Origin of the sequence: Streptomyces sp. WG5 (genome assembly GCF_049974565.1) — a bacterium.
Lineage (GTDB): Bacteria > Actinomycetota > Actinomycetes > Streptomycetales > Streptomycetaceae > Streptomyces.
The window spans coordinates 114199-169401 of sequence record NZ_JBNGGC010000018.1; the positions used below are offsets into that span (position 1 = coordinate 114199).

At 71.6% G+C, this 55203-nt stretch carries 57 protein-coding genes and 3 pseudogenes (2 of these 60 cut by a window edge); 23 read left to right on the forward strand and 37 right to left on the reverse strand.

All coding sequences use genetic code 11. The annotated features are described in order from the left end of the window. The 5 genes from nuoE to ACP4IX_RS20695 form a co-directional block, all read right to left on the reverse strand. Positions 1-631, reverse strand: the 5' portion of a protein-coding gene (nuoE, locus tag ACP4IX_RS20675; RefSeq protein WP_426556307.1) for an NADH-quinone oxidoreductase subunit NuoE. The gene continues 242 nt to the left of window position 1, outside the view; the window shows 631 of its 873 coding nt (coding positions 1-631); its start codon is at positions 629-631; its stop codon lies beyond the left edge, outside the window. Further along, the gene (locus ACP4IX_RS20680) at positions 628-1962 is read right to left on the reverse strand and encodes an NADH-quinone oxidoreductase subunit D (RefSeq protein WP_426556308.1); all 1335 of its coding nucleotides are present in this window, start codon (positions 1960-1962) and stop codon (positions 628-630) included. The genes nuoE and ACP4IX_RS20680 overlap by 4 nt, the downstream gene beginning before the upstream one ends. Continuing rightward, the gene (locus ACP4IX_RS20685; protein ID WP_426556351.1) at positions 1959-2675 is read right to left on the reverse strand and encodes an NADH-quinone oxidoreductase subunit C; all 717 of its coding nucleotides are present in this window, start codon (positions 2673-2675) and stop codon (positions 1959-1961) included. The genes ACP4IX_RS20680 and ACP4IX_RS20685 overlap by 4 nt, the downstream gene beginning before the upstream one ends. Positions 2676-2752: 77 nt before the next feature. Beyond that, positions 2753-3307, reverse strand: a complete 555-nt coding sequence (locus ACP4IX_RS20690; protein ID WP_018528252.1) for a NuoB/complex I 20 kDa subunit family protein — start codon at positions 3305-3307, stop codon at positions 2753-2755. 12 nt (positions 3308-3319) lie between these two features. Next, on the reverse strand, positions 3320-3679 hold the full coding sequence (locus ACP4IX_RS20695; RefSeq protein WP_003974383.1) for an NADH-quinone oxidoreductase subunit A: 360 nt from the start codon (positions 3677-3679) through the stop codon (positions 3320-3322). Between the two features lie 788 nt (positions 3680-4467). Here ACP4IX_RS20695 and ACP4IX_RS20700 point away from each other — a divergent pair. Both ACP4IX_RS20700 and def read left to right on the forward strand, forming a co-directional pair. Then, a complete protein-coding gene (locus ACP4IX_RS20700) occupies positions 4468-5304 on the forward strand; it encodes a C40 family peptidase (RefSeq protein WP_426556309.1) in 837 nt (278 codons plus the stop codon). A gap of 152 nt (positions 5305-5456) precedes the next feature. Beyond that, on the forward strand, positions 5457-6083 hold the full coding sequence (gene def, locus ACP4IX_RS20705; RefSeq protein WP_426522295.1) for a peptide deformylase: 627 nt from the start codon (positions 5457-5459) through the stop codon (positions 6081-6083). Positions 6084-6092: 9 nt separating this feature from the next. Here the strand turns inward: def and ACP4IX_RS20710 are convergent, their stop codons facing one another. Next, positions 6093-7427 (reverse strand): geranylgeranyl reductase family protein, encoded by a 1335-nt coding sequence (locus tag ACP4IX_RS20710; RefSeq protein WP_426556310.1) that lies wholly within the window; start codon positions 7425-7427, stop codon positions 6093-6095. Positions 7428-7474: 47 nt separating this feature from the next. Here ACP4IX_RS20710 and ACP4IX_RS20715 point away from each other — a divergent pair, with 47 nt between their 5' ends. Next, a complete protein-coding gene (locus ACP4IX_RS20715; protein WP_426522293.1) occupies positions 7475-7993 on the forward strand; it encodes a GNAT family N-acetyltransferase in 519 nt (172 codons plus the stop codon). A 140-nt stretch (positions 7994-8133) separates the two neighbouring features. On the opposite strand, the gene ACP4IX_RS20720 is transcribed toward ACP4IX_RS20715, so the two are convergent. The 4 genes from ACP4IX_RS20720 to ACP4IX_RS20735 all read right to left on the reverse strand — a co-directional run bounded on the left by ACP4IX_RS20720 (position 8134) and on the right by ACP4IX_RS20735 (position 12686). Further along, complete coding sequence (locus ACP4IX_RS20720; protein WP_426522292.1) at positions 8134-8844, reverse strand: demethylmenaquinone methyltransferase; 711 nt, start codon at positions 8842-8844, stop codon at positions 8134-8136. A 43-nt stretch (positions 8845-8887) separates the two neighbouring features. Further along, positions 8888-9886 carry an acyltransferase family protein gene (locus ACP4IX_RS20725; RefSeq protein ID WP_426556352.1) on the reverse strand — a complete coding sequence of 333 codons (999 nt, stop codon included), beginning with the start codon at positions 9884-9886 and terminating at the stop codon, positions 8888-8890. Between the two features lie 174 nt (positions 9887-10060). Continuing rightward, positions 10061-12304 (reverse strand): bifunctional polysaccharide deacetylase/glycosyltransferase family 2 protein, encoded by a 2244-nt coding sequence (locus ACP4IX_RS20730; RefSeq protein WP_426556311.1) that lies wholly within the window; start codon positions 12302-12304, stop codon positions 10061-10063. A gap of 19 nt (positions 12305-12323) precedes the next feature. Beyond that, the gene (locus ACP4IX_RS20735) at positions 12324-12686 is read right to left on the reverse strand and encodes a hypothetical protein (protein ID WP_426556312.1); all 363 of its coding nucleotides are present in this window, start codon (positions 12684-12686) and stop codon (positions 12324-12326) included. A gap of 283 nt (positions 12687-12969) precedes the next feature. Here ACP4IX_RS20735 and ACP4IX_RS20740 point away from each other — a divergent pair, with 283 nt between their 5' ends. Beyond that, the gene (locus tag ACP4IX_RS20740) at positions 12970-13974 is read left to right on the forward strand and encodes a chitinase (RefSeq protein WP_426556313.1); all 1005 of its coding nucleotides are present in this window, start codon (positions 12970-12972) and stop codon (positions 13972-13974) included. 45 nt (positions 13975-14019) lie between these two features. On the opposite strand, the gene ACP4IX_RS20745 is transcribed toward ACP4IX_RS20740, so the two are convergent. From ACP4IX_RS20745 to ACP4IX_RS20765, 5 genes and pseudogenes are all read right to left on the reverse strand, one after another. Continuing rightward, positions 14020-14619 carry an imidazolonepropionase-like domain-containing protein gene (locus tag ACP4IX_RS20745; RefSeq protein ID WP_426522287.1) on the reverse strand — a complete coding sequence of 200 codons (600 nt, stop codon included), beginning with the start codon at positions 14617-14619 and terminating at the stop codon, positions 14020-14022. 7 nt (positions 14620-14626) lie between these two features. After that, a complete protein-coding gene (mqnC, locus tag ACP4IX_RS20750; protein WP_426522286.1) occupies positions 14627-15826 on the reverse strand; it encodes a cyclic dehypoxanthinyl futalosine synthase in 1200 nt (399 codons plus the stop codon). A gap of 78 nt (positions 15827-15904) precedes the next feature. Beyond that, positions 15905-16642: a prepilin peptidase gene (locus ACP4IX_RS20755; RefSeq protein WP_426556314.1), complete on the reverse strand. Its 738-nt coding sequence runs from the start codon at positions 16640-16642 to the stop codon at positions 15905-15907. A gap of 221 nt (positions 16643-16863) precedes the next feature. Then, positions 16864-17571: pseudogene (locus ACP4IX_RS20760) on the reverse strand (hypothetical protein); the annotation flags it as partial. Positions 17572-17772: 201 nt separating this feature from the next. Continuing rightward, the gene (locus ACP4IX_RS20765; protein ID WP_426556315.1) at positions 17773-17922 is read right to left on the reverse strand and encodes a hypothetical protein; all 150 of its coding nucleotides are present in this window, start codon (positions 17920-17922) and stop codon (positions 17773-17775) included. 38 nt (positions 17923-17960) lie between these two features. On the opposite strand from ACP4IX_RS20765, the pseudogene ACP4IX_RS20770 reads away from it, so the two are divergent. From ACP4IX_RS20770 to ACP4IX_RS20780, 3 genes and pseudogenes are all read left to right on the forward strand, one after another. Beyond that, positions 17961-18320: pseudogene (locus ACP4IX_RS20770) on the forward strand (Scr1 family TA system antitoxin-like transcriptional regulator); the annotation flags it as partial. An 8-nt stretch (positions 18321-18328) separates the two neighbouring features. Further along, a complete protein-coding gene (locus ACP4IX_RS20775; protein WP_426522283.1) occupies positions 18329-18541 on the forward strand; it encodes a DUF397 domain-containing protein in 213 nt (70 codons plus the stop codon). A 64-nt stretch (positions 18542-18605) separates the two neighbouring features. Continuing rightward, positions 18606-18854 (forward strand): annotated as a pseudogene (locus ACP4IX_RS20780) (FtsK/SpoIIIE domain-containing protein); the annotation flags it as partial. 132 nt (positions 18855-18986) lie between these two features. Here ACP4IX_RS20780 and ACP4IX_RS20785 read toward each other — a convergent pair. After that, on the reverse strand, positions 18987-20726 hold the full coding sequence (locus tag ACP4IX_RS20785) for a serine/threonine-protein kinase (protein WP_426556316.1): 1740 nt from the start codon (positions 20724-20726) through the stop codon (positions 18987-18989). Positions 20727-20853: 127 nt separating this feature from the next. Continuing rightward, positions 20854-21702 carry a menaquinone biosynthetic enzyme MqnA/MqnD family protein gene (locus ACP4IX_RS20790; protein ID WP_426522281.1) on the reverse strand — a complete coding sequence of 283 codons (849 nt, stop codon included), beginning with the start codon at positions 21700-21702 and terminating at the stop codon, positions 20854-20856. A gap of 321 nt (positions 21703-22023) precedes the next feature. Between ACP4IX_RS20790 and ACP4IX_RS20795 the strand changes: the two genes are divergently transcribed. Continuing rightward, positions 22024-22227: a cold-shock protein gene (locus ACP4IX_RS20795; RefSeq protein WP_003974443.1), complete on the forward strand. Its 204-nt coding sequence runs from the start codon at positions 22024-22026 to the stop codon at positions 22225-22227. 189 nt (positions 22228-22416) lie between these two features. Further along, positions 22417-23076: a class I SAM-dependent methyltransferase gene (locus ACP4IX_RS20800; RefSeq protein WP_426556317.1), complete on the forward strand. Its 660-nt coding sequence runs from the start codon at positions 22417-22419 to the stop codon at positions 23074-23076. 72 nt (positions 23077-23148) lie between these two features. On the opposite strand, the gene ACP4IX_RS20805 is transcribed toward ACP4IX_RS20800, so the two are convergent. The 11 genes from ACP4IX_RS20805 to ACP4IX_RS20855 form a co-directional block, all read right to left on the reverse strand. Then, positions 23149-25077, reverse strand: a complete 1929-nt coding sequence (locus ACP4IX_RS20805; RefSeq protein WP_426556318.1) for an AMP-dependent synthetase/ligase — start codon at positions 25075-25077, stop codon at positions 23149-23151. Positions 25078-25480: 403 nt separating this feature from the next. After that, positions 25481-26200 carry a TetR/AcrR family transcriptional regulator gene (locus ACP4IX_RS20810; protein ID WP_426556319.1) on the reverse strand — a complete coding sequence of 240 codons (720 nt, stop codon included), beginning with the start codon at positions 26198-26200 and terminating at the stop codon, positions 25481-25483. Positions 26201-26298: 98 nt separating this feature from the next. Then, entirely contained in the window at positions 26299-27612 is a 1314-nt protein-coding gene (locus ACP4IX_RS20815) for a dicarboxylate/amino acid:cation symporter (RefSeq protein WP_426522346.1), read from the reverse strand. A gap of 316 nt (positions 27613-27928) precedes the next feature. Beyond that, positions 27929-28228: a DUF4229 domain-containing protein gene (locus ACP4IX_RS20820; protein WP_426522278.1), complete on the reverse strand. Its 300-nt coding sequence runs from the start codon at positions 28226-28228 to the stop codon at positions 27929-27931. 153 nt (positions 28229-28381) lie between these two features. Beyond that, positions 28382-28906 carry an N-acetyltransferase family protein gene (locus ACP4IX_RS20825; protein ID WP_426522277.1) on the reverse strand — a complete coding sequence of 175 codons (525 nt, stop codon included), beginning with the start codon at positions 28904-28906 and terminating at the stop codon, positions 28382-28384. A 16-nt stretch (positions 28907-28922) separates the two neighbouring features. Beyond that, positions 28923-29573: a UdgX family uracil-DNA binding protein gene (locus ACP4IX_RS20830; protein WP_426522276.1), complete on the reverse strand. Its 651-nt coding sequence runs from the start codon at positions 29571-29573 to the stop codon at positions 28923-28925. A gap of 79 nt (positions 29574-29652) precedes the next feature. Further along, positions 29653-30816: an aminofutalosine synthase MqnE gene (gene mqnE / locus ACP4IX_RS20835; RefSeq protein WP_426522275.1), complete on the reverse strand. Its 1164-nt coding sequence runs from the start codon at positions 30814-30816 to the stop codon at positions 29653-29655. Between the two features lie 48 nt (positions 30817-30864). Next, positions 30865-31320: an Lrp/AsnC family transcriptional regulator gene (locus tag ACP4IX_RS20840; protein ID WP_426556353.1), complete on the reverse strand. Its 456-nt coding sequence runs from the start codon at positions 31318-31320 to the stop codon at positions 30865-30867. Positions 31321-31460: 140 nt separating this feature from the next. Further along, the gene (locus tag ACP4IX_RS20845) at positions 31461-32156 is read right to left on the reverse strand and encodes a UbiX family flavin prenyltransferase (protein ID WP_426556320.1); all 696 of its coding nucleotides are present in this window, start codon (positions 32154-32156) and stop codon (positions 31461-31463) included. A 199-nt stretch (positions 32157-32355) separates the two neighbouring features. Further along, positions 32356-33315: a helix-turn-helix domain-containing protein gene (locus ACP4IX_RS20850; protein ID WP_426556321.1), complete on the reverse strand. Its 960-nt coding sequence runs from the start codon at positions 33313-33315 to the stop codon at positions 32356-32358. Then, positions 33312-34148 carry a peptidoglycan-binding protein gene (locus tag ACP4IX_RS20855; RefSeq protein WP_426522271.1) on the reverse strand — a complete coding sequence of 279 codons (837 nt, stop codon included), beginning with the start codon at positions 34146-34148 and terminating at the stop codon, positions 33312-33314. The genes ACP4IX_RS20850 and ACP4IX_RS20855 overlap by 4 nt, the downstream gene beginning before the upstream one ends. Positions 34149-34432: 284 nt before the next feature. Between ACP4IX_RS20855 and ACP4IX_RS20860 the strand changes: the two genes are divergently transcribed. From ACP4IX_RS20860 to ACP4IX_RS20875, 4 genes are all read left to right on the forward strand, one after another. Beyond that, positions 34433-34843 (forward strand): peptidoglycan-binding domain-containing protein, encoded by a 411-nt coding sequence (locus tag ACP4IX_RS20860; RefSeq protein WP_426522270.1) that lies wholly within the window; start codon positions 34433-34435, stop codon positions 34841-34843. A 68-nt stretch (positions 34844-34911) separates the two neighbouring features. Beyond that, complete coding sequence (locus ACP4IX_RS20865) at positions 34912-35346, forward strand: peptidoglycan-binding domain-containing protein (RefSeq protein ID WP_426522269.1); 435 nt, start codon at positions 34912-34914, stop codon at positions 35344-35346. Between the two features lie 174 nt (positions 35347-35520). Further along, positions 35521-35787, forward strand: coding sequence for a twin-arginine translocation signal domain-containing protein (locus ACP4IX_RS20870; protein WP_426522268.1), 267 nt, complete (start codon positions 35521-35523; stop codon positions 35785-35787). Next, positions 35784-36848 carry a peptidoglycan recognition protein family protein gene (locus tag ACP4IX_RS20875; RefSeq protein WP_426522267.1) on the forward strand — a complete coding sequence of 355 codons (1065 nt, stop codon included), beginning with the start codon at positions 35784-35786 and terminating at the stop codon, positions 36846-36848. Before ACP4IX_RS20870 ends, ACP4IX_RS20875 begins: the two co-directional genes overlap by 4 nt. Before the next feature lie 41 nt (positions 36849-36889). On the opposite strand, the gene mqnP is transcribed toward ACP4IX_RS20875, so the two are convergent. Both mqnP and ACP4IX_RS20885 read right to left on the reverse strand, forming a co-directional pair. Continuing rightward, complete coding sequence (gene mqnP, locus ACP4IX_RS20880; protein ID WP_426556322.1) at positions 36890-37795, reverse strand: menaquinone biosynthesis prenyltransferase MqnP; 906 nt, start codon at positions 37793-37795, stop codon at positions 36890-36892. Continuing rightward, entirely contained in the window at positions 37792-39249 is a 1458-nt protein-coding gene (locus ACP4IX_RS20885; protein WP_426556323.1) for a menaquinone biosynthesis decarboxylase, read from the reverse strand. The genes mqnP and ACP4IX_RS20885 overlap by 4 nt, the downstream gene beginning before the upstream one ends. A gap of 90 nt (positions 39250-39339) precedes the next feature. On the opposite strand from ACP4IX_RS20885, the gene ACP4IX_RS20890 reads away from it, so the two are divergent. Next, on the forward strand, positions 39340-39732 hold the full coding sequence (locus ACP4IX_RS20890) for a PLD nuclease N-terminal domain-containing protein (RefSeq protein ID WP_426556324.1): 393 nt from the start codon (positions 39340-39342) through the stop codon (positions 39730-39732). Between the two features lie 12 nt (positions 39733-39744). On the opposite strand, the gene ACP4IX_RS20895 is transcribed toward ACP4IX_RS20890, so the two are convergent. Continuing rightward, on the reverse strand, positions 39745-41631 hold the full coding sequence (locus ACP4IX_RS20895; RefSeq protein WP_426556325.1) for a serine/threonine protein kinase: 1887 nt from the start codon (positions 41629-41631) through the stop codon (positions 39745-39747). Positions 41632-42278: 647 nt separating this feature from the next. On the opposite strand from ACP4IX_RS20895, the gene ACP4IX_RS20900 reads away from it, so the two are divergent. After that, complete coding sequence (locus tag ACP4IX_RS20900; protein ID WP_426556326.1) at positions 42279-42719, forward strand: peptidoglycan-binding domain-containing protein; 441 nt, start codon at positions 42279-42281, stop codon at positions 42717-42719. Between the two features lie 85 nt (positions 42720-42804). Then, entirely contained in the window at positions 42805-43248 is a 444-nt protein-coding gene (locus tag ACP4IX_RS20905; RefSeq protein ID WP_426556327.1) for a peptidoglycan-binding domain-containing protein, read from the forward strand. Between the two features lie 261 nt (positions 43249-43509). Here ACP4IX_RS20905 and ACP4IX_RS20910 read toward each other — a convergent pair whose 3' ends face one another. Continuing rightward, complete coding sequence (locus ACP4IX_RS20910) at positions 43510-43935, reverse strand: MerR family transcriptional regulator (RefSeq protein WP_426556328.1); 426 nt, start codon at positions 43933-43935, stop codon at positions 43510-43512. Between the two features lie 65 nt (positions 43936-44000). Here ACP4IX_RS20910 and ACP4IX_RS20915 point away from each other — a divergent pair, with 65 nt between their 5' ends. The 7 genes from ACP4IX_RS20915 (at position 44001) to ACP4IX_RS20945 (ending at position 50174) form a co-directional block, all read left to right on the forward strand. Then, positions 44001-44336, forward strand: coding sequence for an EthD domain-containing protein (locus ACP4IX_RS20915; protein ID WP_426556329.1), 336 nt, complete (start codon positions 44001-44003; stop codon positions 44334-44336). A gap of 62 nt (positions 44337-44398) precedes the next feature. After that, a complete protein-coding gene (locus ACP4IX_RS20920) occupies positions 44399-45121 on the forward strand; it encodes a MerR family transcriptional regulator (RefSeq protein WP_426522258.1) in 723 nt (240 codons plus the stop codon). A 132-nt stretch (positions 45122-45253) separates the two neighbouring features. Beyond that, positions 45254-46654: a condensation domain-containing protein gene (locus ACP4IX_RS20925; protein WP_426556330.1), complete on the forward strand. Its 1401-nt coding sequence runs from the start codon at positions 45254-45256 to the stop codon at positions 46652-46654. Positions 46655-46762: 108 nt separating this feature from the next. Next, the gene (locus ACP4IX_RS20930; protein ID WP_426522256.1) at positions 46763-47479 is read left to right on the forward strand and encodes a tRNA-dependent cyclodipeptide synthase; all 717 of its coding nucleotides are present in this window, start codon (positions 46763-46765) and stop codon (positions 47477-47479) included. 12 nt (positions 47480-47491) lie between these two features. Further along, complete coding sequence (locus tag ACP4IX_RS20935) at positions 47492-48298, forward strand: class I SAM-dependent DNA methyltransferase (protein WP_426522255.1); 807 nt, start codon at positions 47492-47494, stop codon at positions 48296-48298. Beyond that, positions 48295-49329, forward strand: coding sequence for a squalene/phytoene synthase family protein (locus tag ACP4IX_RS20940; protein WP_426556331.1), 1035 nt, complete (start codon positions 48295-48297; stop codon positions 49327-49329). The genes ACP4IX_RS20935 and ACP4IX_RS20940 overlap by 4 nt, the downstream gene beginning before the upstream one ends. Then, entirely contained in the window at positions 49326-50174 is an 849-nt protein-coding gene (locus ACP4IX_RS20945) for an SAM-dependent methyltransferase (RefSeq protein ID WP_426556332.1), read from the forward strand. The genes ACP4IX_RS20940 and ACP4IX_RS20945 overlap by 4 nt, the downstream gene beginning before the upstream one ends. 36 nt (positions 50175-50210) lie before the next feature. On the opposite strand, the gene ccsB is transcribed toward ACP4IX_RS20945, so the two are convergent. The 5 genes from ccsB to ACP4IX_RS20970 form a co-directional block, all read right to left on the reverse strand. Continuing rightward, entirely contained in the window at positions 50211-51344 is a 1134-nt protein-coding gene (gene ccsB, locus ACP4IX_RS20950; RefSeq protein WP_426522252.1) for a c-type cytochrome biogenesis protein CcsB, read from the reverse strand. Beyond that, entirely contained in the window at positions 51341-53083 is a 1743-nt protein-coding gene (resB, locus tag ACP4IX_RS20955) for a cytochrome c biogenesis protein ResB (RefSeq protein WP_426556333.1), read from the reverse strand. The genes ccsB and resB overlap by 4 nt, the downstream gene beginning before the upstream one ends. 3 nt (positions 53084-53086) lie before the next feature. Then, complete coding sequence (locus tag ACP4IX_RS20960) at positions 53087-53857, reverse strand: cytochrome c biogenesis CcdA family protein (RefSeq protein ID WP_426556334.1); 771 nt, start codon at positions 53855-53857, stop codon at positions 53087-53089. 1 nt (position 53858) lies between these two features. Next, the gene (locus ACP4IX_RS20965; RefSeq protein WP_426522249.1) at positions 53859-54533 is read right to left on the reverse strand and encodes a TlpA family protein disulfide reductase; all 675 of its coding nucleotides are present in this window, start codon (positions 54531-54533) and stop codon (positions 53859-53861) included. Positions 54534-54599: 66 nt separating this feature from the next. After that, positions 54600-55203: the end of a hypothetical protein gene (locus ACP4IX_RS20970; RefSeq protein ID WP_426556335.1), read on the reverse strand. The gene runs 704 nt beyond the window's last position; the window shows 604 of its 1308 coding nt (coding positions 705-1308); its start codon lies beyond the right edge, outside the window — the gene reads right to left on this strand; the stop codon is at positions 54600-54602.

Genomic DNA, 55203 nt, shown 5'->3' on the forward strand with positions numbered 1-55203 from the left:
CGCCGTCCCGCTCGTCGGGGAAGCCCGCCAGGATCCGGGCCGTCTCCTTGAAGGTGCAGATCGGCGCACCGCGCGTGGGCGTCACCGTCCGTCCCGCGCGCAGGTCGTCGACGAGGCGCCTGACGCTCGCCGGGGTCTGGTTGTCGAAGAACTCCCAGTTGACCATCACGACCGGCGCGAAGTCGCAGGCCGCGTTGCACTCGATGTGCTCCAGGGTGACCTTGCCGTCCTCGGTGGTCTCCCCGTTGCCGACGCCCAGGTGCTCCTGGAGGGACTCGAAGATCGCGTCGCCGCCCATGACCGCGCACAGTGTGTTGGTGCAGACGCCGACCTGGTAGTCGCCGCTCGGCCTGCGCCGGTACATGGTGTAGAAGGTGGCGACCGCGGTGACCTCGGCCGTGGTCAGGTCCAGCACGTCCGCGCAGAACCGCATCCCGGTGCGCGTGACGTGTCCCTCCTCCGACTGCACGAGGTGCAGCAGCGGCAGGAGGGCGGACCGGGAGTCCGGGTAGCGGGCGATGATCTCGCGCGCGTCGGTCTCCAGCCGGGCCCGGACGTCGTCCGGGTAGGCGGGCGCGGGCAGTTCCGGCATGCCCAGGCTGACGCCCCGCTCCGAAGAAGAGGTGGTCACCGGTCGACGCCTCCCATCACGGGGTCGAGGGACGCCACGGCCACGATGACGTCGGCGACCTGGCCGCCCTCGCACATCGCCGCCATGGCCTGCAGGTTGGTGAAGGACGGGTCGCGGAAGTGGACCCGGAAGGGGCGGGTGCCGCCGTCGGAGACGACGTGCACCCCGAGCTCGCCCTTGGGCGACTCGACCGCCGTGTAGGTCTGGCCCGGTGGCACCCGGAAGCCCTCGGTGACCAGCTTGAAGTGGTGGATCAGGGCCTCCATGGAGGTGCCCATGATCTTCTTGATGTGGTCGAGGGAGTTGCCCAGTCCGTCCGGTCCCAGGGCGAGCTGGGCGGGCCAGGCGATCTTCTTGTCGCCGACCATGACCGGCCCGGGCTGGAGCCGGTCCAGGCACTGCTCGATGATCCGGAGCGACTGGCGCATCTCCTCCAGCCGGATCAGGAAGCGGCCGTAGGCGTCACAGGTGTCGGCGGTCGGGACGTCGAAGTCGTACGTCTCGTAGCCGCAGTACGGCTGGGTCTTGCGCAGGTCGTGCGGCAGGCCGGTGGACCTGAGGACGGGGCCGGTGGCACCGAGGGCCATGCAGCCGGCCAGGTCGAGGTAGCCGACGTCCTGCATGCGGCCCTTGAAGATGGGGTTCCCGGTGGCGAGCTTGTCGTACTCCGGGAGGTTCTTCTTCATCTTCTTCACGAACTCGCGGATCTGGTCCACCGCGCCGGGCGGCAGGTCCTGGGCGAGTCCTCCCGGGCGGATGTACGCGTGGTTCATCCTGAGGCCGGTGATCAGCTCGTAGATGTCGAGGACCAGCTCACGGTCGCGGAAGCCGTAGATCATGATCGTGGTGGCGCCGAGTTCCATGCCGCCGGTGGCGATGCACACCAGGTGCGAGGAGAGCCGGTTCAGCTCCATCAGCAGGACCCGGATGACCGTGGCACGGTCCGGGATCTCGTCCTCGATGCCGAGGAGCTTCTCGACGCCCAGGCAGTACGCCGTCTCGTTGAAGAACGACGTCAGGTAGTCCATGCGCGTCACGAACGTGGTGCCCTGCGTCCAGGTCCGGTACTCGAGGTTCTTCTCGATGCCGGTGTGCAGGTAGCCGATGCCGCAGCGGGCCTCGGTGACCGTCTCGCCGTCGATCTCCAGGATGAGGCGGAGGACGCCGTGGGTGGAGGGGTGCTGCGGGCCCATGTTGACGACGATGCGCTCGTCGTCGGTGCGGGCGGCGGACTGGACGACCTCGTCCCAGTCACCGCCGGTGACCGTGTAGACGGTGCCTTCGGTGGTCTCGCGCGCGGAGGCCGCGGACGCTGACTGTGTGCTGCTCACGAGTACGACCTCCGCTGGTCCGGAGCCGGGATCTGGGCGCCCTTGTACTCGACGGGGATGCCGCCGAGGGGGTAGTCCTTGCGCTGCGGGAAGCCCTGCCAGTCGTCCGGCATCATGATCCTCGTCAGGGCCGGGTGGCCGTCGAAGACGAGACCGAAGAAGTCGTACGTCTCGCGCTCGTGCCAGTCGTTCGTCGGGTAGACGGAGACCAGTGACGGGATGTGCGGATCGCTGTCGGGGGCGCTGACTTCGAGGCGGATCAGCCGGTTGTGGGTGATCGAGCGCAGGTGGTAGACGGCGTGCAGCTCGCGGCCCTTGTCGTGCGGGTAGTGGACGCCGCTGACGCCGGTGCAGAACTCGAACCGCAGGGCCGGGTCGTCGCGCAGCGTGCGGGCGACGCGGACCAGATGCTCGCGCTCGATGTGGAAGGTCAGCTCGTCGCGGTCGACGACCGTCTTCTCGATGGCGTTGCCGGGCAGGAGTCCCTGCTCCTCGAGCGCGCCCTCGAGTTCGTCGGCGACCTCGTCGAACCACCCGCCGTAGGGCCTGCTCGCCGGTCCGGGGAGCCGGACGGAGCGGACCAGGCCGCCGTAGCCGGAGGTGTCGCCGCCGTTGTTGGCGCCGAACATGCCGCGCTGGACGCGGATCTCCTCGCCGCCCTGGCCGCGTTGGCCGGGGAGGTTCTCCGCGGAGAGGTCCTTCTCCGGGTTCACCCCGTTCGCGGCACCCGCCGCGTCGTTGGCGCCGCCCGCGGCCTTGTCCGCGTCACCCGACGTGTTCTTCGCGTCGCTCACCGCAGCAGCCCCTTCATCTCGATGGTGGGCAGGGCCTTGAGCGCCGCTTCCTCCGCCTCACGGGCCGCTTCCTCTGCGTTCACCCCGAGCTTGGAGCTCTGGATCTTCTGGTGGAGCTTGAGGATGGCGTCCATCAGCATCTCGGGCCGCGGCGGGCAGCCGGGGAGATAGATGTCGACCGGGACGATGTGGTCGACGCCCTGGACGATCGCGTAGTTGTTGAACATGCCGCCCGACGAGGCGCAGACCCCCATGGAGATCACCCACTTCGGGTTCGGCATCTGGTCGTAGACCTGCCGCAGCACCGGCGCCATCTTCTGGCTGACCCGGCCCGCGACGATCATCAGGTCGGCCTGCCGCGGTGACCCGCGGAAGACCTCCATGCCGAAGCGCGCCAGGTCGTAGCGGCCGGCGCCGGTGGTCATCATCTCGATGGCACAGCAGGCGAGGCCGAAGGTGGCGGGGAAGACGGACGACTTGCGTACCCAGCCCGCGGCCTGCTCGACGGTGGTCAGCAGGAAGCCGCTCGGCAGTTTTTCTTCGAGTCCCATGTCAAAGGCCCCTCAGTCCCATTCCAGGCCGCCGCGCCGCCATACGTACGCGTACGCGACGAAGACGGTGAGCACGAAGAGCAGCATCTCCACGAGCCCGAAAATCCCCAGGGCGTCGAAGGTGACGGCCCAGGGGTAGAGGAAGACGATCTCGATATCGAAGATGATGAAGAGCATCGCCGTCAGGTAGTACTTGATGGGGAAGCGCCCGCCGCCGGCCGGCGTGGGGGTCGGCTCGATGCCGCACTCGTAGGCCTCGAGCTTCGCCCGGTTGTACCGCTTCGGACCGATCAGCGTGGCCATGACCACGGAGAAGATCGCAAAGCCTGCCCCGAGGGCTCCCAGTACGAGGATGGGCGCATACGCGTTCACCGCTCCTCGCTCCTCTCAGTCGGCATTGACTGCATGGGCTCCCCCCTGGTCGAGCGAAGCCGAGACCGGGGAGGTTGCATCGGACTCACCACCGCCCCAGCAGCCCCACGAGCCCCGCTCGTCCCGGCGAAGATCGCGAACATGTGAAGCAGGTCACAAGCCCAACTGCCTCGCATCCTATGCCCGCCGCTCTGTGATCTGCGACACGGGGTATCGCACAAGCTTTGTGATCTCCACCACCTGACGAAGGATCATGAAGTCGGATGAGCGGTGATCTTCACACAAGAAGCGTTCACCTGATCACCAGAGGTGACATTTTCGCTCTCCGTCGCTGGCCAGAGGGGGCGATCAGGGGGCGTCTCCATATCAAGATGCTTCCCTTGCATGCAAATTCGCGCCGGACGGGATCACTTGATAGAGGGCGCGTTCACACATCGGAGGGAGGTGCCGGGTGCGATGTGGACGCGTGCGCGCGTTCACGAGCGCGAGGGACCCGGCCTCGCGCCACGGACGCGGCCGACGGGGCAACCGTTCCGTGACGTGCGCCACATCCATGAGAGACGTCTGAGAACCGGGCTTGGCCAACTGTCCCAACAAGTGGTAAGCGCGGGGCAATTCGGGCGTAACGATCAAAGACCGTGATCACAGGCCGGTTACGGACCGCCCGCAATGTCCGCTAGGGCGTCAATAAGGAGCGACACGCCCGGGATTCGACTCCTGATTGAACAACTGTGGCGCAGCCCACGTTTCTTGAAGGTATGGAGGAGCTCCTGATACCGGTTGTCCCTATGTCCCACACCGCTCACATACGCAGCCACCGGAAGCCCCGCCGCAGCGCGTCGACCATCGCGATGCGGGCCGGAGTTGCCGGTGGCGTCCTCAGCACCCTGGCAGTGGCCGGGGCGTCGGGTTCGGCCAACGCGGCCGAACCGGTGACGCAGACCCTCGAACTGCCCACCCTGACGGCCGACCTGGCCGCTCAGATCGCCCAGTCCGCGGACGTCACGCAGCAGGCGGCCGCGAGCTACGAGCTGCAGGCCGAGCGTGACGCGGCCGCCGCGCAGGCCGCCAAGAAGGCCGAGGCGGACCTCGCCGAGGCCAAGAAGAAGGCCGCGGAAGACAAGCGGAAGGCCGCGGAGGCCGCGCGCCAGGCGGCCGCCGAGCGCGCCTCGCGCAGCGCCGAGCGCGCCACCCTGAGCGCCTCGGTGGACACCGGGTCCTCCGACGGCTCGGGCAGCAGCGTCGGCAGCAGCAGCTCGTCCTCGGCCACCGGTTCGGCCGCCGCGGTCGTCTCCTTCGTGCAGTCCCAGGTCGGCGACGCCTACGTCTCCGGCGGTACCGGCCCCAACTCGTGGGACTGCTCCGGCCTGGTGCAGGCCGCCTTCAAGCAGGTCAACATCGACCTGCCGCGCGTCTCCCAGGCCCAGTCGACCGCCGGCACCCAGGTCGGACTGGACAACCTCCAGCCGGGCGACATCCTGTACTGGGGCGGTGCGGGCAGCGCGTACCACGTGGGCGTGTACGTCGGTGACGGCATGTTCGTCGGCGCGCAGAACTCGTCCACCGGCGTCGTCAAGGCGTCGCTGTCGTACGACCCGCCGAGCGGTGCGGTGCGCGTGCTGTAGTCCCCGCACGCACACCCGCGCACCCGCGCACCGCGGACACATCCGCACGAAGGGCCGCAGCCGCTCAAGGGGCAGCGGCCCTTCGGCCTCTCCTGGCATGCTCGGCCCGGGCCGGTTCCCGTCGGCCCGTCCACGAGCCGAAGGAGAACGCCATGCCGAGTGTGTTCGTACAGGGCCGGCCCGCCGCCGCCTCCTACCCGCCGCTCGCGCCCGAGGCCCGGCGCGGGTCGGTGCGGCGTGTCACCGAGGTCGGCGAAGGGGTGCTGCACAGGCCGTGCCGGGACGTCACCGAGTTCGGACCCGACCTCGCCGCACTCGTCGACGACATGTTCCGCACGATGTACGTGGCCGAGGGTGCCGGGCTGGCGGCGAATCAGGTCGGCGTGGGGCTGCGCGTGTTCGTCTACGACTGTCTCGACGACGACGGTGTCCGACATGTCGGGCACATCGTCAACCCGGTGCTGGAGCCCCTCGCCCCGGCCGCACGCCGGCTGCTCGACGACGGTGAGGGGTGTCTGTCGGTGCCGGGCGCCGTCATGGCCGTACCCCGGCCCGACCGGGCCGTCGTACGGGGCCTCGACCGGGACGGCGCCCCGCTCGTCGTCGAGGGCACCGGCTACTTCGCGCGCTGCCTCGCCCACGAGACCGACCACGTGAACGGGCACGTCTACCTGGACCGGCTCTCCGGCCGGGACCGGAAGGCGGCGCTGCGGCAGTCGGCGGACCGGCGGGGCGAGGTCCTCGCGCGCCGGGCCGCCAACGCCGCGGCCCTCGGCTGACCCTCCGGGTCAGGCCTTCGGTGCGACCTTGCTCAGTCCGTTGATGATGCGGTCCATCGCGTCGCCGCCCGTCGGGTCCGTCAGGTTGGCGAGCATCTTGAGGGTGAACTTCATCAGGACGGGGTGGGTGAGACCGCGCTGGGTCGCGATCTGCATGACCTTCGGGTTGCCGATGAGCTTCACGAAGGCGCGGCCCAGCGTGTAGTAGCCGCCGTAGGTGTCCTTCAGGACGCGCGGGTAGCGCAGGAGGGCGCTTTCGCGCTGGGCCGGCGTGGCCCGCGCATGTGCCTGGACGATGACGTCGGCGGCGATCTGGCCGGACTCCATGGCGTAGGCGATGCCCTCGCCGTTGAAGGGGTTCACCAGGCCGCCGGCGTCGCCGACGAGGAGGAGGCCCTTCGTGTAGTGCGGCTGGCGGTTGAAGGCCATCGGCAGGGCGGCACCGCGGATCGGGCCGGTCATGTTGTCCGGGGTGTACCCCCAGTCCTCCGGCATGGACGCGCACCAGGCCTTGAGGATCTCGCGCCAGTCGAGCTCCTTGAAGGCGGCGGAGGTGTTCAGGACGCCCAGGCCGACGTTCGAGGTGCCGTCGCCCATGCCGAAGATCCAGCCGTAGCCCGGCAGGAGGCGGTCCTGGGCGCCGCGGCGGTCCCACAGCTCCAGCCAGGACTCCAGGTAGTCGTCGTCGTGGCGCGGCGAGGTGAAGTACGTACGGACCGCGACGCCCATCGGACGGTCCTCGCGGCGGTGCAGGCCCATCGCCAGGGACAGCCGCGTGGAGTTGCCGTCGGCGGCCACGACCAGCGGGGCGTGGAAGGTGACCTCGCGCTTCTCCTCCCCCAGCTTGGCGTGCACGCCGGTGATGCGGCCGGTGCGCTCGTCGGTCACGGGGGCGCCGACGTTGCAGCGCTCGTACAGGCGGGCACCGGCCTTCTGGGCCTGCCGGGCGAGCTGCTCGTCGAAGTCGTCGCGCTTGCGGACGAGTCCGTAGTCGGGGAAGGAGGCGAGATCCGGCCAGTCCAGCTGGAGGCGGGAGCCCCCGCCGATGATGCGCAGTCCCTTGTTGCGCAGCCAGCCGGCCTCCTCGGAGATGTCGATGCCCATGGCCACGAGCTGCTTGACCGCGCGCGGGGTGAGTCCGTCACCGCAGACCTTCTCCCGGGGGAAGGCGGTCTTCTCCAGCAGGAGGACGTCGAGCCCTGCCTTGGCCAGGTGGTACGCGGTAGTGGAGCCGGCTGGCCCCGCGCCCACGACGATCACATCGGCGGTGTTGTCGGAGAGGGGCTCGGTCACGGCGGGATCTCCCCAGAGTTCGGAATCTGCGTGCCGACGGGCACTGGACATGGGCAGTCTATTCAGCGTCACCGACCACCCGGCTGAAGGGCTGCCCAGTGAAGCGACCTCTCCCCGCTGTACGGTTGCGCGTCCCCACCGACGAGGACGCCGTCGCCTGGCACCGGATCTTCGACGACCCGGACGTCATGGAGTTCCACGGCGGGAGGTCCGCGGAACTGTCCGTCTACGAGGAACTCACCGCCCGCCAGCGCCGGCACGACGCCGAGCGCGGCTTCTGCCTGTGGTCCGTCGTGGACGAGGACGGCCGGGTCATAGGCTTCACCGGCGCGCAGCCGTGGCCGCAGGACTGGGGTCCCAAGGGCGAGATCGAGATCGGCTGGCGCCTCGGGCGGGCGCACTGGGGCAAGGGGTACGTCACGGCGGCGGCCCGGCAGACGGTGGAACGGGTTCGGGCGGCGGGTGTGGCGGAGGTGGTCGCGATGGTCGACGCCCGCAACGCGCGGTCCATCGCGGTCACGGAGCGGCTGGGCATGCGACTCGCCGAGGTCTTCACCACCCCGCTCTCCCAGCAGCGGGGTCACTGCTACCGGCTCCCCCTGCATCAGGGATCATGACGGAAGGTGACCGGTGGTCACGGTACGTCCCGTTCCGCTTCCGGGCGGTGCGCGGCGGAGCTGCTCTGCCGGGTACCGCTGGGGGCGGCGTACCTGCGCCCGGTGCCCGGTGCCCGAGAAGTCCGACGTCCGTGACCTCCTCAGCGCTCCTCGGACCCGCTCTCCTTGAAGCCCCGGTGCAGCGCCACCACGCCGCCCGTGAGGTTCCGGTACGCCACCTTGGACCAGCCGGCCTTGGCCAGTCGCTGTGCGAGCGCCGGCTGGTCGGGCCAGGCGCGGATGGACTCGGCGAGGTAGACGTACGCGTCGGGGTTGGACGACACCGCGCGGGCCACCGGCGGCAGGGCCCGCATCAGGTACTCGGTGTAGACGGTCCGGAACGGCGTCCAGGTGGGGTGCGAGAACTCGCAGATGACGACCCGGCCGCCGGGCCGCGTCACCCGGTACATCTCGCGCAGCGCGGCGTCCGTGTCCTGCACGTTGCGCAGCCCGAAGGAGATGGTGACGGCGTCGAAGGTGGCGTCCCGGAACGGCAGCCGGGTCGCGTCGCCCGCCGTGAACGGCAGCCAGGAGTGCCGTTCCTTGCCGACCTGGAGCATGCCGAGGGAGAAGTCGCAGGGGACGACGTAGGCACCGGTGCGGGCGAAGGGCAGGGAGGAGGTCGCGGTGCCGGCCGCGAGGTCCAGGATCTTCTGCGCGGGGCGGGCGTCGACGGCCCTGGCGACCTCCTTGCGCCAGGCCCGGTCCTGGCCGAGCGACAGCACGGCGTTCGTCAGGTCGTACCGTTCCGCGACGTGGTCGAACATCGAGGCGACTTCGTGCGGCTGCTTGTTCAGGGAAGCGCGGGTCACGGGCCCATTGTTGCAGCACGTGCCCCCTCCGGCGCGGACGGGCTCACGGCAGCAGGCGCGGCCTCCTGCGCGCGGCGGTGTCCTCCACCCAGCCGAACAGCAGCACGAACACCGCGACCAGGGCCCAGCCCACCCCCAGCAGGAACGACTGGCTGCCCAGCGGCAGGTGCGCCGCGAAGGCGGGCACCTCCCAGAACCGGTCGATCAGCGGAACGGCCAGGACGAGGGCGAGTTCGTGCCACAGGTAGATCGTCACCGCGCGGGCGTTGAAGACGGTCACCAGCCGGTCCAGCGGGCGGCACCGGGCGAGCGCCGCGAGGCCGGGCCCGAGCCGCGTCCTGGAGTACATCAGCAGCGTCACGAACCCGGCCGACCAGAAGGCCTGGGCGAGCGGGATGTCGTCGAGGTCGTAGGTGCCGTACTCGGCCTGGTGCGTGAAGGCGTACCAGGCACCGCAGGAGAGCGCGGCGAGGGAGAGGGCGACGACCGCGGCCGGCTTGAGGCGGGCCAGCACGCCGTCGTGGTGGGCGAAGCCGAGCATCCAGCAGAACAGGTACGTCGCCAGGTCCAGCAGTCCGGTCCCGAAGCGGTTCTCCGGCGGCTGCCGGACGTAGCCGAGCACCAGGACCGGGGCCAGGGACAGCAGCAGCACCGGCACCGGGGCGAGCCGGAAGAGCCGCAGCAGCAGCGGTGAGAGCAGGACGAACCACAGGTAGGTCCGCAGGTACCAGAGGATCTCCCAGGCCTGCTCGCCCCACGCGCTGCCCGGCGGGTCGCCGAGCGGCACGATCCAGAAGACGATCTGCCACCCGGGCATCCAGCCGCGCACCAGCATCGCGCCCACCACGAAGAGCCCCCAGCACCAGAACGGCGGGAGCAGGCGGTGCAACCGGCCCCGGATCACCGCCGGGGCCGGCCGGCTGCCGAGCGACCTGGCCATCAGGGTGCCGGCCAGGCCGAACATGACCCCCATGGAGGGGAAGAGCAGCCCGGCCCAGGGCCAGCCGAAGACGTGGTACGCGACGACCCGGACCAGGGCCAGGGCGCGGAGGACGTCGAAGTAGCGGTCCCGGCCGCCGGCCGCGGGGGCCGGCGGCGCGGCGGGAAACGCCGCCCGGGCCGGGACACAAGGCGCCCGGCCCGGGCTCGGACGACGCCGTGGCCGACGCGGACGGCGCCCGGTTCGCTACCGGGTCACCCTTGCGGTGGGCCCCCATCACCCGGCCCCCGTCGGCGTCCCCACCTCGCCCGTCCGCTTGAGCTTCTGCCAGCGCAGCCGGCCGCCGGTGAGGGCGGTGACGCAGGAGTGGATGAGGACGAGGTACATCATCTGCCGGTACGCGAGCTGCTGGAGCGGCATCATCAGCAGGTACCGGTACTTCTCCCGGTCGAGCCGGAAGGCGTACGCCGCGCACAGCACCTGCACGCCGAGCACCGCCAGCCAGGCGAGCAGCGCCGACCGGAAGTCGACGAAGACCATCGAGTAGACGGTGAACACGTCGATCAGCGGGGCGAAGACCGGCGTGACCACCTGGAAGAGCACGACCAGCGGCAGGCCGACCCGTCCGAAGCGGCCGGAAGGCCCCTTGTCCTTCAGGGAGCCGCGGTGCTTCCACAGCGCCTGCATGGTGCCGTAGGACCAGCGGTAGCGCTGCGACCAGAGCTGCTTCAGGGAGCCCGGCGCCTCCGTCCAGGCCCGCGCGTGCTCCTGGTAGACGACCCGCCATCCGGCGCGGTGCAGGGCGATGGTGATGTCGGTGTCCTCGGCGAGGGTGTCGTCGCTCATGCCGCCCGCCTCCAGGACCGCCGCACGGCGGAAGGCGCCGATCGCGCCGGGGATGGTCGGCATGCAGCGCAGCAGGTCGTACATGCGCCGGTCGAGGTTGAAGCCCATCACGTACTCGATGTGCTGCCAGGCGCCGATGAGGGTGCGCCGGTTGCCGACCTTGGCGTTGCCCGCGACCGCGCCGACGCCGGGGTCGGCGAAGGGCTGCACCAGGTGCCGTACGGTGTCCGGTTCGAAGACGGTGTCGCCGTCCATCATCACGACGATGTCGTACCGGGCGTGCCGCACACCGTTGTTGAGGGCGGCGGGCTTGCCCGCGTTGGCCTGCCGGACGACGCGGACGCCCGGCAGGCCGAGGGACTCGGCGATCTCTGCCGTGCCGTCCGTCGAACCGTCGTCCACGACGATGATCTCGATCGGGTGGGTGCTGCGGGCCAGCGACCGGAGCGTGTTGGCGATGCACTCCTTCTCGTTGTACGCCGGGACGATCACGCTCACCGGGCCGGTGACGGGCGGCCCCCAGCCGAAGCGGCGTCTGTTGCGCTGTCTGTGGTGGCGGCGGGCGAGGACCAGCATCATCCCGAAGCGGCCCATGACGGCGACGCCCACGACCATGAGTCCGACCGACAGTGCCGGCACCGTCCACTCGGCGACGGCGACGGCCGCGATGAGCGCCTTGCCCTCGTAGAGGGTCGTGCCGGTGGCCTCGTGGTGGGCGGCCTGGAGGCCGCCGGTTCCGGTGCCGGACGCCTGGGCCGGGGCCGCGGGCCCGTCGGAGGGCTGCTGCTCGGCCATGGCGCCGCTGATGGTGGTGAAGGTGTAGCCCTTCGCCTGCATCTTCTCGATGTACTTCGGCAGCGCCTCGATCGTCTGCGACCGCTCGCCACCGGCGTCGTGGAAGAGGACGGAGGCACCCTCGTCGTCCTCCGGCGTGGCCCACTCGACGATGTTCGAGACGCCGGGCCGCTTCCAGTCGTCGCTGTCGGTGTCGATGAAGACGCTCGTGTAGCCGTCCTCGCCGAGCTTCTCGTAGACGGGCCAGCTGTAGTTGTCGATGGCGTCCGTCTCGGAGGAGTACGGCGCCCGGAACAGCGTCGTGGTGATGCCGGCCGCGCCCGCGAGGGCGAGCTGGGTCTGCTCGATCTCGCGCGTGACCCGGGCGTCGCTCTGGTAGGAGAGGTCGACGTGGGTGAAGGTGTGGACACCCACCTCGTTGCCCTGTTCGACCAGGTCCTGAACGATGTCCGGGTAGCGGGAGACCATCGAGCCCACCAGGAAGAACGTGCCGGGCACGTCGTACTCCTCCAGGATCTCCAGCACCCGCGGCGTCCAGGTGGCGTCCGGGCCGTCGTCGAAGGTCAGGGCGATCGTCTTGTCCGGGACGGAGACGGTGGTGGCCTGTCCGCCGCGGAAGGTGAGGATCGGCCCGCCGTCCAGGACCTCGTCGGGTACGTCGCTCGCGCTCGCGCCGGTGCGGACGCGCTGGTCGCCGCCGACCTCCGCGCGCAGGTAGCCGTCGAGGAGCATCACACAGGTCAGGGCGAGCAGGAGCAGCAGGGCGAGCAGCACCCGCGGTCGCTGGAGTGCGGCGGCCCGGCCGGCGGCCCGTTCGAAGCGGGAGGGCGCGCGGCGGCGTCCGCGGGCGGGCGGGGAGGGGGGTGGGGGCGTGGTCATGGGGTGGGGGTGTCCCGGGTCAGTCGGTGGTGGCGGCGGAAGCGGTGGGGGTGCCGGCGCCCGCGGGGGCGGTGCGGGTGGCCGAAGCGGTGGGGGTGCCGGCGCCCGAGGAGGCGGTGGGGGCGGGTGCCGTGGGGGCGCCGGACGGTGGGGCGCCCGTGGGCATGGCGCCGCCCTGCGGGCCCGGGCCGCCGCCGGGGGCCGGGGCGCCGCCGTTCTGTCCGCCTCCGCTGAAGGGCAGCAGCGAGGACGGGTTCAGCGAGGTGCCGACGCCCATGAAGGCCAGGCCCAGGACGGCCGTGTAGCCGACGCAGACCGCCCCGGCCAGGAGGCCCAGCCGGCGCAGCAGCCGGGCCCGGCGGCCGGAGTTGTCGACGAACACGGGGCCTTCCCCGGACCCGTCGCCGCGTGTGCGCCGGCGTCCGCGCGCGGGCCTCTCACCGACGGCGGCGCGGGATTCGTAGGCAGGCTCGGAGTGCATTCCCCGGACGTTAGGGAGCCTTGCCTGTCGCGAACTCGGGCCTTCGTGTGAGCTTCCGGTGAAAGGCGGCGCAGCCTGTCCGCGGCCTGTGAGACGGCGGGGTCCGGGCCCTTTTCCTCAGGAAGGGCCCAGCAACGCGTGGGAGGTTCACTCCTCCGACGACGAGAACGGGAGCGTGCCGCACATGAGGGCATTCCGGAAGGCGGCGGCCGGGTGCGCCCTGTCGCTCGCCCTGGTCACCGCGGGCTGCGCCGCGCAGGAGGACGGTACGGGCGGGACGGCAACCGCGCCACCGTCCGAGTCGTCCGCACCGGCCACCGCCTACGCCCCCTACGTCAGCGCCACCGCGGCCTCCGCGACCGACGCGGCCGGCTCCCCGGCGGCGTACAACCTGGCGTTCGTCATCTCCTCCGGCGACGACTGCGTCCCGCGCTGGAACGGCGTCCAGGACGTCGACGACGCCTCCGTCGCCTCGCGCGTCGCGAAGCTCAAGGCGTCCGGCGCCACCGTCCGCGTCTCCTTCGGCGGCGCCTCCGGCACGGAGCTGGCGGCGGCCTGCGACAGCGCCGCCGGCCTGGCGGACGCGTACGGCGCGGCCCTGGACGCGGCCGGTGCCACGCGGGCGGACTTCGACATCGAGGGCGACGACCTGACCGACACGGAGTCCGTCGCCCGGCGCTCCGAGGCGATCGCGCTGCTCCAGGAGGAGCGCGAGGACCTGGAGGTCTCCTTCACCCTCCCGGTGATGCCCTCGGGCCTCGAATCCGACTCCCTGAAGGTGCTGGCGTCCGCGAACGACCAGGGCGTACAGGTCTCCACGGTCAACCTCATGACCATGAACTACGGCGAGTCCTACGACGGTGACATGGGCGACTACGCCCTCGCCTCGGCCGAGGCCGCGCACGCGCAGCTCGGGGACGTCTTCGGCACCTCGGACGCGGACGCCTGGCGGGGCATGGCGCTCACCTCGATGCTCGGTGCCAACGACGTCGCCGGGGAGACCTTCACCCTCGCGGACGCCGCCGAGGTGCGGGCCTTCGCACAGGAGAAGGGCATCGCCTGGGTGTCGGTGTGGGCGGCCTTCCGCGACCGGGAGTGCGGTACCGGCGCCTCGGCCGGGGACGAACTCACCACGTGCAGCGGCGTGGCGCAGCAGGACGGGGCGTTCGGGGCGGCGTTCGGTTCGTAGGGCCCGGGGAGGGGCGGCCGGGCCGGCCCGCGGCGCCGTGCGCGCTCAGCGCCGCCGGTACACCAGCCGGCCGCCCACGACGGTGGCCACGCACGTGGACGCGCCCTCCCGCACGAGCGCGGCCCGGTCGGGCACGTCGAACACCGCGAACCGGGCGGGACTCCCGGGAGCGAGCCCGGGAAGCAGCACGAGCGGAACCGGCGAGAAGGACGGGGGCCCGGGCAGCGTGGGCGGACGCCCGGCCAGGGCGAGCCCCGCTCCGCGCACCGCGTCCAGGGCCCCGCGGCCTCGCAGCTCACCGGCGACGGCGACCGTTCCGTGCGCCAGCATGCGCTGTACCCCTCGGCGCGCGCTGGCGCCCCGCGCGGACGCGTTCGCGCCGAGGAGGGTCTGCGCGCGCTCCCCGAAGACCGGCTCGGTGCCCAGCCGGTCCGCCTCGCGCGGGTCCGGGTGGTACGCCTGCTCCAGCAGTTCCGGGCCGTACGGGTTGAGCAGGCCGGGCGTCAGGATGCCGGGCCACCGGCGCACCCGCGCCCGCGGGTGGTCGGCGGCCAGTGCCTCGTACGGGCCGACCGCGGCGAGCCGCGCGCCGTCGACCACGACGGCCGCATCGGGCGAGGCATCGGAGACGTGGATCGTCAGCACGGCGGCCTCAGTTGGGGGCGAGCAGCTTCAGCTCGGGGTGGGCCGTACCGCCCTCGATGGCCGTGGACGAGATGTGGGAGACGACGCGCTCGTCGACGGGGTCGTTCGCCGGGTCGTCGTGCACGACGAGGTGCTCGTACGTGGTCGACCGCTGCGCCGGGACGCGCCCCGCCTTGCGGATCAGGTCGATGATCTCCAGCCGGTTGGACCGGTGCTTGGCGCCCGCGGAGGAGACGACGTTCTCCTCCAGCATGATCGAGCCGAGGTCGTCGGCGCCGTAGTGCAGGGAGAGCTGGCCGACCTCCTTGCCGGTGGTCAGCCAGGAGCCCTGGATGTGGGCGACGTTGTCGAGGAAGACCCGGGCGATGGCGATCATCCGCAGGTACTCGAAGAGCGTGGCCTGCGTGCGGCCCTTCAGGTGGTTGTTCTCGGGCTGGTAGGTGTACGGGATGAAGGCGCGGAAGCCGCCGGTGCGGTCCTGCACGTCCCGGATCATCCGCAGGTGCTCGATGCGCTCGGCGTTGGTCTCGCCGGTGCCCATGAGCATGGTCGAGGTCGACTCCACGCCCAGGTTGTGGGCGATCTCCATGATCTCCAGCCAGCGCTCGCCGGACTCCTTGAGCGGGGCGATCGCCTTGCGCGGACGCTCGGGCAGCAGCTCCGCCCCGGCCCCGGCGAAGGAGTCGAGCCCGGCGGCGTGGATGCGCTGGATCGCCTCCTCGACCGACACCTTCGAGATCCGCGCCATGTGCTCGACCTCGCTCGCCCCCAGGCTGTGGATGACCAGCTCGGGGAACTCCTTCTTGATGGCGGCGAAGTGCTTCTCGTAGTACTCGACGCCGTAGTCCGGGTGGTGGCCGCCCTGGAACATGATCTGCGTGCCGCCCAGCTCGACCGTCTCCGCGCAGCGGCGCAGGATGTCGTCGAGGTCGCGGCTCCAGCCCTTCTTGGTGTCCTTGGGGGCCGCGTAGAAGGCGCAGAACTTGCACGCCGTGACGCACACGTTCGTGTAGTTGATGTTGCGCTCGATGATGTACGTCGCGATGTGCTCGCTGCCGGCGTACCTGCGCCTGCGTACGGCGTCGGCGGCGGCGCCCAGCGCGTGCAGCGGGGCGTCCCGGTAGAGGTCGAGCGCCTCTTCGGGGGTGATCCGCCCACCGGCGGCGGCGCGGTCGAGGATGGGCTGAAGGTCGGCCTTCTCGGTCACCGGCGTCCCTTTCGCAAGGTTCGTAAGGGTTGTGGACGGACGCGACCAGCGTACGCCAGGGGTTTCGTCCGCCGGTCGTCAGGCCGCGTAGGCCCCGGCCAGGACGCCGAGGAAGGCGCCCGCGATCAGGAACGGCCCGAACGGGATCGCCGTCTTGCGCCCCGCCCGCCGGGCGACGACGAGCGCGCCGCCGTACAGCGCGCCGAGCAGGAACCCGGCGAAGGTGCCGAGCATCAGGGCCGGCCAGCCGTACCAGCCGAGGACGGCTCCGGCGGTGAGGGCCAGCTTCACGTCGCCGAAGCCCATGCCGGCCGGGTTGATCAGGAAGAGCACGCCGTAGCCGCCGCCGAGGGCTAGGGCGCCCAGCAGGGCGGTGGTCCACTCCCCCGCGTGCTCGGGCACGAGCGCGGTGAGCCCGAGGAGGACGAGTGCGGCGCCGGCGAGCGGCAGGGTGAGGGGGTCGGGCAGGCGCCGTACCCGCAGGTCGACGGCGGCCAGCAGTACGCCGGCCGGGGCGAGCAGCAGCCAGACCGCCACCTCCGGGCGGGTCCCGGTGGCGGCGGCGAGGGCGGCGCAGACGAGGGCGGTGACGGTGGCGAGTGCGGCACCGCGGGAGCCGTAAGGCGCCTGGCCGGCCGGGCACCGCCCGCACCGGGCCCGCCCGAGCCAGCCCGGCACGGGATGCTCCCGCGGACACCGCTCGCGCCACGCCTCCCCCGCGGGGACGGAGAAGCGGTACGCGGCCCGCGGCAGCAGCGCCCCCGCCACCAGGCCCCACAGCGCGGCGACGAGGACGACCAGGAGGTCGAGGCTCATCCCGCCACCCCGACGCGGTCGCGCCAGGTGGGCAGCAGTCCGTCCGGCAGTGCCTCGGTGCGCGGCGGCAGCCCGCGGGCGCCGCTGCGGTCGACGAGGCCGGCGGCCAGGGCGTGGAGCCGGCCGGTGTCGTCGGTGGCGTGCGTGGCGCGCAGCAGTTCGTGCCACAGGCGCTCGCCGGCGGGGGCGGTGCGCAGGGCCGCGTCCAGCGCCTCGACGGCGAGGTGCCGGTCGGCGATCTGCCAGAGGGAGTCGTGGTGGCGCCCCTCCGGTGGCTGGATCCGGTAGTACTTCGTGTCGCCGTGCGCGGCGGAGGCACCGTCGGCGCGGGCCGCGGCCTGACCGGCCTGCTCGGCGAGCTCGCTCGCGGTGCCGGCGGCCCGCTCCTGCTGCTGGGCGAGGATCCCCGGCGTCTGCCGCGCCGCCGCCACGGAGGGCTTCTGGTTGCCCTCCATGCCCTGCCCGAGCTGCGACAGCCCCGGCGTGAGGCCGGCCGCGGTGGCGCCGACCAGCAGCAGCGCGGCGACGAGTTGCCGCGCCAGCAGCTGACTGGGCCCGGCCCCCGGTACCCGCCCCGGCACCCCGACGCCGGACAGCGCGGCCTTGACCTCGACGAGCACGCAGGCGGTGAACTGCGCCCACGCGAACCAGACGATGACGGTCAGGATGCGCAGGAAGGTGTCGACGGTGATCTCGCGCTGCAGCCAGTCGAGGCCGGGAGCACCGTCGGGGAACGGCCACCCGGCCGTCATCGCCGGCGCGAGCGGCACCCCGACGACCAGCCCGGCCAGGACGACGAAGGCGAGGAACGCCTTGACGAAGTCCCCGAACGACCGCCGCCGCACACGCACCGGCTGGGGCGTCCGGTTCCTCGGTGCCGCCGAGGGAGCCGTCAAGCCGGCGGAGCTTGAGGTACGGCGTCGCGGCATGGGCGGTGTCCTGGGTCGTGGGCCGTCTCGGGGAAGACGCGGAAGCGTCCGGTATGAGGGATGTGCTGAGCCTACAGAGATATGGACTCCCGCCGACAGCATCGAAGGCCCGCGTACGGACGCCGCACAACAACCGCCCGCTTCAGGCACTTTGTCCCGTACCGCCGTCAACCCTTCACCGGGTCCGGGAGATCCAGTCCATCAACCGCTGAACAGGTCCTCGGCCCGCTCCGCGGTCATGGCGCGCCGAGCCCAGACTGCGAGCTGGTTCGGGTCCGGGCAGACAAGCACACACTCCCGCACGGCATCGGACACCGGAATGTCCCGCCATTCCAGAATGCGCAGGGTCATCTCGGCCCGGTCCTCTACACGTCCCTCCACCCGGCGGCCCGACACCGTACGAGACGATCATTCATGAATTCGCCCTCCGCGTCCGCGTGGCCGACCGACACGTGGCTCAGGCCCAGCTCCGGCAGATCCTGGAGCAGATCGAGGAAGGTCACGCGAGCGTACGCGTCATCCCCACCGACCAGGACGACTTCGCAGGTGCGGACGCCTCGATGGTGCACGCCTGTGGTCCCGTGGCCCAACTGGACACCGTTCTCCGCGACTTTCCCACTGGCACCGCCTTTATCGATGCGGAGCCGCAGTTGAACCAGCTTCGAACACTGTTCCGTAGGGTGGAGAAGGCGTCGCTGTCGCCCGTGGCGTCGCGGGACTTCATCCACCGCTTGGCAAAGGAACTGTGAGACGAGCCATGACCGAGACCCTGCGTTGGCGGAAGTCCTCGTTCTCCGGTGGTGGCGACGGCAACACCTGCGTCGAGATCGCCCCGCTCCCCACCCGCGTCGCGATACGCGACTCGAAGGCCCCCTCCCGGGGCACAGTGACCGTCCCGGTCGAAGCCTTCACCGCACTCGTCCAGAACCTCAAGACGGCGTCCCGCCGACCCTCCCCACCCGTGCGATAGGTTCCTGCGCACGTTCCGAGCAGTAGGCATCGCACGTGCCCGGGGAGAACACGGTGTCGCACAGGTCGACTGCAAGGGCGGCTCCGCCTTCAAGGACTGCGTCGGACTCCCGCACACCGTCGGCGTGGTCACCGACCTCGACGCACATCTCGTCGCACGCGCCCTGGAATCGCTGGGCGCGGAGCTGAAGCGGCGCGAGCACATCCTCGCCGCCGCCGACACCAAGGACATCGAGGACTACCAGGACCTGTCGCGCCGGGACCCGTCCCACGCACCCGTGCCCCGGCTGCTCATCGTCATCGACGAGTTCGCGTATTCCGGCCCAGCACTCTCCGTGGCTGCCCGCCCTGGACGACTCGCTGCGTAGTGACAGGGGTGATCGGCCCGGTTGCAGGGGCACGACGGGCCCACCGGTGCGACGCCTCGGTTACTCGGCCTGCTCGACCTACTCGGCCTTCGACAGGCGCGCCTTCGGCCGCCCCGAGTCCTCGCTGTCGGACTCGTACTGGAGGTCGTCGCCGACCGGTGTGAGGCGGACGGTGTGGAGGGCCTGGCTGCAGACGTCGCGGTTGCCCTCGGCGCCCACGGCACTCGTGACGATCTGTGTGCCCGTCACCTTCTCCAGGGTCAGTACGTCGTCGCAGACGCCGCCGAAGATGTCGGTGTGGCGCAGGGTGCCCAGCCGCTGCCCCACGCCGGCCTTCCCGACCGTCAGCCGGAAGGTGCCGAGCGGCAGGTTGCCCTCGGCGGCGGCGACTGCCTGGCCCTCCCAGGTGCCGAGGTAGCGCTCGGGGAGGGTGCGGGGGGCGGAGGGCATCTGCGTGGCGGTGTCCTTTCCGCCGGGCGTGGTCTTGCCGCCGTCGCCCGGCAGCAGGTCCAGGACGAACACCGACCCGACCGTCACCGCCGCCACTGCCCCCACCACCGCGAGTGCCACGGTGCAGCTGAGCCGGCGGCCGCGTCCGCCGGTGCCCCTGGTGGCGGTCGCGGCCATGGAGAGGGCAAGCCCGCCCGGTGCGGGGTCGTCGCCTCCCGGCCGACCGCCGTCCGGCCGACCGCCGTCCCCCGGTCCCTCGCCGCCCCTCGGTCCGGGGAACGGAGGGGCCGGTGGAGTGCCCGGTGGAGCGGCCGGTGGCGGCATCACCGGTGGCGGGCCGAAGGCGCCTTCGGCGGCGCCCGCGTCGGACGACACCGCCGTCACCGACGGCCGGCTGAATCCCACCGGCCCCGACACCGGCCCCGACGACGGTCCCGGCGCCGGCTCCCCCGCCTCCAGGTTCAGCAGCTCTACGGCGCTCCGGCTGACCCGCTCCACCAGCGGCCCCGGCAGCCAGCCGCCGGACACGAGCCGGGCCGCGCCCTCGGGCGCGAGACGCCGGGCCACCTCCCCGGGGGTCGGCCGGGCCGCCGGGTCCTTGGCCAGACACGCCGCCACCAGGTCCCGTAGAACCCCGCCCGTCTCCCCTCCCGTCTCCCTCTCCAGGGCGTCGAGCTGGGGCTCCTCGTGGACGACCTTGTAGAGGAGCGCGGCCGAGGAGTCCCCGGGGAAGGGCGGCGCCCCCATCGCCGCGAAGGCGAGGAGAGCGCCCAGCGAGAACACGTCCGCCGCGCCCGTGACGCCCTTGCCGAGGATCTGCTCGGGCGCCATGTAGCCGGGCGAGCCGATGGAGACGCCGGTGGAGGTCAGGGACGCCGTGCCGTCCGTGGCGCGGGCGATCCCGAAGTCGATCAGGAGGGGGCCGTCGAGGGTCAGCAGGACGTTGGACGGCTTCACGTCCCGGTGGACGAGGCCCAGCTCGTGGACCGCCGCCAGGGCCTCGCCCAGTCCCGCGCCGAGCGCCCGCACCGAGTGGGCCGGCAGCGGGCCGTCGTCCGCGACGGCCGCCGTCAGGGACGGACCCGCCGCGTACGCCGTGGCGATCCACGGCACCCGCGCCTCGGGGTCGGCGTCGAGTACGGGCGCGGTCCAGGCGCCGCCCACCCGGCGCGCGGCGTCCACCTCGCGCCGGAAGCGGGCCCGGAACTCCTCGTCGAGGGCGAAGTGCGGGTGCACGATCTTCACGGCGACCGTGCGGCCGCCCGCGCTGCGGCCCAGGTAGACCCGGCCCATGCCGCCGGAGCCCAGTCGGCCGAGCAGCCGGTAGGGCCCCACGGCGGTGGGTTCGTCGACTTCGAGCGGCCGCATGGCGTCCCCCCTCCCCCGTACGTCAGTACCTGCCAGCAGGGTAGTGGGCGGGGGTGGTGGCGGCCCGGGAAAGGCCCGCCGCGGATCAAGCCTGGAGGATCAGGCCCGGCGGATCAGGCCTGGCGGATCAGGCCTGGAGCAGGTCCACCTTCACGTCCGACGGGAAGCCGGTGCTCGGGCCCACGCGCCGGGCGAACTCGGTGACCGCCTCCAGCTGGGGGGCGCCGAAGCGGAAGTCGAGGGTGGTGAAGTACTTCGCGAGGGTCTCCTCGTCGAAGGCCTCCCAGCGGGCCGCCTGCTCGGCGACCTTGCCGACCTCCTCGAGGGAGAGGTTGCGGGAGGCGAGGAAGGCCTCGTGGACCTTGCGGGTGATGACCGGCTCGCGCTCCGCGTAGTCGCGCCGTGCCGCCCAGACCGCGAAGACGAACGGCAGGCCCGTCCACTCCTTCCACAGCGCGCCCAGGTCGTGCACGTCGAGGCCGTAGCGCGGGCCGTCGATCATGTTCGCGCGCAGGGCGGCGTCGCCGATGAGGACGGCCGCGTCGGCCTCCTGCATCATCAGGCTCAGGTCCGGCGGGCAGGTGTAGTAGTCGGGCTGGACTCCGAACCGCTCGGCCAGCAGCAGCTGGGCGAGGCGGACGGAGGTGCGCGAGGTCGACCCGAGGGCGACCCGGGCGCCGTCCAGCCGGTCCAGGGGGACCTGCGAGACGATCACGCACGACATCACCGGGCCGTCGCAGCCGACGGCGATGTCGGGGAAGGCCACCAGGTCGTCCGCGTTCTTGAGGAATTCGATCAGGGTGACGGGACCGATGTCGAGATCGCCCTGTACCAGCTGCTCGCTGAGCTTCTCCGGGGTGTCCTTCGTCAGCTCGAAGTCGAGGAGCGTCCCTGTTCTCGCGAGCCCCCAGTACAGAGGCAGGCAGTTCAGGAACTGGATGTGGCCGACGCGCGGCCGGGTGCGAGAATTGTCCACATCGCGAGGCTAGCCCTCCCCCGGTATCCGCCCGCCGCCGACCCCTGCCGGGTCCCTGTCGGCCCCCGCCGGCCCCGGTGTCAGCCGAACGGCCGAGACGTTCAAACATTCGGGTGAAGTGATCTTGGCCTCTGTTGCGCTCGGGGCCCTGCGTGCTAGGCTCACAGCAAGTTGCAGTTTGGTTTCCCTTGCAGTACAGAGCCTGCGGAGCATGTGACCGCGGGCTCTCGTCGTTCTCAGACGTATGCAGTTGTGCAGAATTCCCGTCTTCACACTTGCTGGTTCTGGAGCAGGGCAACCCTTTGGGCCCAAGGAGGGCTTATGGCTACCGGAACCGTGAAGTGGTTCAACGCCGAAAAGGGCTTTGGTTTCATCGCCCAGGAAGGCGGCGGCCCGGACGTCTTCGTCCACTACTCCGCGATCAACGCTCAGGGATTCCGTTCCCTCGAGGAGAACCAGCAGGTGTCCTTCGACGTCACGCAGGGTCCGAAGGGCCCGCAGGCGGAGAATGTCACTCCTGTCTGATTGACAGCAGTACCCAAGGAGCCCCGCGCCGACTTCGGCGACGGGGCTCCTGCCCTTTCCGGCGGCGGTTTCTGAATTCTTGGTGACATCCCGCTGCCAGTGGCCACCCCTGCCCACCGCTGACGCCGACCACCACTGGCCCCCGCTGGCCCCCGCTGGCCTCGACTGGCCTCGACTAGGGTCCGCGCCATGACTGACGACACCGGCCACCCGGACACGGGCTTCCTGGACACCACCCGGACCTTCTACGACACCATCGCCGAGGACTACGCCGACCGCTTCCGGTCCGCGGGCGCCGGCACCCCGCTGGACCGGGCGCTGATGGGCGCCTTCGCCGAGCTGGTGGGACCGGAGGGGCAGGTGGCCGACCTGGGCTGCGGGCCCGGCTGGGCCACCGCCCACCTCGCCTCGCTCGGCCTGCGGGTCTTCGGCCTCGACCTCTCCGCCTCGATGCTCGCGATCGCGCGCCGCGAGCATCCCGGCCTCCGGTTCGAGCAGGGCTCCATGCTGGAGCTGGACCTGCCCGACGGCGCCCTCGCGGGCGCGGTCTCCTGGTACTCGTCGATCCACACGCCGTGGGAGCGACTGCCGGACCTCTTCGGGGAGGTGCGGCGCGTGCTGGCCCCCGGCGGGCACCTGCTCCTCGCCTTCCAGGCCGGCGACGAGCCCCTCCGCCTCGACCGGCCCTTCGGCCACCCCGTCGCCCTGGACTTCGAACGGCGTCGGCCCGAGCCGATGGCGGAGCTGCTGGAGAAGGCCGGGTTCACGGTGCTGTCCCGGACGGTGCGCGTACAGGAGGAGGACACCTCCTCGAAGGTCCCACAGGCCTGCCTCATCGCGCGCCGCTGACCGCCCGGCCGGGGGCCGGCCCCGCCGGCCCGACCGCCCGACCGCCCGACCGCCCGACCGCCCGACCGGGGCCTACCTCCCGTACAGCCCCTCGACCTCACCCGCGAAGTCCCGCATGATCGCCTCGCGCCGGAGCTTCATCGACGGTGTCAGATGGCCCTCCCACTCCGTGAAGTCCCTCGGCAGGACGGCGAAGCGGCGGATGGACTCCGGGCGGGAGACGAGCTTGTTGGCCTCGTCGACCGCCCGCTGGAGCACCGCCAGAACGTCCTCGTCGTCGGTCAGCAGCTCCGGCGGCACGGGGTGCTTGCCGTTCATGCGGCGCCAGTGGGTGACGCCGTCGCGGTCGAGGGTGAACAGGGCGGCGACGTAGGGGCGGCGGTCGCCCAGGACGATGCACTGGGAGATCAAGGGGTGGGAGCGCAGCCAGTCCTCCAGCGGGGCCGGGGCCACGCTCTTGCCGCCCGCGGTGATCAGCAGTTCCTTCTTGCGGCCGGTGATCGTCAGGTAGCCCTCGTCGTCCAGGCTGCCGATGTCGCCGGTGGCGAGCCAGCCGTCGGGGGCGGCCGGGACGACACCGCCGGCCTCGGTGTCCCAGTAGCCGTGCAGGACCTGGTCGCCGGCGACGAGGATCTCGCCGTCGGCGGCGATGCGGACCCGGGTGCCTGGCAGCGGCCAGCCGACCGTGCCGAGCCGCGGCTTCAGCGGGGGTGTCACCGTCGCGGCGGCCGTGGTCTCGGTGAGGCCGTACCCCTCGAAGATCTCGATGCCGGCCCCGGCGTAGAAGGCGGCCAGCCGGCGGCCGAGCGGGGAGCCGCCGCAGATGACGTACTTGACCCGGCCGCCCATGGCGGCCCGGATCTTGCGGAAGACGAGGGGGTCGTAGAAGGAGCGTGCGGTCTTCAGGGCACGGCCCGGGCCGCCGCCCGCGCCCGCCTGGCGGGCCTCCATGGCCTCGCCGTAGCGCACCGCCACCGAGACGGCGCGGTCGAAGGCCGAGGCACGGCCGCCCGACTCGGCCTTGGCACGGGCACTGTTGAAGACCTTCTCCAGCATGTACGGGATGGTGAGGAGGCAGGTCGGACGGAAGGCCGCCAGGTCCGGCAGCAGTCTCTCGGGTTTCAGGCTCGGCGCGTGGCCGAGGCGGACCCGCGCGCGGACGCAGGCCACGGCGACCATGCGGCCGAACACGTGGGACATCGGGAGGAAGAGCAGGATCGACGGCTCCTCGCCCGTCTGCGCCTTGAAGACGGGGTAGAGCAGCTCGATCGCGTTGTCGACCTCGGCGAAGAAGTTCCCGTGGGTCAGCGCGCAGCCCTTGGGGCGGCCGGTGGTGCCCGACGTGTAGACCAGGGTGGCGAGCGTGCTCGGGCTCAGCATGCCCCGGCGGACGTCCACCTCCGCGTCCGGCACCCTCGCCCCCAGCTCCGCCAGCCGCTCCACGTGCCCCTTCTCCATGACCCACAGGTGCTTGAGGTCGGGGATGCGGTCCAGCTCGGGGCCGAGGGCCGCGGCCTGCGCGGCGGTCTCGGTCACCAGGGTGACCGCGCCGCAGTCCTGGAGGATCCAGCGGATCTGGAAGAGGGAGGAGGTCGGGTAGACGGGGACGGTGACCAGGCCGGCCGCCCACGCGGCGAAGTCCAGCAGCGTCCACTCGTACGTCGTACGGGCCATGATCGCGACGCGGTCGCCCGGCGCCAGGCCCTCGGCGATCATGCCCTTGGCCACCGCCAGCACCTGCCCGGCGAACTCCGCCGCCGTCACGTCGGACCAGCCCCCCTCCGGTGACCTGCGGCTGAGGACCACCTGGTCCCCGGCCGCGGCCGCGTTGTCGAAGGGCAGGTCGGCGAGCGAGCCGCGGCGCACCGGCGGCGCGAAGGGCGGTACGTACGCCTCCCGTACGGCCCCGTCCAGCCGCCGTGTCTCGGGCGCCACCAGGGTGGGGCCGGGCGAGTCGGCGTAGGCGGCGGATGCCGCGAAGGAGGGAAGCGGGGTGGACACGGGCGGCTCCTGGGACGTGCAGCGGCGGGACTGCTCTGCTGTCACTGCTCTGCTGTCACTGCTCTGCTGTCACTGCTCTGCTGTCACTTCTGCAACTGCAGCAACGGCTGCACCTGCTCTGCTGCATGACGTACGTGCCTCGCGCCCCGAGGTGTTCACCGCCGGGCGCCGAGGCGTTCATCGCCGGGTTTCGCGGACGTGGGTCACCGGCGGTCGGTCCCGGGATCGTACGGGCCTCTCGTGGGAAGTTGGTGCGGATTCCGGGATGGTCCCGCGGCGAGGATGTGCAGTCTCGGGGGTTACCTGCCAGTAGGTCACGTTCGTCCCGCTCTGGCCATACCGGACGGTTCGAGCTGCGCGGCGATCAGGGGCGGCGGGTGCTCCTGTCCGGCGAGGCCGGGGCCTACCCGGCCTGAACCGGGGCCGCGTGGGCCGGGGCCGCCTGAACCGCAGTCTGCTGGGCCGGGGACTCCGCCTCGGAATCCTCCGGCGGGGACCAGGGGCGGCCTGCCATCAGGTCGCCCAGGCCCGCCCAGGCGAAGTTCATCAGGGTCGCCGCCGCCTGCTTCGCGGTGACGCCCTCGGTGGCCCCCGCCCAGTCGGCGAGTGATTCGGCGGCGCCGACCAGCGCCTCGGCCAGCCCGGCGACCTCGCCCGCGGGCAGGCGCGGGTCCCGGTGCGCGTCCCGCGCCGCGGCGGCGATCAGCCGCGTCACGAACGCGACGATCTCCTCGCGCATCGCCGCGACCTCGGCCGCGAACCGCTCACCGTGGATACGGGCGTGGAGGTGCAGCACCCGCCAGGCGTCGGGGTTCTGCGCGGTGTGGGTGAAGAACGCCCGCAGCCCCGACCAGAGTTGCCCGTCGGCGGGCAGCCCCGGACGCACACCGGCCCGGACCGCCCCGGTGAGGGCCCGGGCCTCGCGGCGGATGCAGGCGGTGAAGAGGTCGTCCTTCGAGTTCAGGTACAGATACACCAGCGGCTTGGACACACCCGCCAGTTCGGCGATCTCGTCCATCGACGCCGCCATGTACCCGCGCTGCCCGAAGACGCGCACGCCGGCGTCGAGCATCTGCTGCTCACGGACCGCACGCGGCATCCGCTTGGTTTTCCCAGCACCCATGCGCATCAGCGTACGGTCCGTGCGGCCGTGTCCGGGAACGCCGGCGCCGTCCGGCCTCGAGGGGCGGGACGGCGCGGACGCGGCGGACGGGACGACGGTCAGGCGGCGACCGGGACCGGCTCCGAGGCCTGCTTCTCCGGCTCCGGCTCGTCGATCGGCGAGCTGTGCGCCGCGTCGTAGGCCTTGCGGTCGAGCAGCCCCTCACGGGCCGAGACGATCACCGGGACCAGCGCCTGGCCTGCGACGTTCGTAGCCGTCCGCATCATGTCCAGGATCGGGTCGATGGCGAGGAGCAGGCCGACGCCCTCCATGGGCAGGCCCAGCGTGGACAGGGTCAGGGTCAGCATGACCGTGGCGCCGGTGAGGCCGGCCGTGGCGGCGGAGCCGACCACCGAGACGAAGGCGATCAGCAGGTAGTCGCCGATGCCGAGCTGGATGTCGAAGATCTGCGCGACGAAGATCGCGGCGATCGCCGGGTAGATCGCGGCGCAGCCGTCCATCTTGGTCGTCGCGCCGAACGGCACGGCGAAGGACGCGTACTCCTTCGGCACGCCGAGGCGCTCGGTGACCTTCTGGGTCAGCGGCATGGTGCCGACGGAGGAGCGGGAGACGAAGGCCAGCTGGATCGCGGGCCAGGCGCCCTTGAAGAACTGGAGCGGGCTGGCCTTGGCGACGGTGGCGAGCAGCACCGGGTAGACCACGAACATCACGATGGCGCAGCCGACGTAGATGTCGGCGGTGAAGGTGGCGTACTTGCCGATGAGGTCCCAGCCGTAGGTGGCGATGGCGTTGCCGATGAGGCCGACGGTGCCGAGCGGGGCGAGGCGGATGACCCACCACAGGGCCTTCTGGAGGAGTTCGAGGACGGACTCGCTCAGGTTCAGGATCGGCTGGGCCTTCTCGCCGAGCTGGAGTGCGGCGATGCCGGCGACGGCGGCCATGAAGACGATCTGGAGCACGTTCAGGTCGGTGAACGGCGTGATGACGTCGGTGGGCACGATGCCGGTCAGGAAGTCGATCCAGGAGCCGGTGTTCTCGGGCTTCGCGCCGTCGGCCGGGGTGAGGCCGGTGCCGGCGCCGGGGTTGGTGACGAGGCCGATGGTCAGGCCGATGGCCACCGCGATCAGCGACGTGATCATGAACCAGAGAAGGGTGCGGGACGCCAGGCGGGCCGCGTTGTTGACCTTCCGCAGGTTGGTGATCGACACCAGGATCGCGAAGAAGACGAGCGGTGCGACGGCCAGCTTCAGCAGGCCGATGAAGGTGTCGCCGACCTTGTCGAGGGTGGTGACCAGCCAGGAGACGTCCTGGCTGCGGGCCAGCCAGCCGAGTAGGACGCCGAGGACGAGACCGGCGAGTATCTGGGCCCAGAAGGGCACCTTGAAGTACTTCGTGACGGAAGACACGGACAGGCTCCGTAAGGGGGACGGGACGCGGGGACGGACGCGCTGGGCTGACGTGGAGAACGACGGATGAGGGGGGAACGTCAGGGGCGACAGTTCGCGGACGCGCACCGACAGAGGTCCACGTGCAGGCGCGCCACGAGCGCGAGGCTCGCTGGTGTGTGGGGCGCGGCTGCGTGCTTCATGCACACGACTTTAACACCTGCGCTTTGGGACCCCCAAAGCCTCACTTTGAGAGGCAGGAGCGGCGTGCTGCCCGTAAAACGCAGAGCGCCCCGGTTTCCTGTGCTTTGGGAAACCGGGGCGTGCGGGTGCGTGACGTACGTTACGAGGTCTGGCCCTGCGCGCGTGCCGCGTCGTCGGCGGTGTCCTCCTGGCCGCGGTTGGCCTCGAGGTTGGCCTTCATGCGCTCCACGCGGCCGGCGACCTGGACGGAGGCCCGGTCCCGTTCCTTGCGCAGCGCGATGTAGCTGATGGGGGCCGAGAGCAGCAGGGAGAGCAGGAGGATCCACATGCCGTTGGAGTCACCGAGGCCGCGCGGGAACACGCCGGCGTAGACGAGCCCCCAGACGGCCACGAGGCAGCCCACGAAGATCCCGAGGCGCATCAGCGTGTAGCGGAGCATCTCAATCCACTCTTCCGTTTCTGGCACAAAGAGGCACTGTCCAGTGAAACATGCCGGGATGCCGCCCTCGCAGCGGGGTCGGCCCTGCCCGGCCGGCGTGCGGCAGGCGTGGCCTGGTCGGGCCCTGCCCGGCGTACGGCAGGCGTGCCGGGCTCAGGTCAGCGGCAGCAGCAGGAAGACGTCGTCCCGGTCGTCGCCCGGCGCCACCCGGATCGCGCCGGGCACCCGGCCGACCTCCTTGTAGCCGCAGGACTCGTAGAACCGCTCCAGGCCGAGGCCGCCCCGGCAGGTGAGCCGGATCGCCTCGATGCCGTCGACGGTGCGGGCGGCGTCCGCGGCGGCGGCCATCAGGTCCCGGCCGTAGCCGCGGCCCTGGTGGCGCGGGTGGACCATCACCGTGTAGAGCCACAGCCAGTGGGTCATCAGCCGGTGTGTGTTGCGGGTGAGGAACGCGGTGGCGGCCACCCGCCCCGCCTCGTCGTGGCCGACGAGGAGGCGGGTGCGGCCCTCGGCCATGCCCACCATGTGCTTGACCAGCTCGGGGCGGATGTCCTCCCTCGTCACCGGCGGTACGAAGCCCACGGAGCCGCCCGCGTTGGAGACGTCGGTCCACAGGTCGAGTACGCCGTCGCGCAGGTGGGGGGTGACGGGCGGATCGAAGGTGAAAGTAAGGGACACACCAGCATCGTAACCATTACGCGAGTGCCCGTGCCGCCACCCCGAGGTCCGAGACCAGCCCCCGGTACGCCCCGTCCCGGTCCTCGGCCCGCAGCACCGCCGAGGGGTGCACGGTGGGCACCAGCCGTTCCCGGCGGCCGTGCACCTCCTCCTCCAGCACCGTGCCGCGCACCCGCGTGACGCGGAACGAGGAGCCGAGCAGCGCCTTGCCCGCCGTGGCGCCGAGCACCACGATCAGCTCGGGTTCCACGCGGGCCAGCTCGGCGGCCAGCCAGGGCCCGCAGGCGGTCGTCTCGCGCAGGGTGGGCGCCTTGTGGATACGGCGCTTGCGGGGCTCGGCCCGCGTGAACTTGAAGTGCTTCACGGCGTTGGTGACGTACGCGTCCCCGGGATCGATCCCGGCCTCCTCCAGCGCCCGGTCGAGCAACCGGCCGGCCGGTCCGACGAAGGGCTTGCCCTCGCGGTCCTCCTGGTCGCCGGGCTGCTCGCCGACCAGCATCACGCGGGCGTCCGCCTTCCCGGCGCCGAACACCGTCTGGGTGGCGGCCGCGTGCAGGGGGCAGCCCCTGCACCCGGCCGCCGCCTTGCGCAGGGCCGCGAGTCCGCCGCGTTCCGGGACGAAGGGTGCGGCGGTGTAGGCGTCCTCGGGAGCCTCGGTGGTGGCCATGCCCGCCGGGTACCCAGGGGTGCGGTCGGCGAACGAAGGGGTGGTTCCGGCCGCCGCCCGCCCCCGGACGACCGGGAGGTCAGACCCGCATCGGCTGCGGCGAGTCCCTGCGTGCCGCGTCGGGCCCCTCGAACTCGCGGATGATCTCGTACCGGGTGTTCCGCTCGACCGGCCGGAACCCGGCGTCGCGGATCAGGTCGAGCAGGTCCTCCCGGGTCAGCTTGTTCGGCGTGCCGAAGTCGTCCGCGTCGTGCGTGATCTTGTACTCGACGACCGAGCCGTCCATGTCGTCGGCGCCGTGCTGGAGGGCGAGCTGCGCGGTCTGGACGCCGTGCATGACCCAGAAGACCTTCACGTGCGGGACGTTGTCGAACAGCAGCCGCGACACCGCGAAGGTCTTCAGCGCCTCCGCGCCGGTCGCCATCTGCGTCCGCGCCTGGAGCCGGTTGCGGACCTTGCCGTCCTTCATGTCCACGAAGTCGTGCTGGTAGCGCAGCGGGATGAAGACCTGGAAGCCGCCCGTCTCGTCCTGGAGCTCGCGCAGGCGCAGCACGTGGTCCACGCGGTGGCGCGGCTCCTCGATGTGGCCGTAGAGCATGGTGCACGGGGTCTTCAGCCCCTTCTCGTGCGCCAGGCGGTGGATGCGCGACCAGTCCTCCCAGTGGGTGCGGTGGTCGACGATGTGCTGCCGCACCTCCCAGTCGAAGATCTCGGCGCCGCCGCCGGTCAGGGACTCCAGACCGGCGTCGATCAGCTCGTCGAGGATGTCGGAGGCGGACATCCCGGAGATGGTCTCGAAGTGGTGGATCTCGGTGGCCGTGAACGCCTTCAGCGACACGTCGGGCAGTGCGGCCTTCAGCTCCCGCAGGGAGCGCGGGTAGTAGCGCCACGGCAGGTTGGGGTGCAGGCCGTTGACGATGTGCAGCTCGGTGAGGTTCTCGCCCTCCATCGCCTTGGCGAGCTTCACCGCCTCCTCGATGCGCATCGTGTACGCGTCCTTCTCCCCCGGCTTGCGCTGGAAGGAGCAGTACGCGCAGGAGGCGGTGCACACGTTGGTCATGTTGAGGTGGCGGTTGACGTTGAAGTGGACGACGTCGCCGTTCTTCCGCGTCCGCACCTCGTGCGCGAGGCCGCCGAGCCAGGCGAGATCGTCCGACTCGTACAGCGCGATGCCGTCCTCGCGGGTCAGCCGCTCACCGGAACGGACCTTCTGCTCCAGCTCCCGCTTGAGCCCGGCGTCCATGCGATACCTCTTTCTGAGACAGACTCCGTAAACCGTACGCCCAGCCCGTCAGACCTCTTCGGGCAGCTCGCCCACCCGGTTCTCCCACTTGGTGGAGAGCACGATGGTGGTGCGGGTCCGGGACACGCCCTTCGTGCCCGACAGCCGGCGGATGATGCTCTCCAGGCCGTCCACGTCGGCCGCGCGCACCTTGAGCATGTAGGAGTCGTCGCCGGCGATGAACCAGCAGTCCTCGATCTCCCGCAGCTCCTTGAGCCGCTGCGCCACGTCCTCGTGGTCGGCGGCGTCGGAGAGCGATACGCCGACCAGGGCGGTGACACCGAGGCCGAGCGAGGCGGCCTCGACGGTGGCCCGGTAGCCGGTGATGACGCCGGCCGCCTCCAGCCGGTTGATGCGGTCGGTGACGCTGGGTCCGGAAAGTCCGACGAGGCGCCCCAGTTCCGCGTAGGAGGCCCGGCCGTTCTCCCTCAGGGCCTGGATGAGCTGCCTGTCCACCGCGTCCATGCGATCGAAGCCTTCCACTGAAGAGTTCTGAAGATGTGGGTAACAAACGTGTGGGGGGAGGTGGTGCTCGGGTGGTGCTCGATGGTGCCCGGGTGGTGCTCGACGGTGCCCGCCGGCCCCGCTGATGTCCGGGGTGGTGCTCAGCCGGTGGGGCGGGCCCCGCCGAGGTCGCCGCGCCAGCGGCGGTAGAGGCCGTGTCCGACGCCCGCCGCGTCGAGGACGCGTCCGGCGACGAAGTCCACCAGGTCCTGGATGTGCGTCGCTCCCGCGTAGAAGGCCGGCGAGGCGGGCACCACGGTCGCGCCCGCGTCGTCCAGTGTCACCAGGTGCCGCAGCGTCCGGCCGTCCAGCGGGGTCTCCCGTACGGCCACGACCAGCTTGCGGCGCTCCTTCAGGGTCACGCTCGCCGCCCGCTGCAGCAGGTCCTTCGACAGCCCGAGCGCGACGCCCGCGACGCACGCCGTCGACGCGGGCACGATGAGCATGCCCTTGACGGGGTACGACCCCGAGGACGGCCCGGCCGCGAGGTCGCCCGCGCTCCAGTGCCGTACCCGGTCGCCGTCGAGGTCGAGGTCGATGTCGAAGGTGCCGGGCTTGCCGTCGGCGCCCCGGGACAGCCACGCGCGCAGGTCGGTCCGCCAGTGTGCGTCCCGGAAGGAGATGCCGGTCTCGTCGAGCAGGGTGAGCCGCGAGGCCCGGCTGACCACCAGGTCGACGCTCTCGCCCGCGGCGAGCAGGGCCCGCAGCACCGAGGCGGCATACGGAGTGCCGGAAGCGCCGGACACCCCCACGATCCAAGGCCGGCGCGGCGTCTCTCCTGGCTTGACTGGGTTCACGGGACCGAGCCTATCCGGCGCCGCGGAGTGCGAACCCGCCAAGGGTGCCCGGCCGTACCGGACGGGGTCGCCCTGCTGTGCCTTCCGGCTCGGGGCGACGTGGCACGGGCGTCTTTCCCGGGGCGGCCCCCGCCCTGCGGCGCCCCGGCCCCGTGGTGGGCCCATCACGAGGTGGGCCCGCCCCGAGGTGGGCCCGGGGTCAGGTTCCGAAGCACTGCTCCGGCCCGCCGTCCACGGGCAGCAGGCAGGCCTGCGCCTTCGTCGGGTCGCCGCCGGTCATCAGGGTGTAGACGTAGCCGTCGGCGTCGTGCCGGTCCCGGATCACCGCGTGCCGGGTGGGGCGGCCCGGGACCCTCAGCTCGATCCGGTCCCCGACCCGGCCCAGCCAGACCCGTGCCCAGAACGCGTCACAGTGCTCACTGTGCCGGATCTCCATACGGGCCCCGCCGGGGAAGTGCGCCTCCGCCACGGCGCCGAACACGGAGCCCGGCTCGGTACAGCCCTGCGACTCGGAATCCTCGCCGTCGCACGCCGTGCCCCGGCAACCGGGCTGTGCCGGGGTCGGCTCGGCGGGTCCCCGGATCAGCGGAACGGCGGCGAGTACGACGACGGACAGCAGGGCGGAGACCCCGACCGGCCACCAGCGGTCCACGATCCGGCGCCAGTGGCTCCACTGGCTCCACCGGCGCCGCTGTCCGGGCGCCACCGCGCTCGGTCCCGGGTCCGTCACCGCGGTGCGCTCGGGGCGCTCTGGTGCCCGCGGCGTCCGTGTCGCCCCCGACCAGGGCTTCCAGGGCGTCACGGGCTTCCGTGGCGTCGGGGGAGTACGGTCCGTCGCCTCGTCGGCCTCCCGCCGCGGTGCGCGGTGCGGCGCGTCGGTGCCCTGCTCGGTCCCGTCGCCGCGCTGCCGCCTGCCGCTGCACTCGGTCTCGGCCACTTCCCACAGGGCCATCAGGCGCGCGGGCGGCTCGTCGGCCAGGGCGCAGAATTCGGCGACCGTTTCGCGCGGTGGCAGAGTGCGCCCGGTGAGATAGCGGTGCCAGGCCGACTTGCTGGCCGAGGTCCGGTCGGCCAGCGTCCCCAGGCTGAGCCCGGTCCGCTTCTTCAGCGTCACCAGCTCCGCCGCGAGCCCGGCCAGCTCCTCACGCCGCCCACTCATCGGCGCAGCTCCTCCCAGGTGTGCTCGCCGATGACCCCGTCGACGACGAGACCCCCGCGGTCCTCCTGGAACCGCTTGACGGCACGTTCCGTCATCGCGTCGTAGGCGCCGTCGACTTCGGCCACCGGGTAGCCGTGGTACTCCAACAGGCACTGGGCCTCCACCACGTCCCAGCTGATCACCAACTGGTGCAGGTAGGTCCGCCGGGTGTCGCTGTAACCGGCGGTGAGCACGGCTCCCTTCCGCTCCACCGGGCAGTCGTAGGTGGTACCGGCCTCGAAGACGAAGTCGTCCGGCCGTTCCCGGTGGCTCACCCCGCCACGGTCCCAGGTCGCGGCGACGGTGACGGCCGTACTGGCCATGATCAGCAGCGATATCAGGTAGGGCGCCCGGTACCGGGCCCACGCCACAGGTCCTCGCCCGCCCCGCCGGGCCGCCCCGCCGTCCGGATCCGCCCCGCCGTCCGGGGGCGTGCCGCCGTCCGGGGGCGTGCCGTCGGCGGGCACCGCCCCGTCGGCCTCCTCCCGGCCCGGGGCGGCCCGTAAAGAGGCACTCGAGGGAGGGGAACGGAGCCATTCACCGGCCGCCAGCGCGTGCAGCGCCCGCAACCGGTCGCCGTCCTCGCCCGCCAGCGCGGCCAGCTCCGCGACCGCCTCGTGTGGCGGGAGCTTCTTGCCGTTGAGGTACCGCTCCCACGACGACCTGCTGTAACGGGTGCGCCGCTCCAGCGCGGCCAGACTCATTCCGGTGCGGTCCTTCAGCTCCCGAAGCCCGGTCACCAGGCGCCGGGCGGGCGGGCTGAGTTCCTCGGGCAGAGATCTCCACGGCGCCATGGCAGGAGGAAATCCTCTCGTTGCGGGCGTACTCCAGGGCCTTCTTCCCTTGTGTCCTCTCCCGTGTGGACCGCTTCCTCCGGAAGCGTCCCGGACCGTGCCCCGGGACAGAGCGCCCGGGCTGCGTCCCCGCAGGTGAGCGGCGGGGACGTCCCGGGGACACCCGGGACGTCCCGGATCATAGCGCTGCCGGGAAAACTGCCGACAGGCTGGACCGCGTCCGAACGAACCCGCCGGAACGATCCGACGGGCCGTCAGCTTCCCTACCGCAGAGAGAAGTTGCGATGCGCGTTCACCAGAGAATGGCCCTGCTGGTCGCGGCCACGGCGCTGGTCGGCGGTACGACCGCGATCGCCGCGCCGACCGCCGTGGCAGCCTCCGGCGCCCCGGCCGCCGTCGCGGCCTCGTCCTGCACCTACGGCAGCATCGGCTGGTACTGCGGCCACTACTTCTCCGCACCGCAGTCCAGCCCCATGCTCTCCTACGGCAGCACGGGCGCCGCCGTGCGCGAGGTACAGGACCTCATCGCCTCCACCACGGCCTACTACGCGTACCACGACCAGGCACTCGCCGTCGACGGCGACTTCGGCCCGCGGACCCGGGACGCGGTCCGCTGGTTCCAGCGCACGTACATGGGCGCGGCGGAGGCCGACGGGATCGTCGGGCCGAAGACCTGGCGCGAGCTGCGCGCCTGACAGGCCGCACCGCTCCCCGGCATCCCACACCCGCCCACACCCCCGCCACGACGACACAGGAGTGACTCGTGCACCTCGTACGAAGCAGCCGCCGCGGACGCCGATGGACGACCGTGCTGGCCGGTGCGACGGCCACCGCCGCACTGGTCCTGCTCCCCCTCGCCAACGCCCAGGCGGCGACGAACCACGCCCCGCGGGCGACCGCCCTGGCCGACTCCTGCCGCGGCGTCAGCACGGTCGGCCTCTACTGCGGATATCACACGGGCACCGCCTGGGCCGAGCGCGGCAGCACCGGCGCCCATGTGAAGGAGATCCAGGCGCTGATCAACGAAACCACCCGCTACCCGCAGGCCGGCGGCAGCAAGCTGGCCGTGGACGGCATCTACGGGCCCGCCACGGAGTCCGCCGTCACCTGGTTCCAGTGGTACTACATCGGCGTGAGCGCCTCCGACGGCATCGTCGGCCCCCGGACCTGGGACGAACTGCGCTACGGCAACCGCTGACCGCACCACGGGCACAGCGCGCGGCACGCGACGCGCAGCACACGGCACACGGCACACCACCACGGCACGCAGCGCGGGAGTGCGGTCCCGTCGGCCGACCGGCCGACCGGCCGGCCGCACTCCCGCGCTGCCGCCGAAGACGCGCCACCAGCGAAGACCCGAAGAGGAGACAGCGTGCCCCCCGAGCACACCACGCGCCGAGGCTTCATCGGCATGGCAGGCCGGACGGCCGCGGCCGTCACCGCGGCGGCCGCCCTGCCGGTCATCTGTACCGGTCCGGCCCACGCAGCCGGCGAGGACGAACTCTCCTTCGTCCTGAGCCACGACCACCCCGACGCGATCATCCCCGACGTGTCCGACGCCGACTACGCGGCGGGCGTCTCCCGCGAGCCGCTGAACGCGACGTGCGGCTGCGCGCTGCCCGGAGGTGAGGGCGCGTGAGCATCCCCCGTTTCGTCCCCCGCGCCTCCTGGGGCGCCCGGTCGGCCACCAAGATCAGCACGAACATCTCCCCGGAGCTCGGGGGCGTCGCCATCCACCACACCGGAGGGTTCCGCTTCGCCGCCGCCGACCACCGCGACTGCGCGGGCCAGGTCCGGGGCATCCAGCGGGACCACATGGACGGCAACGGCTGGTGGGACATCGCCTACACCTACCTGGTGTGCAATCACGGCTACGTGTTCGAGGGCCGGGGCGTGGGGCTCCGCTCCGCCGCCAACGGCTCCGACTTCGGCAATCAGCGGTACTACGCCATCTGCGGCCTGGTCGGCGGCTTCCTCGTCTACGACGAGATCACGCCGCAGCTCGTCTACGGCTTCCGCAGCGCCATCGCCCACCTGCGCAGCGTCGGCAACGCGGGCACGGGCACGGAACCGCACGGCATCTTCGTCTCGACCGACTGCCCGGGGTCGCGCCTCTACAGCCTCATGCCCGACATGGAACCGGGGCCGGGCAAGGGCAGCGGGGGCTGGGTGCCGAAGCCTCCCCCGCCCATGGACTCCTCGTACCCGTCGGCTCCCGTCTTCCCGGGTGTGTTCCTGCACTACCCGCCCGCGACGGTGCACTCGAGCGCCCGCACGTGGCAGCAGCGCATGGCGGCCCGCGGCTGGTCGATATCGGTGGACGGCGTCTACGGCGAGCAGTCCCGCCGGGTCTGCCTGGCCTTCCAGCAGGAGAAGGGACTGACCGTCGACGGCGTGGTCGGCGCCCGTACCTGGTACGCGGCCTGGAACACGCCCGTCACGAGCGGCGGCTCCGACCCGTCCGCGGCCCCGGCGTGGCCCGGCACCCTGTTCAGCTACCCGCCGGCCACCGTCCACCCCGGCGTCCGCACCTGGCAGCAGCGCATGGCCGCGCGTGGCTGGAACATCGGCACCGACGGTGTGTACGGGCCGCAGTCCCGCACCGTGTGCCTCGCCTTCCAGCGGGAGAAGGGGCTCACCCCCGACGGCATCGTCGGCCCTGCCACCTGGCAGGCGGCTTGGGCCTCGCCCGTCACCTGAGGCGCACCGTCACGCGGCCGGGCCGTCACACGGCCGGGCCGTCACACCGTCAGGCCCCGCACCAGCAGGTCCAGCAGCGCGCACACGAACAGGGCGATGCCGATGAAGCCGTTGACGGAGAAGAACGCCCTGTTCAGGCGGGTCAGGTCGTGCGGGCGGACGATGGTGTGCTCGTAGCCGAAGGCGGCCGCGACGATCAGCAGGCCGAGCCAGAAGAAGGCGCCGGCGCCGGTGGCGACGGCGTACCAGGCGAACAGGGCCGTGGTGACCGTGTGGCAGGCGCGGGCGCCCCAGATCGCGGCGGGGATGCCGAAGCGGGCCGGGACCGACTTCACGCCGACCTGCCGGTCGGTCTCGACGTCCTGGCAGGCGTAGATCAGGTCGAAGCCGCCGATCCAGATGCCGACCGCGAGGCCGAGGATCACGGCCTCCCAGGACCACTCACCGGTGATCGCCAGCCAGCCGCCGATCGGGCCCATCGCCTGGGCGAGGCCCAGGATGGCCTGCGGGAAGTTCGTGAACCGCTTGCCGTACGGGTAGACCACCATGGGGATCACCGCGACGGGGGCCAGGGCGAGGCAGAGCGGGTTGAGCAGGGCCGCCGCGCCCAGGAAGACGACGAGGGCGACCAGCGCGCCGGTCCAGGCGTGCCTGACCGACATGGCGCCGGTGACCAGTTCGCGGTGGGCGGTGCGCGGGTTGCGGGCGTCGATCTCGCGGTCGATGATCCGGTTGACCGCCATCGCGAAGGTGCGCAGGCCGACCATGGCGACGGTGACCAGGAACAGCCTGCCCCAGTGGATGTTCTCGTCCCACTCGTACATCGCGGTGAGGGCGGCGATGTAGGCGAAGGGCAGCGCGAAGACCGAGTGCTCGATCATCACCAGGCGCAGGAACGCCTTGGTGCGCCCAGGCTGCTGCGGCAGCGCGGCGGAAGCCGACGTCACAGTCCGTACTCCTTCCAGCGGCGGTCGACCTTCGCCGCCGTCTCCGGGTCGGACAGCACCATGTCCGGCCAGCCCCCGTCCCGCGTGTACCCCTCCTCGGGCAGCTTCTTCGTGGCGTCGATGCCGGCCTTGCCGCCCCAGAACTGCTGGTAGGAGGCGTGGTCGAGGTGGTCGACCGGGCCTTCGACGACGGTGAGGTCGCGGGCGTAGTCGGTGTTGCCGAGGGCCCGCCAGGCGACCTCGTGCAGGTCGTGGACGTCGCAGTCGGAGTCGACGACCACGATCAGCTTGGTCAGGGACATCATGTGGGCGCCCCAGATGGCGTGCATGACCTTCTGGGCGTGCTTCGGGTACTTCTTGTCGATCGAGACGATCGCGCAGTTGTGGAAGCCGCCGGCCTCGGGGAGGTGGTAGTCCACGATGTCCGGGACGATGATCTTGAGAAGCGGGAGGAAGAAGCGCTCCGTCGCCCTCCCCAGCGGGCCGTCCTCCGTCGGGGGCCGCCCGACGACGATCGACTGGAGCAGCGGACGCTTCCGCATCGTCACGCAGTCGATCTTCAGGGCGGGGAAGGGCTCCTGCGGGGTGTAGAAGCCGGTGTGGTCGCCGAAGGGGCCCTCGGGGAGCATCTCGCCGGGCTCCAGCCAGCCCTCGATGATGACCTCCGCCTGCGCCGGCACCTGGAGCGGGACGGTCTTGCAGTCGACCATCTCGATCCGCTTGCCCTGCAGGAACCCGGCGAACAGGTACTCGTCGATGTCGCCGGGGAGCGGGGCGGTGGAGGCGTACGTCACGGCGGGCGGGCAGCCGAAGGCGATGGCGACCGGCAGGCGCTCGCCGCGACGGGCGGCGACCTGGTAGTGGTTCCGGCTGTCCTTGTGGATCTGCCAGTGCATGCCGATGGTGCGCTTGTCGTGGCGCTGGAGGCGGTAGAGGCCCAGGTTGCGGATGCCCGTCTCCGGGTCCTTGGTGTGGGTGAGGCCCAGGTTGAAGAAGGAACCGCCGTCGTCGGGCCAGGTGAAGAGGGCGGGGAGCCGGTCGAGGTCCACGTCGTCGCCGGTGAGGACGACCTCCTGCACGGGCGCGCTGCCCGGCTTCACCTTCTTCGGCGGTACGTGCGTCATCGCGCCGAGCTTCCCGAAGGCCTCGCGAATGCCGACGAAGCCCTGGGGCAGCTCGGGCTTCAGCAGCCCGCCGATCTTGTCCGAGATGTCGGAGTACGACTTCAGGCCGAGGGCCTTGAGCAGGCGCCGGTCGGTGCCGAAGACGTTCATCGCGAGGGGCATGTCGGAGCCCTTCACGTTCTCGAAGAGCAGGGCGGGGCCGCCGGCCTTGTTCACTCGGTCGACGATCTCCCCGATCTCCAGGTGGGGATCCACCTCGGCCTTGATGCGCTTGAGGTCGCCGTCGCGCTCCAGGGCCCTGAGCAGGGAGCGAAGATCGTCGTAAGCCATGCCGTCCAGTATCCCCGAGCGGCTACCCTGGCCCTGTACCTGGGGGCAGTGACGCGTCCCCGCCCATCGCTTCCGCTGGAGAGAGGCCCCATGCTCCGGGTGCTGATGTTCGTCGTACCACTGGCGTTGAGCGTCTACGCGTTCATCGACTGCATCAGCACGAAGGACGCCGACATCCGCCACATGCCCAAACCGCTGTGGGCGATCCTCGTCCTGCTCTTCCCGCTGGTCGGCTCGATCTCCTGGCTCATCGCCGGCAAGAAGCGGCAGCCGGCGGGCGCGTCGCCCCGGCTGGGCGGCGGCCGGCGGCAGTGGGTCGCGCCGGACGACAATCCCGAGTTCCTGAAGTCCCTCGACAAGGACGAGGAGAAGCGCGGGAACGAAAACCGGGGCGACCGGGGCGAGGGCGGCCCGTCGGACAGCGGCCGGAGCGGCCCCGAGGACGACGAGGACCGCAGGGGCGGCAGGCGGGACGAGGTCTGACGCTCCTCCGCGTCAGATCCTGGTCCAGCGCTGGGAGGCGGAGCCGGTACACGTCGTGGTCGTCAGGCCGACCATGGACGCCCGGCGGTTGAGATCGAGGCAGCCGCCCGTGGTGAGGCTCCTGAGCGAACCGTTCGCCCCCTCCCGCCACTCTCCGCCCGCCTGGCCGCAGGCGGCCCTGACGAGCCAGGCGTTCGCACTCCTGGCGTGGACGCACTGGGCCTTCCCCACGCTGAGGATCCTGAAGGCTCCGCCCGAGGTGCTCTGGAAGCGGAAGACGGCCATGTCGCCCGAGCAGTCGCCGTCGTCGATGGGGTAGCCGACGTACATGCACTTCCCGCTCGACCCGTTCCTCAGCATGAAGCCGTCCGACGTGGACCCGCCGCCGCCTTCCGAGCCGCCGTTGCCGGACCCACCCGCTCCGGACCCGCTTCCGGAGCCGGAGGCACCCGATCCGGACGACCCACCCGCACCGGACGATCCACCCGCTCCGGAGGAGCCGTCGGGGCCCGAACCGCCGGAGCCCGAGCCGCCGCCGGACGCTCCTGTCGCGGCAGCCGCGCCCCCGCCCCCGCCGGGCGCGGTGCCGTCGCCGGCCTGTCCTCCGCCGTCCTCCCCTTCCCTGCTCCTGTCCTTCGTGTCCTTCTTCCCGTCGCCAGGACTGCCGGAAGCGGAGGCGCTCGGGCCGGTCGGACCGGTCGAGCCGGTGGCGGAGTCCGCGGGGCCCGGGGTGGCGGTTCCGGTGGCCGCGGGCGGCGCGCCCGCGGCCCGGTCCTTGTCCGATTCGCTCATCACGTACGGCAGCAGCGTGACGCTCAGCGTGGCCCCCGTCACGACGACCGGGACCACCAGCGCCAGCACCTTCGTACGCCGCCGCCGCTCACGCTTCTCCGGCTGTCCGCCCGTGACCACGGGGACGGACGGCACAGAAGGTGCCGCCTCGTCCGGCTCGGGGAGCTGCACGGGCTCCGGGACCGTCGAGGCGAAAGCCGCCCGCCCGGCCAGCGGACCGCTCACCGCCTCGGGCCACAGGGGCGGAGTGAACGGACCGTGCCGCTCCGCGATCTCCACCAGCTCGGCCGCCGTCGGCCGGCCCTCGTGGTCCTTGTCCAGGCAGGACGCGACGACGTCGGCGAGTTCGTCGTCCAGCTCCCGGAGCGGCTGGAGGTCGGGTTCCTCGTGCACGATGCGGTACAGCACGGCGTGCCCGGACTCGTCGCCGAAGGGCGGCCGGCCGCTCGCCGCGTACGCGATCACCGAGCCGAGCGCGAAGACGTCGACGACGCCGCTCGACGCCCGTTTCCCGGAGGCCTGCTCGGGCGACATGTACGCGGGCGTGCCCACCACCATGCCGGTCTGCGTCAACTGGCTCTGCTCGGCGGCCCGGGCGACACCGAAGTCGATGAGGGTGAGGCCGTCGAGGGTCAGCATGACGTTGGACGGTTTGAGGTCGCGGTGGATCATGTCCAGCGCGTGCACCGACGCCAGTGCGGTGGCGGCCTCCCGCAGGACGAGCCACAACGCCTCCGCGGGCAGGGGCCCGTGCAGGTCGACGGCCTCGCGCAGGGTGATGCCGGGCACGTAGGCGGTGGCGAACCACGGCGGCCGGGCGTCCCGGTCACCGGCGAGCAACGGTGCGGTGGCCTCCTCGGGCAGACGCGCGAGGTTGTCCAGCTCGTGTCCGAAGCGGCGGAGGAAGTCGTTGTCCTCGGCGATCGCCGCCGGCAGCACCTGTTTGACGGCCGCGTACCGGCCCTCGTGGACACCGAGATAGACGCGGCCCATACCGCCGACGCCGAGCCGTCCCAGCAGCGGGATCGGTCCGATCCGGCGCGGGTCGTCATCCTCCAGCGGCTCGGCGCCACTGCCCGTGAGGCCGCTTCCGGCTTCCCCGCTCAACTCTCTCCCCGTTCACCGGCTGCCGCGAGCTCCCGTGTGGGCGGTCACGGCCACGGACCGAAAGCTACATCTTTAGCACGGCCGCCCCAAGTGCCGCTCCCGCAACACCGCATGAGGGATCGTCAGATACATGCCGGACGGACCGCGTCAGCGACTCGATCCGGGTGGCGGTGAGTGCCGCGGTCGCGGAACTCCGGCCGGCGCAGCAGTTCGCCGTGCACCACCTCGACCGCGACGAGCCGTCCGCCCGGGGAACGGCCGAGGAAGACCCGGCCCATGCCGCCCACGCCCCGCCGGCCCGGCAACCGGGTACTCCCCGACGGAGCGCGGGGCGTCCGGCTCCCGCGCCGGCACGGATGCCTCACGGCGCGCGGCCTCCACCCGGTCTCTCCCCGTACGGGCGGGCCGAGCACAGGGGCAGGCGCACCTCGTTCCCCGAACCGGACGTCTCCCCCGTCCCAGCTCCGGCGGCATCGGCGCAGGTCATCGGGCGGGACGTCCCTGAGAGCCCCCGGGACGTCCCGGAGTCTCCCGAGACGTCCCGGAGTGCTTGCCCATCGGTGGGCGCGAACCCAGGATCGACACCGCCGGGCGAGGCCCCGTCCACCGGCCGGGCCCTCGACGCAGGAGCAGGAGTCTGGAGACGAATGAACCTCAGAAAGAAGCTCGTCGGTGCCACCAGTGTCCTCGCGGTCTCCGCGGGCCTTCTCGGGGCAGGCGTCGTCACCGCGCCCGCCGCGCACGCCGCTTCGACCTGTACGACGGCGGTGCTGACGAACATGGGCGGCCACTACTACGCGAACCAGCCGTCCACGAACAGCTGGTCCACGAACTGCCTCCTCTCGCAGGGCAACCAGGGCTACGCGGTGGAGGCCCTCCAGCGGTCGTTGAAGCGGTGCGTGAACGCGTGGACGCAGAACAACGTCGTCGTGGACGGCATCTACGGACCGAAGACCGCACAGGCCGTGAGGTACGCGCAGGCGAAGTACGGCGTCGCGGTGGACGGCGTGTACGGGCCCGACACCCGTGACGCCATGCGCTGGTGGTCGGAGAACTACGGCAGCGGCGGCGACGCGTGCCGTAGCTGACGGGACCGCCCGCACGGGCCGTCCACCGCCGCGGCCCCGCCCACCGCGAGGCGGGCCCACACCGATTCCCGATGGAAGGAACCCCATGAACCTACGCCGTACCGCGGCTTCCCTCGCCACCCTCGGACTCGTCGCCACCGGCGCGGTCGTCGGCGCGGCGGGCACCGCCCAGGCCGCCACCCACTGCCAGGGAACCTCGACGTACTCCACCCAGTACGGCGAGTACCTGAAGCCGACCACGACGAACGGCAGCCGCAACGTCAACTGCCTCCTCTCCAGCGGTGACGGCTTCAACGGTGGCGGTCAGAACGCGGCCGTCAAGCAACTCCAGCGGTCGCTGAACAGGTGCTTCCCCGGCACGGACCTGGATGTGGACGGCATGTACGGGCCTGCCACCGTCAACAAGGTGAAGGAGGCGCAGCGGAGCAAGGGCATCGCCGCGGACGGCGTGTTCGGCCCGCAGACCTCCCGGTACATGAACTGGGCGATGAAGGGCGCGACCGGCTGCACGTACGGCGGCGTCGCCTAGCCGACCGCTCCTGGCGGCCCGCCGACGGGGGTGGCGGGCCGCCAGGTCACCGGCGTACGCGGTGAAACTCCTCGGCGGCGGCACGGTGCCCGGAGCGTGGCGGTCGACCGGGCCGCCGTCCGATGTCCTGCCGGCCCGGCACCAGCGCCGGCGACGACGCCTGCGGTGCCACGTCCGGCCCGTGCCCCGCCCCGGCGGATGCCGAGGAGGGACGGCGCGGGCACACCCGGGAGACCCGGCACACCCGCTGCCGGCGCCGCTTCACCGACCACGCGGTACTGGAGTGCCGCGCCCGAGCCGGGCGGTGTCCTCCGGTGCGGCGTCGTCCGCCGACCGCGCCAGGTACGCGTGGTTGTCCTCGATGAGGCGGTCCAGCGCGTCCCTGGCGGCGGCGAGGCTGTCGATGGCCCCGGACAGCCGGGCCCGCTCGCGGCCCATGATCTCCAGTGCCTGCCGCGCCCTGTCCTCGCTCGGCTCGGCCATGCAGGGCACCATCTCGGCGATGGTGCCGCTGGACATGTCCGCCGCCAGGAACGCCCGCACCAGGCGCACCCGCTGGACGTGCTCCTCCTCGTAGTGGCGCTGTCCGCTGGGCGAGCGGGAGCTGACGAGCAGACCCTGCTCCTCGTAGTAGCGCAGCGACCGGCGGCTGGCTCCCGTCCGGGCGGAGAGTTCACCGATCCGCATGCCGCGCTCCTCCGTGCTTCCGGCCACTTGACCCTGACACTGATGTGAGCTTTTAGGTTACCTCCATGCTGAAGCTCATCTTCATGATCAACCGCGTCGAGGGAATGTCGTACGAGCGTTTCGTCGAGCACCACCGGGACCAGCACGCGCCGCTGTTCACCTCCATCCCGGAGGCGGAGCGCTACGTGCGCAAGTACACCGTGTCCCACCCGGTACCCGCCGGGAACTACCCGCGCCGGGCCTACGACGGCCTGACGGAGATCTGGTTCGACGACTGGGAGGACCACGACGCCTTCTTCGCCTCCGACAACTACCGGACACGGGTCAACCCCGACGAAGCACGCTTCATCGACATGGACTCGGTGGCCGTGATGGTCACCGAGGAGAAGGTGGTCATCTGACGGACCGGCGCGACGGCGGAGACGGAGTCGGCTCTCGCGGTGGCTGCCCTAGGCTGCGGTCCGTGACGCCAGACGAGCGCCGTCTCCGCACCGTCGACCTGGCCCGGTCGGCCGGCCTCTCGACGCAGCAGATCCGCAACTACGAGGACGCCGGTGTCCTTCCCCCGGCCGGGCGGACCGATTCCGGGTACCGCGTCTTCGGGGAGGTGCACCGGCACGCGCTGCTGACGTACCGGGCGTTGCGCAAGGGGTACGAGCCGTTGACGGCGACGCGGGTCATGCGGGCCGTGCACGACGGGGACGTACCCGGCGCGCTCGCCCTGGTGGACGCCGCGCACGCCGCCCTGCACGAAGAGCGGGTGTCGCTGCGGGCCGCGAGCGACGCGCTCGAGGCGCTCGCCCGGGACGAGCCCGAGCCGCTGCCCCGCCCGGGCGGCGGCCTGCGCATCGGCGAGGCCGCCGCGCTGATCGGCGTACGGACGTCCGCGCTGCGGGTGTGGGAGTCCGCGGGGCTGCTCGCACCCGGCCGGGACCATGGCACCGGGTACCGCGTGTACGGTCCCGCCGACGTGCGCGACGCGCGGGTCGTGCGCACCCTGCGCCGCAGCCACCACCCCTTCGACCAGATCCGCCCCGTCCTGGCCGGCCTGCGGCGCGAGGGCGGCGGCGAGGCCCTGCGGGCGGCGCTCGGGGCGCGCGGGCACCTCCTCACCGCGCGGACCCGGGCGATGCTCGCGGGAGCGGGCGCCCTCCACGCCTATCTGGAGCGCACCGGCCCCGGGTGAACGACAGCACCCCGAACCGCCGTTCGAGAAGCCATCCGTTCCGTTGAACCGTGGCGACACCTCACGTGCGCGGTCGCGGCCACGGCATTCCCTTGGTCGGGTCTGTTACACCTGCGAACGGAGACTCCCCTCGTGCGAATGACCGACATCCAGCGCTGCGAGATCCGGCCGGGGCGCCTCGTCGAGTGGACGCTCAGTCCCAGGACCCTCGACATCGCGGCGTCGTTGCCCGAGGACACCCGGCCACCGGCGTACATCCAGGAGTCGCACATCCGCACCGCCCGGTCGGTCCGCGAGGGCGGTCTGTCCGTGCCGACCTGGCTCGGCACGGCCTTCGACATCCCCGGCCCGGTCGATCTCGACGTACTCCAGGAGGCGCTGCGGGCGTGGACCCTCCGGCACGAGACGCTGCGCAGCGGCTTCCGCTGGAGTGGTGCGGCCGGTGACCCGATGCGGCGGTTCACCCTCGACGCGGACGCCGTCTTCCTGCACCGCGAGGACGTCGGCGACTTCCCGGAGGCCTCCGGTCTGGCCCGCCGCCTCCAGGACCGCTTCGACCACGTCGCGGACGCGCTGCACTGGCCGAACCTGATCTACGCGGCGGTCGTCCGCGACGACGGCGTCAGCGTCTACATGGCCTTCGACCACAGCAACGTCGACGCCTACTCCATCTACCGCATCCCCGCCGAGATCGACGAGTTGTACACGGCGGGCGTCGAGGGCCGGACCGTGCCGCGTCCGCCGGTCGGCAGCTACGTCGACTTCTGCGAGGCCGAGCGGGCGAACGCGGACCGGATCGACGGCTCCCACGACATCGTCGCCCGCTGGCGGGAGTTCATCCGGCGGTGCGGGGGGCGGCTGCCCTCCTTCCCCGTCGACCTCGGCGTGGAGCCCGGCGGCGCGCTGCCCGAGCAACGCCTCCTGCGCGAACCGCTGGTGGACGCCGCCGACGCCGCCGCCTTCGAGGCGTACTGCCGTCCCTACGGCGGCAGCCTGATCGGCGTGCTGGCCGCCACCGCGCTCATCGTCCACGAGATCGGCGGCGCGCCCGTCTACCGCACGGTCGTGCCGTTCCACACCAGGTCGCGGTCCCAGTGGTCCCAGTCCGTGGGCTGGTACGTCGGCGGCGCGCCGATCGAGATCCCCGTGACGGGGGCCCAGGACTTCCCGGGCACCCTGCGCACCGTGCGGGCCGAACTCCAGGCCAACCGGCGGCTGTCCCGGATGCCGGTCGACCGGGTGCTGCGCCTGCTCGGCACGGACTTCCGGCCCACGTCACCGGACCTGTACTCGATCGTGTCCTACGTCGACGCCCGCGACGTCCCCGGCTCCGGCCGCTGGCCGGACCGGACGGCGTACGCCCTGCTCAGGGTCTCGTACGGCGACCAGATGTGCGCGTGGGTCACCCGGCTCCCGGAGGGCCTGTGGTTCGCGAGCCGCTACCCGGACACCGACATGGCGCACAAGAACCTGCGCCTGTACGTCGAGCGGCTGCGGGACATCGTCACGGGCGTCGCCCGTCCACGTTCCTAGGAATGCCGTCCGCCTTTTCGCACCTCTTATTGCGCCGCTCCCTTACCTCTCTCACCCGTCAGGCTCGGCCAGAGTTTGCGAACCGCATCGGATGTGTAATGTTCCAACGTGTCGGAACCCGCAACCTTTTCACTCGAGCCATTGACAGATCAATGCGCGTCGATTTGCGCCCGCAAGGAGCACGTAGTCCTCGGCGTCAGCCCGGGGAACAGCTATTTCCGGGTCGCTCTGCTCACTGATCTTCTTCGCTGGCTCAGCGACAATTTCGCGCGGGTGGACGTCGTCGTCCCGGACGCGGCACTGATCCACACCTTCACCGCTCTCGGCTACGCGCCCGAGCGGGCGGCCGGCAAGGTACGGGCCGAGATCAACGTGCTGCGCAACCGCGTCGTGCGTGCGTGGGCCGCCTCGGGCGGCCCACGCGGCGGCGACGGTGTCCACCTGATGTCCGAGCTCACCGACCGGGTCGCGTACCGGAACGCGCTGGCGCGGTGCGAGGCGGCGGTGCGCACGGACGCGGAGCTGCGGAGGGCCTGCCGGACCGCCAGCCGGGAGGTGCTGCTGTCCCGGCGTCCCGCGCGGGAGCCCGTCGACGAGGAAGTCGAGACAGGACTGCGCTATCTGCTCGCGGAACTGCCGTTCTTCGTCGCCTCGGCGGACATCTTCGGCGCGCCGTCCTCCCTGACCTTTTACCACCGCCCCTTTCCCCTCGCCAATCTGATCTTTTCGAGACGCACACGACTTGTGGTCTCGGAACGGCAGGCCTATGCGCTCGTCCGGCCCGTCGATCACTCCCCTCTTCCCCTCAGAACCACGACACGGTAAGGGAATCCACCCATGAGCATGGAGACGCTCACCCATCCCGACCCCTACGCCAATCTCGCGGCGTCGTACGACCGGCTGGCAGAATGGGCCGTCACCGAGCAGCACGAATCCGCGCGCGGCCACATGGCCGATTTCCTCCAGGCGTTCTGGGAAACCAAGCCCGGTCCGGTGCACCGGGTGCTGGAACTGTGCTGCGGTACCGGCCTGATGCTCGCCGAACTCACCCGGCGCGGCTACGCCATGACCGGTCTCGACCGGTCACCGGCGATGCTGGAGCAGGCCAGGCGGCGGCTGGGCGAGGACACCGTCCTGATCCGGTCCGAGCTGCCGGAGATCCCGGACGGCATCGGCGGGTTCGACGCCGTCATCAGCGCCGCCGGCGGGTTCAACTACCTCTCGGAGCGGCAGATCGACGCCACCCTCGCCGCCGTGGCCCGCTTGCTCCCGCCCGGCGGGACGTTCGTCTTCGACGTCTACGGCCAGGGGTTCTTCACCAAGCTCTTCGACCCGTCCGCACCGCGCGTCATGGCGCTGGAGATGGAGGACACCTCCTACATCTGGACGTTCACCACCGCGGCCGGCGACGCCCACTTCGACATGGCCTACAGCCAGTTCCACCGGGACGAGAACGGCACCGGGGACTCGTGGGTCCGCACGCGGGACCTGCACCGCTTCTACAAACTGCCGCACGACACCGTCCGCCGTCTGGCCGCCGAGCACGGCTTCACCGGGGCCGAGGTCCACGACAACTACACGTCCGCCCCCTCCGGCCCGCACACGCTGTACGACACCTGGACCCTCACGCGGGGCACCGGATGACCGCCGCGGACATCCGGGCGGCGAACCTGGGCGACCCGGAGCTCTGCCGCGCCTACGCGGCGTGCGAGTCCTTCCTCCGGCACAACTTCGTGAAGCACTACTTCCTGCTCCGGCAGCTGCTGCCCCCCGGCAGGCGCCCCTACTGGGACGCGGTGCTCACGTTCTCGATCCACGTCGACACCCTCATCGACGACGCCCGCGTGCCGGTCGCGGAGCGCGTCACCCGCTACGACGCCTACCTCCGCGACTTCTTCGCGCTCCTGGACGGGGAGGACCCCTGGACCGGGCCGCCGCAGTCACGCCAGGACGACCTCGGCCGGACCTCCGCCCGGGCCTTCGCGCACTTCACCCGCGTCTGGGACATCCCCCGCGACTCCGTCCAGCTGGCCGCGAAGAGCATCGCCGCCGATCTGCACGTCACCGAGTACGCCTCCTTCACCGATCTGGAGCAGCACATCCGCAGGACCGGCGGCGAGTACAACCTGTGGCTCAACGCCCTGCTCGGGCCCCGGGCCCACCGCAGCGAGGAGGCCAAGGAGCACGCCATGGCCGCCATCCTCGGTCTCCAGCTCACGGACAACCTCCGCGATCTCCGCGAGGACCTCGCGGACGGCCGGCTCTTCCTCCCCCTGGCCGACCTCAAGGCGTTCGGGATCGACCGCGCCGAGCTGGAGGCGGCGGCCCGGGACCGCCGCATGACCGACAGACTGCGCGACCTGGCACGCTTCGAGGCCGAACGCGCGCGTGGCTACCTGGACAGAGCCGCCGACTGGTGGCGCTGGGCGGACGCCGGCGCCCGGGAGCTGCCCCGGCAGTACGTGCGCATGGCCGGGTACATCCTGCGCCAGGTCGCCCACTCCCGCCACGACGTCTTCCACGCCCCCACCCTCCGGGGGCGGCTGGCCTGCATGACCGCCTCGGGCGCCAGCCTCACCCTCGGCTACGCCCGCAGGGCGGCCGGCCGCCGCTTCACCTCCCCCGGCAACACGGCGGGCCGCACGCACACCCCGGAAGGGAACCGCCCGTCATGATGCCGGACCAGCTGGACACCCTCGGAGACTACTACGACTCCCACGCCGAGCTGGCGCACGCGGTGCTGGGCACCCGGGCCATGCACAAGGGCTACTTCACCGGCGGCGGGGACCCCGCCACGTACGCCGAGGCCGCCGACCGCCTCACCCGGACGGCCGGACGACGGCTCCGGCTCGGCCCGGACCACGCCCTGCTCGACATCGGGTCCGGCGGGGGCCAGCCGGCGGTGCTCCTGGCCGAGGAGACGGGGTGCGCCGTCACGGGTGTCGACGCCACCCCCGGCCAGGTGGCCGCCGCCCGGCGCCTGGCGGCGGGCGCGACGGCCCCGGACCGGATCTCCTTCGAGAGCGGTGACGCCAGGCGACTGCCCCTCCCCGCGGACTCCTTCGACCGCGTCCTGATGATGGAGGTCGTCTCCCACCTGCCCGACACCCTCACCGGGGGCAAGGCGGCGGCGTTCGCCGAAGCGGCCCGCTGCCTGCGCCCCGGCGGCCTGCTGGCGCTGGTGGACATGGTCCTGCCGCCCGGGGGCGGTGAACCGGTGGGCGGGGGCTGGATGGACGACGTGCCCTCGGTGCACCTCAGCACACGGCGAAGACTCCTCGGACTCCTCACCGCGGCCGGGTTCGACATCCTCGACGTCGAGGACCTCGGACGGAACACGTGCCACAGCGGCCCCCGGGCCCGGCGTGAGTTCGAAAGCCGCCGCCCCGGCCTGGCCGACGCCTACGGGCACGACGCCGTCGAGCGGATCGTCCCGGTCATGGAGCAGGTGGCCGAGGCCGACGAGCACCTCGGCTACCTCCTGATCACCGCCCGGGCACGACCGAGGCCGGCCCCCTGACACACGTCGGGAGACCGGCCTCGGGCGCTGCCTGGTTCAGAAGCCCACGGACTGGAGGGCGCCCAGGCCCACGTCCGCGTAGGAGTGCTTGCCGGAGACGAAGATGTTGACGCCGTAGTAGTTGAACAGCCAGCAGCCGAAGGCGGCCAGCGCCAGGTAGGCGGCCTTGCGGCCCTTCCAGCCGGCGGTGGCGCGGGCGTGCAGGTAGCCGGCGTAGGCGACCCAGGTGATGAAGGACCAGACCTCCTTGGGGTCCCAGCCCCAGTAGCGGCCCCAGGCGTCGCCCGCCCAGATCGCGCCCGCGATGATCGTGAACGTCCACAGCGGGAAGACGGCGGCGTTGACCCGGTAGGCGAACTTGTCGAGCGAGGCGGCGGCGGGCAGCCGGTCCAGGACCGAGTTGGCGAAGCGGCCCGGGGTGCCGCCGTTCGCGAGCTTGTTCTCGAAGCTGTCCTTGAACAGGTACATGATCGTGGCGACCGCGCCGACGTAGAACACCGCGCCGCAGAAGATCGCCGTGGAGACGTGGATGTACAGCCAGTACGACTGGAGCGCGGGGACCAGCTGGTCGCTGGCGGTGTAGAGGACCTTGACGGCGATACCGAGGTCCAGGAGGACCGTGGTGATCAGGGGGAGGCCGAGCCAGCGGATGTTCTTCTTCAGGGCCAGCAGCAGGAGGTACACGCCGACGGCGACCGTCGTGAACGTGATGTTGAACTCGTACATGTTGCCCCACGGCGCCCGCTGCACCGACAGGGCGCGGGTGAGCACGCCACCGGCCTCGACCGCGAAGGCGAGCACGGTGAGCGAGATGGCGATCCGGCCGTAGAGGTCGCCCTTCTCGGTGCCGCCGTGCGCCCCCGGCCCGTCGGGCACGTCGCGGGTGCCGGTCGCGGCGCGGACGACGACCTTCGGCCGCTCCAGTACGGCGGTGCCGCCGGCCTTGTTCACGGTGACGGCCGGGGCGGCCTTCGTCTGCGCCTCACCGTCCGCGGTGAGTGCGGCGGCGGTGCGGCCGACCTTGCTGCGGCTGCCGAAGGTCCACTCGGCGATGTACGCGAGGAAGGCCAGCGTGTAGACCGCGATCGCGGAGTAGATCAGCGTGTTGCTGGTGTTCGCGAGGTTCTCGTTGGTCGCGGCGGCCAGCTCGGTTGCGGCGGCGAGAGTCACTTCTCAGCCCCTTCGGCAGGTACGACGTGGGTGTCGGGGGAATCGGGGGTGTCGTCGCCGGTCTTCGGCGCGTCGGGTGCGTCGGGTGCCCGCTCGTACAGGATCCCGGCGAGGTCGCCGAGCTCTTCGGGGACCTTCGCGGACTCGCTGCGCCCGAGGCCGGCCATCTCGACGACCGTGACACCGTCGGCGCCCTTGACGGCCCGCACCCAGACGCGGCGGCGCTGGATGAACAGGGAGCCGGCGAGGCCGAGGATGGCGGCGACGGCACCGGCGAGCGCCCAGCCACTGGCGGGCTGCTGGGTGACCTGGAAGCCGGCCCACTCCTGGACGCCCTCGAAGGTGACCGTCCCCGCGCCGTTCGGGAGCGTCATGGTCTCGCCGATCTTGAGCTGCTTCTTGAACAGCTCGCCGTCGGAGTCCTTGAACTCCTCCAGGTTGGTCTTGTCGAGCTGGTAGATGCTCTTCGAGAAGCCCGCGTCGACACCGAGGTCGCCGTGGTAGGCGGAGAGCGCGAGCATCGGGTTGACCAGTGCGGGGAACGTCGAGAGCATCGTGCTGCCCTCGCCGCCGTAGGTCGGCAGGAAGAAGGCGTTGAAGCCGAGCTGCTCCCTCTCGCCCTCGGCGTTGCGGTAGCCGTCCCGGACCATGACGGCACCGGAGGAGGTGACGTTGGAGTCCAGCGGCAGCAGGGCGGTCGCCTCCTTGTCCATGACGACCTTGCCCTTGGCGTCCCGGACGGTGAGGACGGGCGCGTAGCCGTGGCTGACGAGGTAGACCTTGGAGCCGTCGATCTCCAGCGGCTCGTTGACCTTGATGGTGGTCGCCTTGTCCTTGCCGTAGGCGCCTTCGGCGTAGTCGACCGTGGCCTCGTAGACGCGCGGGGTGCCGCGGTTCGGGCCGGTCGGCTCGTAGGTGCCGCGGAAGTCCTTCAGGGTGAAGCTGAAGGGGGCGAGGTCGTGGTCCGGGTCGAAGAGGTTGCCGGACTTGAAGTCGTCGTACTGGGTGAGCGTGTTGGAGAAGCCGTCGCCCTCCACGATCAGCTTGTTGCCCTCGTACTTGAACAGCTGGCCCCAGGCGAAGGCGATCAGCATCACGATCAGCGCGATGTGGAAGAGCAGGTTGCCGGCCTCGCGCAGGTAGCCCTTCTCGGCGGCGACGGCGTCACCGACGGTGTGGGCGCGGAACCGGCGCTTCTTCAGCAGCGCGAGCGCGGCCTCGCGGACCTGCTCGGGCTCGGCCGACGTGCGCCAGGTGGTGTAGGCGGGCAGCCGGGTCAGGCGGCGGGGGGCGCCGGGCGGCCGGCCGCGCAGCTGGCCGACGAACTGCCAGGTGCGCGGGACGATGCAGCCGATGAGGGAGACGAACAGCAGGATGTAGATCGCGGAGAACCACACCGAGCTGTAGACGTGGAAGAGGCCGAGCTTGTCGTAGAGGGGCCCGAGGAAGTCGTGGTTCTCACGGAACTCCTCGACCTTCACCTCGTCGACGCCGCTCTGCGGGATCAGTGAGCCGGGGATCGCGCCCAGCGACAGCAGCAGGAGCAGCAGCAGCGCCACCCGCATCGAGGTGAGCTGCCGCCAGAACCAGCGGGCCCAGCCGATGACGCCCAGGGAGGGGAGGCCGGGGGACTCCTCCCTGGGGGCGGTGGAGAGCTGGGAGCCGGCGGCGCCGAGGTCCTGGTCCTCGCCGGTCGCCGGGGTGTCCGTCGGGGTCTTGCCCGTGGTGGTCTTGCTCATCGGTCAGATCCCTACAGTGAAGCCGTTGGACCAGGTCTGCATGTCCTGCACGATGCTGTCCCACACGCCGGTCAGCAGCAGCAGTCCGGTCGCGATCATCATGACGCCGCCGATCCGCATCACCCACACATAGTGGCGCTTGATCCAGCCGAAGGCGCCGAGCGCCTTGCGGAAGGCGACCGCGGCGAGCACGAAGGGCAGGCCGAGGCCGACGCAGTAGGCGACGGTCAGTACCGCGCCGCGGCCGGCGGTGCCCTGTTCGGCGGAGAGCACCAGCACGGACGAGAGGGTGGGGCCGATGCAGGGCGTCCAGCCGATGCCGAAGAGCGCGCCCAGCACGGGGGCGCCGATCAGGCCGTTCACGGGCTTCTTGTGGAAGCGGAACTCGCGCTGGGTGAGCCAGGGCATCAGGCCCATGAAGAAGACGCCCATGAGGATCATGAACACGCCCAGCACCTTGGTCAGGACGCCCCTGTTCTCCTGGAGCGTCTCGCCGAAGAAGCCGAACAGCGCACCGCTGGAGACGAACACGGCGGTGAAGCCGAGGACGAAGAGGGAGGCGCCGGCGACCATCCGCCCGCGCCGGGCCTCGGCCAGGTCGGTGCCGGTGACCCCGGTCACGTAGGAGAGGTAGCCGGGGACGAGCGGCAGGACGCAGGGCGAGAAGAAGGAGACGAGGCCGCCGAGCAGCGCGATGGGCAGGGCCACCAGCAGGGCGCCGTTGAGCACCGTGCCGTTGGTGCCCGCCACGGCGAGCGTGGACAGTGCGCTCACGTCACTTCTCCGACTCGCCGGACTCGCCGGTGAGGTACGGGGCGAGCATCTTGCGGAGCTTCTCCTCGCTCAGCGCCTGGAGGGTGCGCGCCGCGACCTTCCCCTCCCGGTCGATGATGAGGGTGGAGGGGATGGCCTGCGGGTTGAGGGTGCCCTTCTCGAAGCGGAGCATCAGCTTGCCGGTCGGGTCGTACAGGCTCGGGTAGCTGACCCCGAACTCCTCCTCGAAGGCCTTGGCCGGGCCGGTGGAGGTGTCGCGGGTGTTGATGCCGACGAACTGGACGCCCTGGTCCTTGACGTCCTGGTAGACCTTCTCGAAGTTCTTGGCCTCGGCGCGGCAGGGCGGGCACCAGGAACCCCACACGTTGAGCACGACGACCTTGCCCTTGTAGTCGTCGACGTCCAGCTGCCCCCCGTCGACCGTCTCGCCGGACAGGTCGGGGGCGTCGGCCCGCTCGCCCTTGTCGGCGGTGGAGATGCCGTCCGCGCCGGTGACGAAGCCCGTCTGGCCGCCTCCGCCGGACGTCCCTCCGGAACCGCACGCGGACACGAACAGCGCGACCGCGGCGGCGCCCGTGGTCAGGGCGACACGGCGACGGGCGCGGGCGGTGGTGCGGGCGCGGTTCGAGCGGTTCGAGCGGTTCGAGCGCAGGGGGGCGCTGCTGGCGGCACTCATGTGAAAAGTTTCGCATGTCCGTTCCGGGGATCTTGCGCGCCCCCCTCACGGGCGGAAATCCGCATTTCAGGCGGCGTTCGCGGGGGGTGTCGAGGCGCTCGCGCCGGTCTCCTTCAGGAAGGCGTTCCAGCCGCCGGCCGGCCGCTGCCCCACCTCGACGGTACGGAGTTTGGCGAGCACCTCGGGCTTCTGCACGTCCAGCCAGTCGGTGAACTGGCGGAAGGAGACGAGCCGGATGTCGCCGCCGCTCCCCTTCTCCCTCTCCCTCGCGATGTGCTCGAGGGTGTTCTCGACGGCGTCCATGTAGATGCCGCCGTTCCACTCCTCGAAGTGGTTGCCGATGAAGAAGGGCACCCGGTTCGTCTCGTATGCCCGCTTGAAGCCCGATATGTATGCCTGGGTGGCCTGTTCGCGCCAGCCCGGGTAGCGGTGCGCGGGCGCCTTGGTCGAGTTGACCGACTGGTTGGCGAGGATGTTGTAGTCCATGGACAGCACCTCGAAGGAGTGTCCGGGGAAAGGTATCTGCTGCAACGGCAGGTCCCAGATCCCGTCCTTCTTCGCCGGCCACACCTGGCGGCCGCCGGGCGAGGAGGCGTCGTAGCGCCAGCCGAGCTCGCGGGCGGCGGGCAGCAGGTTGTCCTGGCCGAGCAGGCAGGGCGTACGTCCCCCG

Excerpts from the sequence above, each read along its gene's own strand:
- resB (WP_426556333.1), bottom strand. The coding sequence starts at position 53,083 with ATGAGCAAGACCACCACGGGCAAGACCCCGACGGACACCCCGGCGACC.
- ACP4IX_RS20775 (WP_426522283.1), top strand. The coding sequence starts at position 18,329 with ATGACCGAGACCCTGCGTTGGCGGAAGTCCTCGTTCTCCGGTGGTGGC.
- ACP4IX_RS20795 (WP_003974443.1), top strand. The coding sequence starts at position 22,024 with ATGGCTACCGGAACCGTGAAGTGGTTCAACGCCGAAAAGGGCTTTGGT.
- ACP4IX_RS20885 (WP_426556323.1), bottom strand. The coding sequence starts at position 39,249 with ATGGCTTACGACGATCTTCGCTCCCTGCTCAGGGCCCTGGAGCGCGAC.
- ACP4IX_RS20700 (WP_426556309.1), top strand. The coding sequence starts at position 4,468 with ATGTCCCACACCGCTCACATACGCAGCCACCGGAAGCCCCGCCGCAGC.
- ACP4IX_RS20940 (WP_426556331.1), top strand. The coding sequence starts at position 48,295 with ATGACCGCCGCGGACATCCGGGCGGCGAACCTGGGCGACCCGGAGCTC.
- ACP4IX_RS20945 (WP_426556332.1), top strand. The coding sequence starts at position 49,326 with ATGATGCCGGACCAGCTGGACACCCTCGGAGACTACTACGACTCCCAC.
- ACP4IX_RS20840 (WP_426556353.1), bottom strand. The coding sequence starts at position 31,320 with ATGGACGCGGTGGACAGGCAGCTCATCCAGGCCCTGAGGGAGAACGGC.
- ACP4IX_RS20855 (WP_426522271.1), bottom strand. The coding sequence starts at position 34,148 with ATGGCGCCGTGGAGATCTCTGCCCGAGGAACTCAGCCCGCCCGCCCGG.
- ACP4IX_RS20935 (WP_426522255.1), top strand. The coding sequence starts at position 47,492 with ATGAGCATGGAGACGCTCACCCATCCCGACCCCTACGCCAATCTCGCG.
- ACP4IX_RS20915 (WP_426556329.1), top strand. The coding sequence starts at position 44,001 with ATGCTGAAGCTCATCTTCATGATCAACCGCGTCGAGGGAATGTCGTAC.
- ACP4IX_RS20765 (WP_426556315.1), bottom strand. The coding sequence starts at position 17,922 with ATGACCCTGCGCATTCTGGAATGGCGGGACATTCCGGTGTCCGATGCC.
- ACP4IX_RS20690 (WP_018528252.1), bottom strand. The coding sequence starts at position 3,307 with ATGGGACTCGAAGAAAAACTGCCGAGCGGCTTCCTGCTGACCACCGTC.
- ACP4IX_RS20730 (WP_426556311.1), bottom strand. The coding sequence starts at position 12,304 with ATGACCACGCCCCCACCCCCCTCCCCGCCCGCCCGCGGACGCCGCCGC.
- ACP4IX_RS20785 (WP_426556316.1), bottom strand. The coding sequence starts at position 20,726 with ATGCGGCCGCTCGAAGTCGACGAACCCACCGCCGTGGGGCCCTACCGG.
- ACP4IX_RS20860 (WP_426522270.1), top strand. The coding sequence starts at position 34,433 with ATGCGCGTTCACCAGAGAATGGCCCTGCTGGTCGCGGCCACGGCGCTG.
- ACP4IX_RS20740 (WP_426556313.1), top strand. The coding sequence starts at position 12,970 with ATGAGGGCATTCCGGAAGGCGGCGGCCGGGTGCGCCCTGTCGCTCGCC.
- ACP4IX_RS20755 (WP_426556314.1), bottom strand. The coding sequence starts at position 16,642 with ATGAGCCTCGACCTCCTGGTCGTCCTCGTCGCCGCGCTGTGGGGCCTG.
- ACP4IX_RS20900 (WP_426556326.1), top strand. The coding sequence starts at position 42,279 with ATGAACCTCAGAAAGAAGCTCGTCGGTGCCACCAGTGTCCTCGCGGTC.
- ACP4IX_RS20820 (WP_426522278.1), bottom strand. The coding sequence starts at position 28,228 with ATGCTCCGCTACACGCTGATGCGCCTCGGGATCTTCGTGGGCTGCCTC.
- ACP4IX_RS20710 (WP_426556310.1), bottom strand. The coding sequence starts at position 7,427 with ATGTCCAGTGCCCGTCGGCACGCAGATTCCGAACTCTGGGGAGATCCC.
- ACP4IX_RS20810 (WP_426556319.1), bottom strand. The coding sequence starts at position 26,200 with ATGGGTGCTGGGAAAACCAAGCGGATGCCGCGTGCGGTCCGTGAGCAG.
- ACP4IX_RS20965 (WP_426522249.1), bottom strand. The coding sequence starts at position 54,533 with ATGAGTGCCGCCAGCAGCGCCCCCCTGCGCTCGAACCGCTCGAACCGC.
- ACP4IX_RS20910 (WP_426556328.1), bottom strand. The coding sequence starts at position 43,935 with ATGCGGATCGGTGAACTCTCCGCCCGGACGGGAGCCAGCCGCCGGTCG.
- ACP4IX_RS20890 (WP_426556324.1), top strand. The coding sequence starts at position 39,340 with ATGCTCCGGGTGCTGATGTTCGTCGTACCACTGGCGTTGAGCGTCTAC.
- def (WP_426522295.1), top strand. The coding sequence starts at position 5,457 with ATGCCGAGTGTGTTCGTACAGGGCCGGCCCGCCGCCGCCTCCTACCCG.
- ACP4IX_RS20905 (WP_426556327.1), top strand. The coding sequence starts at position 42,805 with ATGAACCTACGCCGTACCGCGGCTTCCCTCGCCACCCTCGGACTCGTC.
- ACP4IX_RS20850 (WP_426556321.1), bottom strand. The coding sequence starts at position 33,315 with ATGAGTGGGCGGCGTGAGGAGCTGGCCGGGCTCGCGGCGGAGCTGGTG.
- mqnE (WP_426522275.1), bottom strand. The coding sequence starts at position 30,816 with ATGGACGCCGGGCTCAAGCGGGAGCTGGAGCAGAAGGTCCGTTCCGGT.
- ACP4IX_RS20800 (WP_426556317.1), top strand. The coding sequence starts at position 22,417 with ATGACTGACGACACCGGCCACCCGGACACGGGCTTCCTGGACACCACC.
- ACP4IX_RS20830 (WP_426522276.1), bottom strand. The coding sequence starts at position 29,573 with ATGGCCACCACCGAGGCTCCCGAGGACGCCTACACCGCCGCACCCTTC.